The following is a 49,409-nucleotide window of genomic DNA, read 5'->3' as shown; positions in this document are numbered from 1 at the left end:
GCAGCCGCTGGCCCGCGCGCTGGCAACGGAGCGTCGCGCGCGCCAGCCGCAAAGCCCGCTGGCGCGGCTGTTCGTCGCACGCGCCGCGGAACTCGCCGCGCCGCAACCGGAGCTGGCCGATGCTTGAAGCAAGATCGCGTTTGGCCCTGCCCGACGTGCCGCAGGTTCGCGCCGCCACCGAAGCCAAGGCCGAAGGCTGCCTGGACGTGCTGGCGCTCGCCTTTGCCGCCGATCCCGGCGTGCGCTGGATGTTCCCCGACGCCACCGCGTACGGCGCTCACTTTCGCGCCTTCGGCGGCCAGGCCGTTTGCGCGCGGCGCGGCGTTGCGCATACGCCTCGCCGGCGTTCTGGTTGCTCCGGCCGTGCCGCCGACGGCGCTGGTGCGGGAGCTGAGCGTCGCGAGGAGGACGCCGCACTGAACATCTTCGATGCGGCGGTTAGGGTCGCGCTCGAGAGTGCGCGCTTCCGCGCCGTTTACTTCAACCCTGCTGCAATCTTGCGGATCTCCTCCGCGCTGCGCTCCCCCGCGAGTGCCGTCCCGGGCATCAGGTATCTGCCCATTGCCAGCCCGCCGATGAATACCGGTTCATAGCCAACGTCCCGTATCAGGCGCGAAGCCACCTCACCGGCCTGCGCATCATCGCTCGCGAACGGCATGCCGACGCGCCCGGGCTCGCGATAGGCTTCACCCATCTGCGCCGCGCTGATCGCATTGAAGGCGCGCACCAGACGCGCGCCGGGCAGGAGTTCGGCGGTCGCCAGCCCGGCGCCTTTCTCCAGCGCCCAGTGCGCGATCTCGCCGTCGCGGTGGGGAAAGGGATTGTTGGTGTCGATGACGATCTTGCCCTTGAGCAAGTCCGCCAGGTCCTTGCCCACGGAAGGCAGGGCGTGATACGGAACCGAGACCATGACCACCTCGCCGAAAGCCGCGGCCTCGCGCGGAGTTCCGGCACGCGCACCGCCGCCGAGCCGCGCAGCGAGCGCCCGGTCGTGCTCGATGTGGCGCGAGGAGAACATGACCTCGTGGCCCGCCCGCACCCAACTGGCGCCGATTGCGCTGCCCACCCGGCCCGAGCCGACGATGCCGATCTTCATCTTTTCCGAAGCGAGCACGGGCCAAGGCAGGGTGCCGGCGGCGGCAGCCGCCCCGGCGGCGATGGCGAGAAACTCACGACGACCTGGTTTCATGGCGATTCCTCCAGATTGGTTGCTTCACCCGCTTCTTCGCGCCTGGGTGCGGCCTTTGCCCCGCCGGCCGATCGGGAGCCGGCAATCCGCCGGCACCGTTCATTGGCGGCCACCGCCGAGACCCGGAAATCATGCAGGCGCGCCTTCCGTTTGCGCCCGGGTGCCGTGCGCCCGCGCGCGCTGGACGTAGCCCAGCCAGATGCCGAGCGTCATCCACGCCGCGGCCAGCGGCAAGGCGACGGTCGCGAGCGCGGTGAGCCCCATGCCCAGCCGTCCGAGCAGCCCCTCGGTCTGCGCGCCGACCACGTCGCCCGCGCGATACACGAACGTGTCGATGAAGGCCTTCGCCTTGTAGCGGTCGGCGCGCGGCACCACGGTGAAGAGCGTCTCGCGCGACGGCCGCATGATGCCACGCTGTACGGCGCGGAACACCGCCTCGAAGGCGATCAGCGCCGCGAGCGAACCCACGATCGCCAGCCCCAGGAAGCCCAGCGCGGCGGTGATGGGGAGCAGCGCCAGCGTCGCCGGCACTCCGAGCCGCTTCATCAGATGGCCGGTGACGATCGCCTGCAGCACGAGGGTGGTCACCTGCGTGATGAGGTCGATGCGCGCGAACATCGCCGTGCGCATGTCCACACCGGTTCCCAGGGCCGCCACCATCTGAAGACGCGTGAAGTACAGGAAAGTTGCCATCACCGCGAGGATCAGCACGTAGCCGCAGATGGCCAGGAGGTAGGGCGAGCGGGCCACCGACTGCAGCCCCTCCCACGCGCTGCCGCCGATCAGCGCCTGTTCCTCGCACGCAGCGACGGACCGGGGAAGTTCGGGGCGCAACCGCGCGACCCAGAACGCCGCGCCGAGTGCAGCCACGAGAAATCCTGCCGCAACGAGCAGCAACACCGGCGTGCCGAGCGGCTCGGCGAGCCGGCCGGCGAGCCACGGTCCGAAGATCGCCCCCAGCGTTCCGCCCACGGCGATGGCGCCGAACAGGCGTTTGCTCTGCTCGAGGGCGAAGCGATCCGCCATCAGTGCCCAGAACAGCATCGTGGCGAACAGGTTGAACACGCTGAACCACACGTAGAACACCTGGCCGGTTCGCTGCCCGATGGCGTCGGGAGTCAGCACCAGCAGCAGATGGAACGCCACCAGGCCGGCGGCGAAGAACAGGTAGGTCGCGTTGACGAAGACGAGGCGCCGGAACCGGCTCACGAGCCAGCCGAACACCGGGTTCACCAGCAGCGTCGCAAGCACGGTGCCCATGAACAGCCAGCGCAACGCTTCGATGCCGCGCTGCATGCCGAGCGCCTCGCGCGCCGGGCGAATCACCATCAACGCGGTCAATACGCAGAAAAAGAACAGGCCCGCGACGAGGACCGGCCCGGCTTCCTCGCGGCGGATGTTGGTGAAGCGCTGCAGGAAGGTATCGGTCACGCAAAGCTCCCCGAATCGGTGGCGCGTATCGTAAGGGAGATTCGGCCGTGTCCCAACCCGCAACAAGCGCGGGCGCGAGGCTCCGGAAGGCAACGCCGGCGCGCTTGTTCAGCGTCTGCTACGCCAGCCTCGAGCGCAGGAAGGTGGCCATCTCCAAAGAGACGGTGCACCATATGGTCATGGGCGCTGGAGATGGGGTTGCGCAGATGGAACGAGGGTTTGTGAAATGAATCGGACAGCCGTCTGGCGAATCGTGCTGTGTGCCACGGGACTTGTGGCCGCTACGCACGCCCTGCCCTACCCGAACTGCGAGGACGATGCGAGCGCCGCGGCGATGTTTCTTTCCACGCGCATCGCCACTGGCGAAGGGCTCGACAACCTGTACGACCACTACTTCGTGCGCGCCTTGCAGAAACAGATGGAGCGCGCGTCCTTCGTGGCGCTGTCGCGTTCGATCAATCCCTCGGCATCAGTGCGTCCGATCCTCATGAAGCCGGTCATTCGTCAGGCCGATCAGCTCGCGGTGCGGCGGTTCACGGGGCTTTCGGGCGCGGCCGTGGAAGCGTCCGTCGGCGTTCTCACCAGCCGTTCGGCCGAACCGGCCGCACTGCTGATGACGCTGCAGTGTTGGGACGGACAGTGGAAAGTCGCCGGCATCAAGGTCGCAGACCAATAACCTGGGCCGCAGGCCCGGTGACGAGGGACGGGTAAGGCGAGAAGCGTGAGAGGCGAAGACAAGAATCAAGTTCATTGCCAACGACGTGCGGCCGACGAGCGCGTGGTCGGTCAGAGAGCGTATGCGGACCGGATTGCGTCGTGGCGGCGCGGGCACCGTTGCCGGTTCGGCGCCGAGCGTTGGCCGCAGTTCATAACTCACATCAGAACTGGGAGGGTAAAGGGATGAAGAAGAATGCATTGCGTCCGGTGTCGGTTCCCTGTTTGGCGCTGTTCTTCCTGTTCTTCGTTTCGACTGTGGTCTTGGCGCAGGCGCAGCCGTTCAAGGTCGGCGAGGTGTACCGCTGCGCGGACGGTCAGGTTTCCATCCAGGTGACCCGGTGCTACGGCGAGCCCACGCGGTGCGATGTCGAGCTGTACCAGGCCGGCGCGACCCAGCCCGTGCCGAACGTGGCGTTCGCGGAGGTGAACAACTTCATCAGCTTCTGCACGCGCGGCGCCGCCGGCGCAACGCCGCCGGGTCCGCCGCCCGCCGGCGGCGGCGACCGGGCTGCGGCCGGGGGCCAGGAAATGCCAAGGCCTGCGCCCGGACAGCCGCCGCGGGCGGGATTCGTGAGTTGCGCCGGCAAGATCGAAGGGCGCTACTCCAGCCCGGAAGCGGGAAGCTTCACCGTCGTGTTCAAGTCGGGGAAGGCCAGGCTGAGGATGTACGGGGTGGACGACGAGGAGGTGGAATGCTGGATCTCGGGCAGGAGGATCCTTCTGCACAAGGCCGGCACCGAAGAGGAGCTGGAACTCGACATCAACGACGACGGCACGCTGGACAGCCCGATGGGCGAACTGAAGAAGCGCGGAGGGTAAAAGCGCTTTTGGACTTGTCCTAGCCGAACCGGTAAACTCGCGCGTTCCGTTTCGCGGTTACCGCAGGAATCCCATCGATGAACGCTGCCATTCTTCAGTATCTCAAGGACAACGGCGAACAACTGGACGCCGACATCGCCAAGGCCCTGCAGATGCCGCAGTCGCTGGTCCAGCGGCACATTTCGCAGCTTTCCGCGTCCGGGGAGGTGATCTGCTGTCAGCTCACGCGCTACGTGGGCGGGAAAAAGATCGAAGGCATCAGCTGCCGGCTCTCCGCCTACGTGCCGCCGCGCGCGACCGGACCCAAGCCGGGCGCGAAGAAAGCCGCCGCCAATTCCGATGCGGATGTCGTGAGAGACTGATCGGCCGGCGAGGGTCCGCCCGGGGCACCACCAGGCAGCCCGACCCTTCGAGGCGTGGGTGGGGCGTGGTGATCTTCACCTTCCCGTAGTTGCCGGCCGGAGGGGCCTGTTGTCGCCGCCGCCGCCCGGGCGGCCGAGGCGCACTCGGTTCGTTGTTCCGGCTCGTCGGTCGCCGCCCCGCGAGATCAGGATGCAAAGCGAGTCTTGCGACCCGCATCGCGAGCAGGGCGCGTAGAGCATCAGGAGGACACATGCAGCGCATGAGCGGCGGCCGAGCGGTCGCGATGGCTCTGAAGGCCGAAGGCATCGAGCACGTCTTCGGCATCGTCGGGACGCACGACAGTCCGCTGTTCGACGGCGTGTACGGCGAGCCATCGATCAAGGTGGTCACCGTGCGCCATGAGCAAGGCGCCGCGCTGATGGCGGACGGCTACGCGCGCGCTTCCGGAAGGATCGCGGCGTGCTTCGTGGTGCCCGGCCCGGGGCTCACCAATGCGCTCACCGGAATGGGCATGGCGTACTCGGAATCGACGCCGATGCTGGTCTTCGGCGGGCAGAACATGCTCGCCCAGCTCGAACGCGAAGGCGGGCACTTCCACGAGCTGGCCAATTCGGTCCAAGTGGCCGCATCGGTGTGCGGCTACGCCACGCGCGTTTCCACGCCGGGCGATCTTCCCAAGGTGATCCGCGAGGCGATGCGGGCGATGCGCTGCGGACGCCCGCGACCGGCCTACATCGAAGTGCCGCTGGACGTGCAGACCGCAGAAGCGGACCTCGCACCGCTGCCGCCGGAGACGTTCCGCCGGCCGGCCGGGGATCCGGCGAGCGTGGCGCGCGCGGCGCAGGCGCTGAGTTCGGCGAAGCGGCCGTTCATCTTCGCGGGCGGCGGCGTGGAGAGCGCGGGAGCGGTGCAGCCGCTGGCGCGCGTGGCGGAGCTGCTGGGCGCGCCGGTGGTGACCAGCGTGTTCGGGCGGGGTGCGATCTCCGACCGGCACCCGCTCGCGCTCGGTGACGGCTGGGGCCGTTTCGATCTGTACGACGAGCTGCTGGCGGAAGCGGACCTCGCGCTGGTGGTCGGCTCGCGCATCGACGTGGTCTCCGACTGGAACGTGGGCGCGAAATTTCCCGGCAGGATCGTGCAGGTGGACATCGATCCGCTGGTCGTGGGGCAGCGCCGCGCGGTGGAGGTCGGCATCGTCGGCGATGCGGCCGCGGTATTGCAGGCGCTGGCCGCGCAACTCGAGGGCAAGGCGCGGGCCCCCTGGTTCGATGCGGACGGCTTCAGGCGCCGCAAACGGTCGACGCTGGCGCAACGCGCGGGGCCGGTGCTCGCGCTGATCGAGGATCTGCGCAAGGCGCTGCCCGACGAAACGATTTTCGTGGACGATCTGACGCTGGTGGGTTACTGGATGCCGCTGATGATGGAGACCTATCAGCCGCGCACGCTGATCCACCCCGGCACTTACGGAACGCTCGGTTATTCGCTGCCGGCGGCGATCGGCGCCAAGCTCGCCTGCCCGAGACAGCCGGTCGTCTCGATTTCGGGCGACGGCGGGTTTCTCTTCACGCTGCAGGAGCTGGCGACCGCGCGCGCCGAGAATCTGGACCTGATCGCGCTGGTGTTCAACGACAACGCCTACGGGGCGATCCGGACGTACCAGGACCGGATGTTCGGCAGCCGGTACATCGGTTGCGATCTCGTCAATCCGGATTTCGTGAAGCTGGGCGAGGCGTTCGGAGCGAAGAGCGTGCGCGTCGAGGCAAGCGAGCTCGGGGGCGCGGTGCGCCGCGCGCACGACAGCGGCGGGCTGTGGCTGATCGAAGTCCCGTTCGCACCGAAGGGCCCGGTGAACAGGGTGCCGTGGATGCCGTGATCAGAGGATGGAACCCGCTGCGGCCTTCAATCTTTTTCGCTCTCGCCCCGATCCATCTCGGCCCCCTTGGTCTTGAAGGGGCCGGCACTTGGACCTTTCGCTTCGACGCCGCCGGGGCCGACTTCCACGGACATCGCCTTGAACGGCCCGGCACCCACTTTCAGTTCGGCACAGCCGAGGCTGCCGGCGGCAACAGCGAACACCAGAACGCGAAGGATTGCATGAGCGGCTTTCATACGCGTGTCTCCACTGCCGAGGGAGTGAGCTTGCTTGCAGGTTGCACACGCAAGAACCGCACCGGTTTCCGAAGCCGGCGCGGCATTGAATTGCCGCCCGGCCGGGGCTGGAGCAAGCGTCTTCGCGGCAGAGGGCGGGATCGCCTTTCTGCCCGCGACGGCAGGCCGGGCAACGGCGGCTGTCCGCCTCACGGGCACTCGGGCACGACAAAGACTTTGGTGCCGACGAGGAGCCCGCAGCTCGCCGCGGCGCTGCCCTGATTGACGGCAAGTTCGGCGAGGCCGTTGGCGTTTTCGTACCAGACCGCGGTGCCGGCCGGCGCGTCGGCGAAAGTGCGCACCGGTTGAAAGCAGCGGTCGTGCGCGCGCAGGAGCGTGTCCGCCGGCAGGTTGCTCGCGCGCAGGCCGGTGGCGGCGTTGCCGAACGGATCCAGGTAGATCACCTCGTCGAGGTCGGCGGGCCACCCGTTCAAGTCGGGCGGCGGGTCGCACCGGCGCCCCGGTGGCGACTTGCCGAGCGCGAGCTTCGCGGCCACGGGCGCGAACAGGTCGCGGCCGTGGAAGGTAGGCGAAAGATGCTGCGGCCGCCAGGTGATTTCCCACCACTGCGCCCGCTCGGCCTGACGGGCAACGACGTTGAGCAGCCCGTTGTCCGGGCCGACGTACCAGCGACTGTCGGCGTGCAGCATCACCGCCCGGCGCTGGGTGCCCACGCCCGGATCCACGACGCACACGAACACGCTTCCCGGCGGCAGTTCGGGCGCGAGCGCGGCGAGCAGATAACCGGCGGCGCGCGGATTGAACTGCGGCGCGTCGTGCAGCAGGTCGATCACCGGCAGGCGCGGCACCTCGCGCAGCAGGATGGCCTTTACCTGCCCCACGTAGGGACCGGTCCAGCCATAGTCGGTGAACAAGGCTATGGCCGGGGCCCGGTTGCGCCCGGTTTTCTTCGCCGCCATGCGCTCCAGCGGGAGCGTCGCCGCTCGCGTGATCGTACGATTGAAGGTGGCCGGATTATAGGCTGCGGCGCGAGTCGTCGATGGCTGGATGTTCCCCGCCGTGCGCAACGCTCGAGCGTCCCGACGTAATAGACTTGCGCGCGTGCCGCGCCGAGCCGCCGTCCGAGTCAGCCGCAAAGCCAGCAGAAGGCACCGGCGCCGCTCCGGCCGGAAGCGATTCTGGCCGGGTGTGCGCGTGCGCCGGCGAGCGCTGCGCCTGCTGCAGCACCTGCCGCCGACGACTCAGCTTTGCCTCGCGATCGTCGCGCTCTTCCTCGCCTGGCTCGCCGTGAACTGGGTCTATCAGGTGGTGCGCAAGCCCACGGAGCTGTTCTTTCCGGTGAGCGGGGTCCTGAACAAGACGCCGGCCGAAACCTGGGAGCGCTACGCGCCGATCTTCCGCAGCCATTCCACTCGCATCGTCACGCCCCCCTTTCTAGCCGCGCTGGCGCAGGTCGAAGGCTCGGGAAATCCGGTCGCGCGGACCTACTGGCGCTGGTCGCTCAGCGCGCAACCCTTCGAGATCTATCGCCCCGCCTCCAGCGCGGTGGGCATGTACCAGATCACCGACGGCACCTTCGCCGAAGCGCGCCGCTACTGCATCCACCATCACGTGGTGGTGGAGGATGGGCCGTGGAACGATCCGCGCTCGTGCTGGTTCAACAGCCTGTATTCGCGCGTGATCCCTTCGCACGCCGCGGAGATGACCTCGGCCTACCTCGATCGCCGCGTGGAGAACGTTCTCGCGGAGCTTCGCCTCGAGCAGGCAACGCTGCAGCAGAAGCAGGACCTCGCCACCGTCGTTCATCTGTGCGGCGCCACGGCGGGCGAAGCGTTTGCGCGGCGCGGGTTCCGGCCCGCCAAAGGCCAGCGCTGCGGCACGCACGACCTACGCGCCTACTTGGCGAAGGTGGGCCGGATGAAGGCGGTCTTCGCGCGGTTCGACCGAGATTCGCCGAGCGCGGGAAGACTGCGCTCGGCTCCCGGCGCGAGCACTGCGTACCGGACGGCGCGCCCAGAAACGTGGACGAGCAGCGCGAGGACGCGAGGCGCGCACAGGAGAACGGCTTGCGAGACAACAGCCGGCGCCGCTGCAGGCCTTCCGGCTGGGGAAGCTACAGCGGCTTGTAAGGATCGACGATCGAGCGCCACATGTGGGCCACGGGGCTGGCGTCGTTGCCCAAGCCTTCCTCCGGCTGGCGAAAGTGCCGGGCGATGAGGTCCATGAACGGATCCAGATCGATCGGCAGGCTGCGGTCGAAGCTGTAGTCGTCGTAGAGCGTGATGTGGCGGGCGGTCATGTACCAGCGGTGATTGCGCGCCTCGCGGTACGCCCGCTCGATGTACTCGGGCGGCTGGAAGCCGGCGCCGAACATCGTGACGTACATCTCCGGGTACTCGTAACCGACTTCGGGATCGGGGTAGAAGCGCAGCGCCTGGTGATAGCGGATGGCCCACGACACCCGCTCGGAAACATAAGGCTCGACGAGCTGCGCGCCCCACCATCCGTGATCGGGTCGGGCCACGCCCAGGCCGAGGTCGTGCAGCAGGCAGGCGAGCACCGTTTCTTCGTCCACGCCCGCGTGCAGCGCGCGCTTCGCGCACTGCGCGCCGTGCTGGGCGACCGAGATCGGCAGACCGAACTTGGGCACGTGCAGCCGCCGCGTGAGGATCTCGGCCAGCGTGGGCCGCGAGGAGAGCGGCGGCAGCTGCGCCGCGTCCGGGCGCGCGAGCGAAGCGCCGATGCTTCCGAGGTCGTCCATCTGCTCCTGGTGCATCCCTGCCTCCCAAGAACGCAACCGCATCGAGGATACTCGAATCCGCATCGGCCCGGGCGAATCCACATTGCGCAGCACGCAGCGTCGCGCCGGAACTGGGGTACCATGCCCGCTTTTCACCGGAAGGATTCATCATGAGAGTCATCGCAGCCTGCCTGCTGGCGCTGTTCGTCGTGGCCTGCTCCGATTCGAAGGGGCCCGAGGCGAAGCTCGAAAGCGACGAGCAGAAGACGCTGTACGCGGTGGGCATCGCACTGAGCCAGCAGTTGAGGCAGTTGAGCGTCACCGAGGAGGAGCTGAAGTCCATCCAGGCCGGCCTGGCCGACGGCGCCTTGAAGCGCACCCCGCAGGTGGACATGCAGACCTACGGCCCCAAGATCCAGCAGTGGGCGCAACTGCGCCTGGCGCAAGCGGTGGAGAGCGAGCGCGCCGCCGGCGCGGACTATCAGCAGAAAGCCGCCGCGCAGCCGGGCGCGACCAAGACCGCCTCGGGCGTGATCGTACAGCCCCTGCAGGCCGGCACCGGCGCCACGCCGAAGGCAACCGACACGGTGAAGGTCCATTATCACGGCACGCTGGTGGATGGCACGGTGTTCGACAGCTCGGTGGAACGCGGCACGCCGGCGACCATTCCGCTGGGCGGCGTGATCAAGTGCTGGGTGGAAGGCGTGCAGCAGATCAAGGTCGGAGGCAAGGCGAAGCTCGTGTGCCCGCCCGACACCGCCTACGGCGATCGCGGCTCCCCGCCCGCGATCAAGCCGGGCGCCACGCTGGTGTTCGAAGTGGAAGTGCTCGAGATCGTGAAGTAGGCGCGGGCCGCGCGCGGCGGCCGGCTGACGGCTGCGCGGAATGTTCGAAAGCTCTCCTTCCCTGTTCAGCCAGCGTGCTTTCTGGCTGATGGCGATCCTGTCGATCGTCTTCGTGGCGCTGGTGGTGGCGGTGACGCTGTATTTTGTGAGGCCCGCCCCGCCCGACAGAATCGCGATGGGCACCGGCACGCCCGACAGCGGGTACCAGTTCTTCGGCCTGCGCTACCGCGAGATCCTGGCGCGCGATGGCGTCACCGTCGAGTTGCGCACCTCGGCCGGCTCGCAGGCGAATCTCTATCGTCTGGCGGAGAAAAATTCCGATCTGGACGTCGCTTTCTTCCAGAGCGGTTCGGGCTATTCGGCGAACGCGCCCAACGTGGTGTCGCTCGGGGCGATCTACTACGAGCCGCTGTGGGTGTTCTACCGCGGGCCGGAGATCGGCGACTTCTCTGGGCTGAAGGGAAGGAAGCTCGCCATCGGCCCGCCGCAGAGCGGCACGCACGCGCTCGCTCTGCAACTGCTCGCGGTGAGCGGCGTGGCGCTGCCGCCCACGGAACTGCTGCCGATCGGCGATCGCGAAGCCAACCGGCTGCTGCTCGACGACAAGATCGGTGCGGTGCTGATGGTGGCACCGCCGGAGTCTGCGCTCGTGGCGGAACTGATCTCGGCGCCCGGCATCCGGCTGCTCAGCGTCGAGCGCGCCGAGGCCTACACGCGCCGCTTCCCGTTCCTCACAAAGGTGGCACTGCCGCGCGGTGTGTTCGATTTCATCAACAACGTACCCGCGCGCGACGTCACCCTGCTGTCTCCCACCGCCAACCTGCTGGCGAAGGAAGACCTGCATCCGGCGCTGGCCTACCTGCTGATGCGCGCCGCCACCGAGATACACGGCGGCTCGGCGTTGCTGAACAAGGCGGGAGACTTCCCTGCTCCGCTGGACGCCGACTTTCCGCTGAGCAGCGAGGCGAAGCGCTACTACAGGACCGGGCCGCCTTTCCTGCAACGCTATCTTCCCTACTGGGCCGCGGTACTGGTGGACCGGCTCTGGATCACGTTGCTGCCGCTGTTCGCGGTGATGGTGCCGGTCATGCGACTGGTGCCGCCGGCCTACCGCTGGCGCGTGCGCTCGCGCATCTATCGCCGCTACGCCCAGCTCAAGGAAGTCGAACTGGAACTGGAAGACAATCCCACGCGGGAGAAACTCGAAGCGCTGCTCGAACGGCTGGATCAGATCGAGCGCGCGGTCAATCGCACGCGCATTCCGCTCGCGTACGCGGACAACCTCTACATGTTCCGCCAGAACATCAACCTGGTGCGGCAGCGAGTGGCGGCGGCGCTGAGGAACGGCGAGCGCGAGGCCAGGCCAGGGCCCACGTGAGAATCCGCAAACGCGGGAAAGCTCAGCCGGCCGCGGGCCAGAACAGATAGGCGTCCATCGCCAGCACCCCCGCATCCACGCCGAGATCGATGCGCTCCACCGCCGGCTGCGGACCGGCGGCGGCGAACGCGACCGGCAGCGGCAGGAAATGCTCCGGGCTGGGATGCGCGCGCAGGGCGTGCGGCGCGCGCTCCAGCCACGCCGCTAGCGCGGCGCGGTCGTCCGCGCGCAGCGCCCGATCGATCCATTGGCGGAATTCTTCGACGTACGGCGCCGCCTGCGTGTGCGCGGGCTGAAGGCCGTGCCGACGTACGTACAGCATCCATTCGCGCAGATTGTGGGTCATGTGGCCGGAGCCGACGACAAGCACCTCTTCGCGCGCGAGCGGTGCCAGTGCCGCACCGAGACGCAGGTGATGCGCGGCATCGAGCGAGGGCTGCACCGAGATCTGCGCGACCGGGACGTCGGCCCCCGGATACAGATACAGCAACGGCACCCATGCACCGTGATCCAGGCCCCGGCAGCCGTTGACCGAAGCGGGCAGCCCTGCGCCCTTGAGCAGATCGAGCGCGCGCTGCGCCGCCTCGGGGGCACCGGGCGCGGCGTAGCGCATCTTGTACAACTCTTCGGGGAAGCCGCCGAAGTCGTGGATGGTCTCGGGCCTGTCTGCGGTCGAGACCATCGGCAGCTCGGTCTCCCAGTGAGCCGAAGCCACCAGGACCGCACGGGGCCGCGGCAGCCGGCGGCCGATCTGCGCCCACGCGCGCCCGGCCGCGCCCGCCTGCAGGGCGTGCATCGGCGAGCCGTGGGAGAGGAAGACGGTGGGAAGCACGGGATCGGTCGGCGGTCGCCGGATTCTACGCTGCCGCCTGCGCAGACTTGAGCAATCCCTCCGCGCGCAGCGCTTCCTGTACCTTCGGGCGCGCAGCGATGCGGGCGTGATACGCCTGGAGCGCCGGCCACTTGGCGAGGTCCACGCTGGTCCACTGACCCCAGTTCAGCACCGTGAACAGATAGGCGTCGGCGATGCCGAACTGCCCGCCGGCCACGTATTCCCGACCCTGGATCCGGGCCGCGAGCCAGTCGAGGCGCGCAGCCAGCCGATTGCGCGTGCGTTCCTTCTCGTCCTCGGTGCTGTCGGGTTTCCATAACGGGCCGAAGCCCTTGTGGATCTCGGTGGCGATGAAGTTGAGCCACTCCTGCAGGCGATAACGTTCCATCGTGCCGGCCGCCGGCGCGAGGCCCGCCTCGGGCTTGCGGTCGGCGAGGTATTGCAGGATCACCGCCGCTTCGGTGAGCACCTGGCCGTCGTCCAGCTCCAGCGCCGGCACGTAGCCCTTGCCGTTGATCTTCAGATAGTCGTCGCCATTCGCGGTCTGACGCTTGCGGGTATCGACCTTGACCAGGGTGTGCGCCAGCCCCAGCTCGCGCAGCACGATGTGCGGGGCGAGCGAGCACGCACCGGAAGAAAAGTAGAGCTTCATCGTTGACTCCTATCGATTCGTAAAGAACGCTCAGGCCGCCCGCGGCGAACCGATGCGCTCGCTGCGTGAAATTCGCGGGCGGTGAGCACGTGCCGCCCACTATAAGGATTGCGAAACGCAGGATAAACAGGGCATCGCGGGATGATTTATCCCGCAAAACGGGATAATCTCTGCCCATGGACCGGTTCGCCGCGATGAGCGCCTTCGTGGCCGTGGTGGAGTCCGGCAGCTTCGTGCGCGCTGCGGGGCGCTTGTCCACGCCCACCTCGACCCTGTCGCGCCAGATCGCGGAGCTGGAGCAGCACCTGGGCGCACGGCTGCTCAATCGCACGACGCGCAAGCTCTCGCTGACGGAGGGCGGCCAGGCCTTCTACGAGCGCGCGGTGCAGCTCATCGCGGATCTGGAGGAAGCCGAGGCGCTGGTCAGTTCATCGGCGGCGGCCCCGCGCGGCATGCTCAAGCTCACCTGCTCTCATGCGATGGCCGTGCTGCGCGTCGGGGCGGCGATCGCGAGCTTCGTCGCGCGCTATCCCGAAGTGCGTTTCGAGGTATCGGTCTCGGACCGGATCGTGGACCTGGTGGAGGAAGGGTTCGACCTCGCGATCCGCATCGGGCGGGTGGGCAGCGAGCAGCTGGTCGCGCGCCGCCTGGGAACGATACGCCTGCTCGCCTGCGCGGCGCCCGCGTATCTCAAGACGCACGGCACGCCGCGCGTGCCCGCGGACCTCGCCCGCCATCGCATTCTCACCTACGCGTACTCGCCGCACCCGAACGTCTGGCGCCTGACCGATCGCAGGGGCAATCACCACGAGGTGCGCGTCGCCGGTCCGCTGCACTCGAACAGCGGCGACCTCAACATCGCGGCGGCGATCGCCGGACTCGGCGTGATCTTCGAGCCGGACTTCATGGTGAGGCCAGCACTGGAATCCGGATTGCTCAAGCGCGTGCTGCCCGACTGCGAGAGCAGCCCGGGCGAGGTGTGGGCCGTGTATCCGAGCCGGCGCCATCTCTCCGCGAAGGTGCGGCTGTTCGTCGAGCACCTCGCGCAGCTCTTCGCAACCTTGCCCGCCGCCGCGTCCCGGCGCGCAGAGCGCCGCTAGCGCAATGCCCGGCTTCGCGCAGCCCTTCAAGGCCGAAGGAACGTCTTGCTCTCCGGCTCCGCGTGTTTGGTGGATACTTGCCGTCCGCGGCTTGCGCCGCGCGCACCACAGGGAGCCAACATGATCCACGTCGTTGCCATCGTCACCGCCAAACCCGGCAAACGGGAGGCTGTCCTCGAAGCGATCCGCGCCAACCTGCCCGCGGTGCGGGCGGAGAAAGGTTGCATCGAGTACGGTCCGGCGGTGGACGCCGAAGCCATTGGTCCGTTCCAGACCAAGGCGGGTCCGGACACCGTCTTCATCATCGAGAAGTGGACCGATGCCGACGCGCTGCGGGCACACGCCGCGGCCCCGCACATGGCGGCTTACGCGGCGCGGGTGAAAGACCTCGTCGCCAGCCGCGCGATTCATGTATTGACTCCCGCCGAGTGAGACGGGTCCCGGCGACACCTTCGGATAAAGAAATCCGGCCGGAAGTTCGAGCGCCCGGCCGGTAAAAGATGCAACCGTCGCAGAAGTTGAAGCTAGTAGTTGTCGTTGATGTACTTGACGATCGAGTTGAGCACGCCTTGCGTCGCTTCGTCGGCGGAACCGCCGAACAGACCCATCGACAGCTCACCGTCGAAGGTCGCTCGAGCGACCTTGGCGCCCGAGGACTTGTCGGTGAACGTGCACTCGACCGTCGTGAACGCTTTGCCGGACCCGAATCCGATGAAATAACGCTTGGCTCGGCTGCCCTCTTCGAGGCTGACGATGGTCCCGGTCAGAAACAGCACGTTGCCCCCGCCCGCCTGGGCCTCCTGAGCCAGAGCGACCTTCTCGAACAGCGGCTTGTTGGTTTTGCTGTGCTTCGCTTCGCGCAAAGTGGTCGCGATTCTCTGCGGAAGCGTCGCCGCGAGATTTCTGGCGGCATCGCTGTTGACGTTGGTGCCGAACGATCCGACCTCCACGGCAGCGAAACTACCCATTGGGCGGGCCACCGGATCGTTCACGACATACCGGTGAGAGGAGCATCCGGCAAGAAGAGAAAGACCGGCGCAAACGACAACGGTCAAGAACTTCGTGGACATCTCCATTCTTCCTCCCAGAAGGCTCCAGCGGCAGGCTTGTACCCGCCGTTTCCACTGGCGATGCGAGGACCCATGCGCCGGCAAGCCGCTTTACTTCTGTATAGGAGCCCGTGGCTGCGATGTCAAGGCGGACATGACTTCCGCATGCGGTGCCGCGTAAGTCATCCGTAACCCTCGGCAGAGGATTGGTGACCCGGTCGCCGGAGCTTGGCGCGCTGTTCGCTGCATAATGTGGCCTGCACCGCGACCGCAGGCTCGCGAGCGCGATTCGCGTTTTCCGAGGACCTTGCCATGCGCTATGAGCTGTATTACTGGCCGTCGATCCAGGGCCGCGGCGAATTCGTGCGCCTCGCTCTGGAGCATGCCGGCGCCGACTATACGGACGTCGCGCGCCTTTCCGGACGCGGCAAGGGCGTGGAGGCCCTGGAACGGTTTCTCGACGGGCGCAACGTCGAGCGGCCGCCCTTCGCGCCGCCCTTTCTCAAGGCCGGCAACCTGGTGATCGGCCAGACCGCCAACATCCTGCACTTCCTCGGCCCGCGGCTCGGGCTGGCGCCGAAAGCGGAACCAGGACGCTTGTGGACGCATCAGTTGCAGCTCACCGTGGCGGACTTCGTGGATGAAATTCACGATACGCATCACCCGATCGCCAGCAGCCTGTACTACCGCCAGCAGAAGAAAGAAGCGCGGCGCCGTGCCGGATATTTCACGCGCGAGCGGCTGCCGAAGTACCTGGGCTATTTCCAGAGCGTGCTCGAGCGCAATGGCGGCCGCGGATTCCTGGTGGGCCGCAATCTGACCTACGTCGATCTGTCGGTGTTCCAGCTGATCGAGGGCCTGCGCTACGCGTTTCCGAAGACGATGGCGCGCTTCGAGCACCGCATCCGGGGACTCGTCGCGCTGCACGACAAGGTGGCGGCGCGCCCCAACGTCGCCCGCTATCTGGCTTCCGAGCGCAGAATTCCGTTCAACCAGTATGGCATCTTCAGGCACTATCCCGAACTGGACCGATGAGCTGCGAGTCCAAGCGGCACATGCGCTCTTGCATCCTGATCCTGTATCTGAGCAGCCTCGCGCTGACGGGGGCAGCGTGGAGCAGCGGCGCCCACGCGAGCGGCAAGCCGGCGGCGGCCGCATCCAGGCAGGAGTTCGCGCTCTATGCGCTGTCGCGGGGCAAGGGCGTGCCCGCGCCCACCCGCGATGCGTTCAAGAAGGCGCAGGCGCTCCTCGAAGGCGCCAGGCAGCGCGGTGAAGTGGTCGCGCTGAAAGAAACGCGCATCGGCCTGGAAGGCGAGACGCGCCTGTGCGTCGAAGCGAGAAACCCCGCGGCATCGCGCAGGCTCCAGCGCGAGGTACGCCAGATCGGCAAGGACGTGGAACTCTTCAATGTCGTCGAAGAGGCCTGCTCGAAGAAGTGAGCTACGGACCCGCTCGGAAGCAAAGTCAACCCGGCATGGGAGAGGAAACATGAGGCACGCCTTCGCCGCGCTTCGAGCTCTTCCGGCCCTGGCCGGCGCGCTGATCTTTGCGACGGCCCCCGCCTTTGCCGGTGCGAATCGGGAAAGCGCAACCGAACGGTCTGCGCCGCTGCCCGCATGCGAGAAGCCGCGGACGGCCGCCGGGGCGTTCGGCACGCGCATCCGCCCCGCGACGCAGCGCGTGGCCGCGACGCCCGAAACCATCGCCCAGGCGATGGCGCGGCTGGAGGACAACGCCCGGGAAGAATGCCGGCGCTGGGCCGAACGGGCCTTCGAAGAGTTCGAGCGCTTCACCTTCAAGGAGCCGTTCGAGGGCGGGAAGTACATCGTGAGCGGCGACATCGCCATCTCCGGCCGCGAGCAGCTCCGCGAATTCTTCGAGAAGCACATCCGGCAGCCGGGAATCGAGGCACGGGCGGGCGCGCTGGTCGTGCATCGGGCCGGCGGCCGCGACGCGATCTGGGATGCGACCCTGCGCAAGGGGCTGACCTACTGCGTGAGCAGGGACTTCGGCGAGCGCCATGAACGGGTGGTGGCGGACATGCACGCCGCGGCCGGCGCGTGGGAAGAGGCCGCGGACGTGGACTTCATCCATGTGGCCGGGGAAGACGATGATTGCACCGCGGCCAATCCCGAAGTCGTGTTCGACATCCGCCCGGTCAACGTGAACGGGCAGTATCTGGCACGGGCGTTTTTTCCGAACGAACCGCGCCCCGAGCGCAACGTGCTGATCGACGAGTCCGCGTTCCAGCTCGATCCCGGCGGCGCCTTGCAGCTCGTGGGCATCCTGCGCCACGAACTGGGGCACGTGCTGGGCTGGCGCCACGAGCACACCCGGCCCGAGGCCGGTGCCTGCTTCGAAGACAACGACTGGCGGCCGTTGACCGAGTACGATCGTTTCTCGGTGATGCACTATCCGCAGTGCAACGGCGGCGGTGACTGGTCGCTCGTCCTGACGCACATGGACCGCAACGGCGCGGCGTGCGTTTACGGCCCCGCGCCGGGTTTCGAAGTGGATCCCGCGATCTGTCCCAACCCGCCGCAGGCCGCCCTGGACAGCAGGTCGAGAAGGGACTGCCGAGTCCGGTGAAGCGGCCGTGGCCGGTTTCTCCTGCGGATGCGCCCTTGTCCGGAACGTCGCGGGTCTTTCGCTCCGCGTCCGTGCGTGCCGGTGAGCGCCTGAAGCGGACGCCCTTCGTCCTTCGGCAACGCTGACGATCGCGCCCCGATGCCACGGGGCGCCCGGCGCCCCGGTCAGGGCAGGAACAGCGCGGGATCGACGGGCTTGGTATTGAGAAACACGCTGAAGTGCAGATGCGACCCGGTCACGCGCCCGGTGGCGCCCACTTTGCCGATCGGTGCCCCCGCCGCGACGCGCTGGCCGACTGCGGTATCGATCGCGCTCAGGTGCGCGTACAGCGTCAGGAAACCCTGGCCGTGATCGATGATCACGGTCTGCCCGGAAAAGAAGTAGTCGCCGACGTCGAGCACCTCGCCGGCGCCGGCCGCCACCACGGGCGTGCCCAGCGGTGCGGCGATGTCCATCCCGTTGTGCGGATTGCGCGCCTGATTGTTGAAGAAGCGGCGCTTGCCGAAGGAATCGGAGCGCGGCCCTTCGCACGGCTGGATCAGCAGCAGCGAGTCGGGCGCCCACTCGCTGAAGGTCCTGCGCACCTTCTGCAGGTGGTCGCGTTCGCGCTCGAAGCGCGCGAGGTCCTCGGGCGACAGATCCACCTGCCCGGGTTTCACCGTCAGGCGCTGCGTGGCGTACTGCTTGGGCCCGATCGCGAAGGCGATCGATTCCGGCGCGCCGACGGTGCGCTCGACCACGAGCGGCGGCGCGCTGCCCGGCTTCGCGCCGAGCGGGATGCCGACAACCGCGAGCCACTCGGGGGGCCCGCCCGCCACCAGCACGCGATCGCCTTCGAACCACGCGAGCGGGCGCAATTCCCCCGGTCCGAGCGCGACGATTGCGATTCCACCCGGCACCGGTTCCTCACGCGGAAGCGCGGGCCGCTGCGCGCGGGAGGCCAGCGGCCGGGTGGCCGCCACGGCGGCAAACGCGCGAAGAAAACGGCGGCGGTCCATGAAAAAGATGATAACTGCAAATCGACGGCGCATATTGACGGCACCTCGCGCCTGGCGGCCATACCATTGGGGCCGCAACGCATCGCGCGATCGATCATTCAGAGAGGTTCCAGACTGAACAAGCACGGGAATCGGCGTTATCCTGCGGACATGAAACGGCGGAGCGTGCCGGCCGTGTGCCTGGTCCTTGCGCTCGGGGCGGGGCCTGCGTTCGCGCACGAGGCCGACGCCGAGTTCGATCGCGGCTGGCAGGCCTACGAGTCGCGCGACTATGCCGCAGCCGCGGCCGCCTGGCGCCAGGCGGCCGAGCGCGGCCACCCGCGCGCGCAGAACGGACTCGGCGTTCTGTATCGCGACGGACTCGGCGTGGAGAAGGACGCAGCGACCGCGGTCACCTGGTTCCGAATCTCGGCGCAAAACGGCTACGCGTACGCCATGTTCAATCTCGGTCTGGCGTACCGGGACGGCAGCGGCGTCGCGAAAGACGACATCGAGGCCTACAAATGGCTCCTGCTCGCCTCGACCGTCAACTACGACCGCGAAGCGGCTTTCGAGCGCGAGCGCCTCGCCCGGCGGATGAGCGCGCCACAACTGGAGGAAGCGCGGGGGCGTGCCCAGGCGTGGCTGGACCAGTTCTTCTTCGGCTCAGCCCAGCGCAAGCCCAAAACCAGGACGCGCGTGCCCAGAACGGAGTAGGCCGTCGGGGCGCCGCCTTCGTTCGGTGCCGATGCCGTGACGCATTCCCACGCAATGGTTCGCGCCGCAGTCTGGCTGCCGGTGACCGGCCCCGCGCTGGAGACCCTGGAGCGCGCGCGCCGGCGGGCGCAGCGGCGCGGCGGCGGCCCGATTTTCCCGCTGCACCTGACGCTTCTGTCCGGGATCGAGACCACGCCGGAAGGCGGCGCGGAGAAACTGCGCAGCCTGGCGGCAAGGCTGAGCCCCTTCGCGGTGAAACTTGGCCGGATCGACTGGCGCGAGGAACGCTACCGCTGTCTGTTCGTGAGCGCCGAACCGAGCACGGCGCTCACCGCGGCGCAACGCCTCGCGTGTGAGATCTTCGCCGCGCACCCCTCCGGGCCCTTCGAGCCGCATGTCAGCCTGCTCTATGGCGACATCGGCGATGAACTGAAGAAGCAGATCGCCGCCGAACTGGGCGGCAGGCTCGACCTCGTGCTCACCGCGGACAGCGTCCAACTGGTCGAGGCCTCCGCGCAGCGACCCGTCGAGGAATGGCGGACCTTGAGCGAGCGCGCGCTGGGCGCGGCCGCGCCCTAGCGCTTGCGAAGCGCGGGGTTTGGCCCTTACAGTGCGTCCGGTCGGACGGCCTTCCCTGTTCCTCCTGCATGTCGGCTGCACGCATGACTTCGAAATTTCGCCTGGCGATCGTCGCCCTGATGGTGGCCTACGTCGGCCTCGCGATCTCGCCGATGGTCATCGCAGGGCTCTCCGGGCTGCCGCCGCGGCCTTTCCCGGACGAGCTGTCCAGCGGCATCGCAATGGCGGGATTCGCCATCGTCCTGCTGGAGTTCGTGCTGTCCGGACGGTTTCGCGTCTTCTCCACCACCTTCGGCATCGACCTGGCCATGCAGTTGCATCAGCTCCTGGCGCGTACCGCGGTCGTGCTGCTCCTGCTGCATCCCGCGCTCTACACCCTGCCGCTCGCGCCGCCGCTGCCGTGGGACGGGACGCTCGCGCTCACGCTGGGCCTGACGCCCGCCGCCACCGTGAGCGGATTGATCGCCTGGGGAGCGCTGGCGATGCTGGTGCTCGCCGCGCTGTGCCGGAACACGCCCTCGTGGCGTTACGAAACTTGGCGGCTCACACACGGGCTGGGAGCGCTCCTCATTGCGGCGACCGGGTTGCACCATGTGCTGGACGCCGGCCGCTACAGCCGGATGACGGGATTGTCCGCGTTCTGGTGGGCGGCGGTCGCGCTGGCGGTCGCCTCGCTCGTGCTGGTGTACGCGTGGCGCCCGTTGATGCAACGCCGGCGCGCCTACCGCGTGAAGGCAGTGGTACCGGTCGCGGCCAGGACCTGGGAGATCGCGCTCGAGCCCGCCGGCGCGCCGATCGCCTACCGTGCGGGACAGTTCGCCTGGCTGAAGCTGGGCAGTCCGCGGCCGCTGTACGAGAACCCGTTCTCGTTCAGCTCCGCGCCGGCGGCCGCCGACGGCCTGGTGCGCTTCCTGATCAAGGAGGTCGGCGATTTCACGGGCCGCATCGGCACGGTGGCACCGGGCACCGCCGCCTACCTCGACGGCCCGCATGGAACCTTCACGCTCGAAGACCCGGACGGTCGCGGGATCGTGATGATCGCCGGCGGCATCGGCATCGCACCGATGCTCTCGCTGTTGCGCCAACTGGTCGTCACGCGCGACCCGCGGCCGGTCGTCCTCGTCTATGGCAATCGCATCCGCGAACAGATGGTGGACGTGGAGCGGCTCGCGGGGACGCGCGCGCTGCCGGCGTTCACCTGTCACCCGGTCCTGTCCGAGCCGCCGGAGACCTGGAGCGGCCTGCGCGGTCAGCTCGACGCAGACACGCTCGCGCAGTGCCTGCCGCCGGACGACGGCCAGAGCTGGATCTATTACGTGTGCGGTCCCACGCCGATGATCGACAGCGTGGAACGCGCGCTGGACGCCAGGGGTGTGGCGCCGCAGCGCATCGTTTCGGAAAAATTCCAGTACGACTTCGGCAGCCGCACGCCGCGCAGCCGCCGCACGGTGTCGCTGTGGCTCGCGATCTCGGCCATTCTCGTCGTCGGCGCCGGGTTGTTCGCGCTGCGCTGAACCGGGCGGCCGCCCGCTCAGCGGTGCCCGAACACCTCGCGATTGACGACATTGTCGAGATCGGGCTTGCCGTCGAGCACGCTCAGGATGTTGCGGGCGACCGAGATCGCCATGCGATCCATCGACTCCGTCGTCACCCCGGCCATGTGCGGCGCGGCGACGAGATTGGGCAGCTTCAGGAGCGGATTGTCCGGCGCCGGCGGCTCGCGTTCGAACACATCCAGTCCGGCGCCGCGGATCACGCCGCTCACGAGCGCGCGGTGCAGTGCCGCTTCGTCGATGATTCCCCCGCGCGCGGTGTTGATCAGGCAGGCGCTGGGCTTCATGCGGGCAAGCCGCCGCTCATCGAACATCCCGACGGTCTGCGGCGTCTTCGGGCAATGGATGGTGACGAAATCGGCGCCAGGCAGCGCCGCGTCGAGGTCCTGTTCGGCCCGGTATCCGGCGGCCTCGATGGTCGCGGCGCCGACGTAGGGATCGTAGACCGCGACCTGCATCTCGAAGGCGCGGCACATGCGCGCGACGCGGGTGCCGATGCGGCCGAAGCCGACGATCAGCACCGTCTTGCCGAACAAGTCCGACGGCAGCGGCGGATTCAGGCGCTCGCTCCAGCGCCCTTCTTTCACCATCGTGTCGAACGCCGCATCGCGTTTGGCCAGTGCGAGCATGAAACACAATGCCTGCTCGGCCACCGAGGGGGAATTGGCGGTTCCGGTCACCATCAGCGGAATGCGCCGGCGCGTGAGCGCGGCGACGTCGACCAGGTCGTAGCCCACGCCGTGGCGGGCCACGACCCGCAGCTTCGGCGCAGCCGCCGCCTCGGCTTCCCCAAACGGGGTGAGGCTCAGCGCGACCGCGTCGGCATCGGCGAGCAGGGCGTGAAAGTCGCGCGGCGCGATCTCCTGAGGGAACGGGATCGCTTCGACGTCCGGGCGGGCCTGGATGACCTCCCAGCCGGCGCGCGCCATCGTGGCGGGCAACAACAGTTTCCTGCTGGCGTGGGACATTGGAACTCGGGGAGCGCTCCCGGTCGTGTGGATGGCGGCGATTGTAGTGGGAACGCGGGCAGCCGGCAGGCCCGGGGCCGGACGAGCCGTCCACGCCCGGTCGCGCACGGAATTACAATTGCCCGCAAAGGGCGCGGCTCCACAACGCCAAGCAGGGAGGAACGATGCGCATCCACATGATCGGAGCGGGCGCGATGGGCGGCGTCTACGGGGGGCTGCTCAAGCGCGCAGGCCACGATGTCACGCTGATCGATCCGCGGGTGGATCACATCGAGCGCATCCGGCGCGAAGGCCTGATCGTCGAGGGCGTGCGCGGCCGGCATGTGGTGCAAATCCCGGCCTGTACCGGCCCCGAAGGGCTCGCGGCCTGCGAGCTGGCGATCATCTTCACCGACGCCAACGCCACGCGCGATGCCGCGCGCACCGCAGCTCGGGTGCTCGGGCCCGAGGGCTGTGCGCTCACCCTGCAGAACGGCATCGGCAACGTCGAAGCCCTGATCGGGGAACTGGGCCGGCCACGGGTCATCGCCGGCGTGTCCATGAACAGCGCCGCCAATCCCGAGCCCGGGCGGGTGGTGTACACCAACAGCGGCATGACTTCACTCGGCGAGCTGGACGGCCGCACCACCGAGCGCGTGCGCGAAGTCGCGCGCATGCTCGACGAAGCCGGAATTCCGGCCGAGATCGTGCCTGATCCGATGACCCACATCTGGACCAAGTTCGTGCACAACTGCTGCATCAACGCGCTGGCCGCGGTCACCGGACTGCGCGGCGGAGAAATCTACCGCACGCCCGAGGTTGCCGCACTGCAGGAGCGCATCATCGACGAAGTGCTGGCCGTGGTGGCGCGCAAAGGCATCCGGCTCAACGACCCCGACCCGCGCAAGAAGATCAAGGAGCATTGCCGCGTACGCTACAACAAGCCGTCGATGTTGCAGCACGTCGAGCAGGGACGGCGCACCGAGATCGACGCGCTAAACGGCGCGCTCCTGCGCGAAGCCGGCGCGCTGGGAATGGCGCTGCCGTACAACGAGGCGCTGGTGGCCATCGTCAAGGGTCTGGAGAAGAGCCGCCGGCAACTGCTGCACGAGCCGCCGCGCGACTACGCGAAGCTGGAAGCGCAAGCGCAACGCGAAGGCGCCGCGCCGGCCGCCGCCTCCGCGGCGCGCCGCGCGGGCTGAGTGCGGGGCCGCGCGAAGAACCATCACGAAAGGAGCCGACGATGACCGTCAAGGCAGGCAAGCTGAAATCCATCGCTGCGCCGACGCTGCGCGAACGGGTGAGCAAGGACGAATGGGAGGTGCGCTGCGATCTGGCCGCTGCCTACCAGCTCGCCGCGCAGTTTCGCTGGACCGACCTGATCTTTACCCATTTCACTGCACGCGTGCCGGGAAGCGAATACATCCTGATCAACCCGTACGGACTCATGTTCGACGAGATCACCGCCTCCAGCCTGGTGAAGATCGACTATGCGGGCAACGTGATCGAGGACATCACCGGGCTGGGCATCAACCACGCCGGCTTTGTCATCCACGGATGCGTGCACCAGGCGCGCCCCGAGATCAACTGCGTGCTGCACACCCACACGCGGGCCGGCGTCGCGGTCTCGGCACAGAAGCAGGGGCTGCTGCCGCTCAGCCAGCATGCGCTGCGCACCTATGCAATGCTCACCTACCACGACTACGAAGGCATCGCGCTGGAGCTGGACGAGCGCAACCGCCTGGCGCGCGACCTGGGAAAGACCTCCAGGGCGATGATCCTGCGCAATCACGGGCTGCTCACGCTCGGCACCACGGTGGCCGAAGCCTTCGAGCTGATGTACTACCTGGACACCGCCTGCCAGATCCAGGTCGATGCGCTGGCCGGCGGCGCCGAGCCCAAGCCGATCCCGGAAGCGGTGGCGAAGAGAGGCTTCGAGCAGTTCAAGGGGCCGGGCGGGGCCGAGATCGACAAGAGCTGGGTCGCGCTCAAGCGCACGCTGGAGCGCAAGGGAATCGTCTACGCGCGCTGAGCGGGCGCAAGGTCCGGATCGTTCGTCTCACCTGACGTGCGCTTCAGGGATGCCGGAACGATGAAGGTCATCTGCGTCGGCCATGCGGCGCTGGATCGCATCTTCACCGTGGATTCGTGGCCGGCCGACAGCGGCAAGATCGCCGCCACCCGCTACGAGGAGTGCGGCGGTGGAATGATGGCGAACGCGGCCGTGACGATCGCCCGGCTCGGCGGCACGGCGCTGCTCTGGGGTCCGACCGGCGAGGACGCGGTCGCGGCAGCCGTTCGCGCGCAACTGCACGCCGAAGGCGTCGACGTCGAGAATCTGCGCGGCTTCGAGGGAAAGACCACGTCGCATTCGGCGGTGCTGATCGACCGCCGTGGAGAGCGGCTGGTGGTCGGTTACCGCGGGAGCGCGCTGGCGGCGCCGGCCGACTGGCTGCCGCTCGGCGCCGTCGCGAGCGCCGACGCTGTGATGGTCGACGTACGCTGGCCGCAAGGCGCAGCCGCCGCGCTCGGCGCGGCGCGCAAGGCGGGCGTGCCCTCCATTCTCGACGGCGAGGTCGCGCCCCAGGACGTGCTGGACGCGCTCACGCGCCTGGCCGATCACGTGGTGTTTTCCGAGCGCGGGCTGGCGCAGTTCGGCGGCGCCGACTACGAAGGCGGGTTGCGCCGCGCCCTGAAGCACGGCGCGCGCGTGGCTTGCGTGACTCGCGGCAAGGGCGGGGCGCTCTGGCTCGAGCACGACGCGCCGCGCGCGCTGCGCGCCTGCCCGGCGGTCGAGGTGCCGGTGGTGGACACGCTGGGCGCCGGCGACGTTTTCCATGGCGCCTACACGCTCGCGATCGCCGAGGGCGACACGGTAGGCGAAGCGATCCGCTTCGCCTCGGTCGCGGCCGCGATCAAGTGCACCCGGCCCGGCGGGCGCGCAGGGGCACCCACCCGCGCCGAAGTCATGGAATTTCTCGCGCGCACCGAACTGGCGTGAACGTCGCGAACTTCCTGGCGCGCGCCGCCCGCCTCTTTCCCGAGCGCCCGGCCGTTTCCCGGGGCAGCCGCGCCTGGGCCGACTATCGCCGGTTGATGACGCGCGTCGCGGCGCTCGCCGGCGCGATGCGCGGCGCGTTGCGGCTTGCGCCGGGAGACCGGGTCGCGCTGGCGATGCGCAATTCGCCCGAGTACATCGAGATCCTGTACGCGGCATGGCACGCCGGCCTGGTGGCGGTGCCGATGAACGCGAAGCTGCATGCGCGCGAGTTCCGATACATCCTCGAACATTGCGGCGCGCGGGTGTGCTTCGTCACGCCCGATCTGACTGCGGCGGTGTCCACGGCCCTCGAAAGCGGCGCCGGCCCGCAACGGGTGATCGAGGCCGGATCGGCGGAGCACGCCGCGCTGCTGCGGACCGACGCACGCATCGATCTTCACCCTTCGGCGCCGGACGATGTGGCGTGGCTCTTCTACACCAGCGGAACCACCGGGCGTCCGAAAGGCGTGATGATCACGCACCGCAACGTGCTGTGCATGACCTTGTGCTACTTCGCCGACGTGGACGCCATCGCGCCGGGCGACTGCCTGCTGCACGCCGCGCCGATGTCGCACGGCTCCGGCATGTACAACTTTCCGCACGTGCTGGCAGGAGCCAACCAGGTGGTGCCGGAAAGCGGGCACTTCGATCCGGGCGAGATCTTCGCGCTGTGCCGGCGCTGGCCCGGCCTGACGCTGTTCGCCGCGCCGACCATGGTTCACCGGCTGGTGGAATACGCGCGTCAGCATGCGCCGGCGCTCGAGGGCTTGAAGACCGTGGTCTACGGCGGCGGCCCGATGTATCTGCAGGACATCAAGCGTGCGCTGGAGACCATCGGCCCGCGCTTCGTGCAGATCTACGGTCAGGGCGAGTCCCCGATGACCATTACCGCGCTGTCGCGCTTTCACATCAACGACCACGGCCATGCACGCCACGAACAGCGGCTGGCCTCCGTGGGCGTGGCCCAAACGGCGATGCAGGTAATGGTGGGCGACGCGCAGGACCGCCCGCTGCCCGCGGGCGCCGTCGGGGAGGTGCTGGTGCGCGGCGACGCGGTGATGAAGGGCTACTGGCGCGATCCGGAAGCGACCGCCGAGACGCTGCGCAACGGCTGGCTGCACACCGGCGATGTGGGCTCGCTGGACGAAGACGGATTCCTGACGCTGCGCGACCGCTCGAAAGATCTCATCATCAGCGGCGGCGCCAACGTCTACCCGCGCGAGGTCGAGGAAGTGCTGCTTCGCCACCCGGCCGTGGCCGAAGCATCGGTGGTGGGCCGCCCGCACCCCGAGTGGGGCGAGGAAGTCGTGGCCTTCGTCGTGGTGCGCGATGGCGCCACGGTGAGCGAGCGGGAGCTGGACGCGCTCTGTCTCGATCGGATCGCGCGCTTCAAGCGCCCGCGCGCCTACCGCTTCGTGCCGGAGCTGCCCAAGAACAACTATGGAAAAGTGCTGAAGACCGATCTGCGGGCGCGCCTTGCGCAGGAGGCCGCGCACGGCGCGCGCGCCTCGGAGACCGGCTGAGCCCGCGCCCGGTCCCGCGGGCGGACTTTGCCGGAAGGGTCCGGGTGTGTAGAATGCCCCTGAACCCCCTTCCGCTTGACGGTCGGGGGTTTTGTTTTTCACTGGTGGAGACGAACATGGCCAAGAAGCTTTCTCCGCAGGAAGCGACCGCGATGATCCTGCGCCGGCGCCTGCAGCGACAGACGCCCGCGGTGAAGAATCCCGGTCAGGAAGCCAAAGAAGACGCGCGCCCGGACGGCATCGGAAGCGCGAACGCGCCCGACCGCAAGCCCCAGGGAAGCTCCCGGTAGCCGGCGTGCGCTTCGTGCGCCGAGGGCGACCGGCAAAACGCGCAGCAGCGGGTCATGAGCTAGCCACGGCCGCATTCACAAGCCTTCATCGGCCGGCCCGCCCGGCCGCAACTTACGGAGATTACGCTATGGCGAAGGAAGAATTCATCGAAATGGAAGGCGTTGTGAACGAAGTGCTGCCCAACACGACGTTCCGCGTGACGCTGGACAACGGCGCCAATGTCACCGCGTACGCCTCCGGAAAGATCCGCAAGCATCGCATCCGCATTCTGGCGGGCGACAAGGTCACGCTGGAAATCTCGCCCTATGACCTGACCCGGGGCCGCATCAACTTCCGCCACAAGGACGAGCGCCCGGTCGCGAGCTTCCGGCCGCAGTTCAGGAAGAGATAGCCGGCGCGCGACCGCCCGCTCACGGAAACGCCGCGGGGTGCCTTCGGACTGCGGGTCGTCGTCGCGCGGCGCGCAGCGGCTCGTCACGCGTGCAGCTCGATGACGTCCCCGTCCTCCACGAGGTGCTCGCGCCCGACCGGGTGGCCGTCGAAACCGGACCTGCCCCACACGCGCGCGTAGCGCAGACTGCGCGCGAGATCCTTGTGTACCAGGCGCGCGACGTCCTCCACGTTCTGGCCGCGGCGCAGGGTGAAGGGGTGACGCTTCTCCGGCGGCTTGCCCGGCGCCTTGGTGTAGACCCGCACGATGGCCAGCGCGCGGAACAGCCACGGGCCGATCTGCGCAAGCCCGTGGCCGGTTCTTGCCGACACCGACAACGCGGGGTAGCGCAACCCGGTGAGCTCGCGCAACGTCTGAAGCTCTTCGTCGATGTTGGCGACGAGGTCGGCCTTGTTTGCCAGGAGCAGCGCGGGAAGGCGCAGCGCGAACGGATCTTCCTCTTGCGCCGGCGCGGCGCAGTCGCTATCTCCCGGCCAGCGCGCGCTGAGCGTCACGCGCTTCTCGCGCAGGATCGCGTGCACGGCCTGCACTTCGTCGACGCAGTCGGGATCGTTCAGATCGATCACCAGCATGCAGGCATCCGCGGTCTGCAGCGCCCCGTGCAGCCACGGCACCGGGTGTTCGCGCGACACGGCGGGAAGATCCACGAGCTGGAAGTGAATGTCCTCGAACGACATCATTCCCGGTGCGGGAAACTGCGTGGTGAAGGGGTAATCGGCGACGTGGACGCCGGAGCCGGTGAGCGTGGCGTGCAGCGCCGACTTGCCGGCGTTGGGCGGTCCGATCAGAGCGATCTGGGCTGCGCCCTCCGGCCGGACGACCAGCGCGGGGCCGCCGTGGGCGGCGCCCTTCTTCGGCCCCTCGAGTTCTTCCGACAGCTCCCTGATCGAGCGCTTGATGTCGGCCTGCAGGTGCTCGGTGCCTTTGTGCTTGGGCACGGTGCGCAGCATCTCGCGCAGACAATCCAGGCGCTCGCGGGGGTCGCGCGCCTTGCGAAAAGCGGCCTCCGCCGCCTTGTATTCGGGCGTGAGGTTGGCGGGCATGGCCTGACGATGATACTCGCCGGCGCGAAGGCCGACGTCAGATGCGCCGCCGGCTCAGCCGGCGATGGTCACGCCGCCATCGGCCACGATGCTCTGCCCGGTCACGAAAGCACCGGCGCGCGAAGCGAGGAACACGGCGATGCCGCCGATGTCGTCGGGTTCCCCGATGCGGCCCAGGGGCGTTCGGGACTCGTAGCGCCGCAGTACCTCCGGGTTCTCCCACAGCGCGCGGGCGAAGTCCGTTCTGACGAGGCCAGGCGCGATGCAGTTGACGCGGATGTTGTGCCGGCCCCATTCGACCGCGAGGTTGCGCGCGAGCTGCATGTCGGCTGCTTTGGAGATGGCGTAAGCGCCCAGCGTGCCCGTGCCCTTCAGTCCGCCGATCGACGAGACGATGATGACCACGCCGTCGCGGCGTTGCGCCATTTCGGGGAGCACCAGATTGGCCAGCCAGTGGTTGGCCACGACGTTGTTGTGCAGGATCTTGGTGAACGCATCGTCGGGCAGGCCGGCCATCGGACCGTAGTAGGGATTGGAAGCGGCGTTGCACACCAGCACGTCGATCCTGCCGTAGTGCCGCCGGGTCTGCTCGACCAGTTGCTCGAGCTGGGACTTGTCGCCGATGTTGGCAGGAATCGCGACTGCTTCGCCGCCGCATTTGCGGATGGCTTGCACGACCTCTTCGCAGGCGGGCGCCTTGCGGCTGGAGATCACCACTTTCGCGCCGGCGGCGGCGAGATGCTCGGCGATCGAGCGCCCGATACCCCGGCTCGATCCGGTCACCACCGCGACCTTGCCGCTCAGATCGAATGCGCCCCGCGCCACGCTCGCCTCATCGGGTCCGCCGCCTCGATCGTCCCACCTGCCGCCCTGCTCCTCACTGGCCTTCCACCACCTTTTTCAGGCTCTCCAGCCCACCGGAATAGATGCGGTTGAAGAGCGCGACGAGCGTGTCGTCCTCCTGTCCGGGCGGCGGCTGTTCGGTCCAGTAGTCCAGTCTCCGGAAGCGCGCTTTCCAGTCCACCCGGGTCTTGCCGTCGTCGAGAGCGGTCAGGCTCATGGTGGCGAAATAGTCGCTCACCAGCGGTTGTCCGCCGACATAGGTGTAGGTAAAGGTCATCGTCCAGGGATCGTACTCGATCAGTTTTTCCTGCACCTTGGTGCCGTTGGCGCGCGTGAGCTCGCGGACGCAACCGACCTCACGATTGCGGCCGAGGATCAGCCTGCTCGAAGGGATCACCGTGAGCCAGCGATTGACGCCCACGAAATCGCCGGCGACCTCCCAGACCCGCTCGGCCGGCGCGTCGATCACGATCGACTGGCTGACCGAAAGCTCTCGCGCCTCGGCCCATACGGACTGCGGCAACGCGAGCGCCGGCACCAGCAGCACTGCTGCGAGAAACTTCCACATTGGCTTCCTCCCTGGTCTTGACTTTGTATCGGCGTGATTCGCCCCGGGGCACCGCAACCCGGTCATGGTTTCATCGCTGTTCACAGCCTAGCGCCACATGACCTCGCACTCTTCCTTGGCGGCGCGTGCGAGCAGCTCCATCAAGGGAAAGGCACGTCGTTTCAGCGAGACCGGCGGTTCCTTGTCTTCTTCCTTCCGCCCCTGTCTGGTCACGGCCGCCGATTCCGGTTCGCTTTCGAGCGCCTGCTCGAGCCGTGCGAGCGCGGCCGGAATATCCTTCGGCAGGATCGCGCCGGGAACGCTCCCGCTGTGGCCCATCATTTTCAGCAGCTTGACGGCGACATCTCCAAACATCGTCAGGTTGCCCACGTCGCTTTCGAAACGTACCAGCATGGATGGTTGTGGCAAGCGGTAACGAGGGAATCGTAGCGACAAACGCGCGGCGAAGAAAGTGAGACCGAAGTCCTGGCCCTCGGGTGATCGGAAGGACAGCCTCGCGGTAGACTTGCACCGTCGAGGCGCCCACGATGTTTGACGATCCGCTTCTGCTCGCGCGGGCCCAGTTCGGGCTCAACATTTCGTTCCACATTCTGTTCCCGAGCATCACCATCGCGCTCGCCTGGGTGCTGCTCTACCTGCGCATCCGCATCGGGCGCAGGGGGCCAGGCTGGCTCGCCCAGGCTTACCGGCTATGGGTGAAGATCTTCGCGCTGTCTTTCGCGCTCGGCGTGGTGTCCGGCATCACCATGAGCTTCCAGTTCGGGACCAACTGGCCCGGGTTCATGCAGAAGGCCGGGAACATCGCGGGTCCGCTGCTGGGCTACGAAGTGCTGACCGCGTTCTTCCTGGAGGCGACATTTCTCGGTGTCATGCTCTTCGGGCGCGAGCGTGTGCCCGGCTGGCTGCACACGCTGTCGGCCTTCCTGGTCGCGGCCGGCACCACGGCCTCCGCCTTCTGGATCCTCGCGCTCAATTCCTGGATGCAGACTCCCCGGGGCTTCGAAGCGATCGAAGGCCAGCTTCATGCCACCGACTGGTGGGCGATCATTTTCAACCCGAGCTTTCCCTATCGGCTCGCGCACATGATGATCGCCTCGGGCCTCACCGCGGCGTTTCTGATCGCCGGCATTTCCGCATTGCAGTTGCTGCGCAACCGCGCCTTCGAGCCGGCGCGCAGGATGTTGCGCACCGGTGTGGCGGTGGCGGCGGTGCTCGCGCCGGTGCAGATCCTGGTCGGCGATCTGCACGGCCTGAACACGCTCGAACACCAGCCGGCCAAGATCGCCGCCATCGAGGGCATCTGGGAAACCGGCCGCGGAGTGCCGCTGCTGCTCTTCGCGCTGCCCAACGAACGGGAGCGGCGCAACGACTACGCCATCGCGATTCCCAAGGGCGCGAGCTGGATCCTCACCCACGATGCGGACGGCGAGCTGAAGGGATTGAACGAATTCCCCGGCGCGCATCCGCCGGTGGCGGCGGTGTTCTGGAGCTTCCGTCTGATGGTGGGCGTGGGCGTCCTGATGCTGGCGTTCGCCTGGTTCGGCAGCGTGGTTCTGCTGCGCAAGCGCGAACCGCCGCGCTGGCTGCTGCGCGGCTTCGCGGCGATGACGTTCTCCGGCTGGGTCGCCACCCTCGCGGGCTGGTACACCACCGAGATCGGCCGCCAGCCCTATCTGGTCTACGGCGTGATCACGACCGCCGAGACCGCTTCCTCGGTGCCGGCCGGCGACATCGCGCTCACGCTGATCGGCTATGCGATCGTATACGCGCTGCTGCTCGTCTCGTACATGGTGGTTCTGACGCAACTCGCGATCAAGGACGCGACCGGGGAGGCATATCGCGCAGCGGCCCAACCCGCCGAGCCGCGTGTCGCTTGACGACAAGGGGAGGCAATATGGCGCACCATGAAGACATCGAGGCAAAAAGGAACACGAAGAAAAACACGCTCGCCCGGAACGCCCTGTGCAGCCTCGTGCTTGTGATTCGTTTCCGGACTTTCCCCTTGCAGCGACCTGAGCGTCTTTCGACCGACCGCTAGCCATGCAGCTCGATCTGCCGTTTGTCTTCATGGTGCTCATGGGCCTGGCGATCCTGGCCTACGTGATCCTGGACGGCTTCGATCTCGGCGTGGGGATCCTGCTTCCGCTCGCCAGCCGCGAGGAGCAGGACCTCATGGTGGCCTCGATCGGTCCGTTCTGGGACGCCAACGAGACCTGGCTCGTCCTTGGCGTGGGCATCCTGCTGGTCGCCTTCCCGCACGCGCACGGAATCATCCTGTCCTCGCTCTATCTGCCGGTCGCGGTGATGCTGATCGGGCTGATCCTGCGCGGCGTGGCTTTCGAGTTTCGCGTCAAGGCCTCGGGCTGGCATCAGGAAGCCTGGAATCGGCTGTTCTTCCTCGGCTCGCTGGGCGCGGCGCTGGCGCAGGGCGTGATGCTGGCCGGTGTGGTGACCGGATTCAAGCAGGGCGCGCTGGCTACCGCGTTCGGGCTGCTGGTCGGCGTCGGACTGGCCGGGGGCTATGCGCTGCTCGGCGCCACCTGGCTCACGATCAAGACCGAGGGGGACCTGCAGGCGAAGTCGCTGGCCTGGGGCAGGGCCGCGGTGCTGCTCACCGCCGCGGGCGTGGCGGCGATCAGCCTGGCCACGCCGTTTGCGAACACCGGGATCATGCACAAGTGGTTCGCGTGGCCGCGCATCCTGTGGCTCGCCCCACTGCCGATCCTGAGCGCGGCCGCGATCGCCGGCATCTGGATCTGGAACGGCCGGCTGCAGCGCGCCGCATCGAAACGCGAATGGCTGCCGTTCGTGCTGGCGGTGTGGATCTTCGTGTTCGCGTTCGCCGGTCTGGCGTACAGCCTGTACCCGTACCTGGTGGTCGATCGCATGACGATCTGGCAGGCGGCAGCGGCACCCTCTTCGCTGAAGTTCGTTCTTGTCGGCACCGTCATCGTGCTGCCGGTGATCGTTTTCTACACGGTGTTTTCCTATCGCGTGTTCTGGGGCAAGGCGAGGAACCTGACGTATGGCGCGTGAGTGTCGCGATTCCGTGAACCGCATGACTACGATGCGGTACGCACAGAGTTCTCTTCTCCCTTGACGTGTCCCCCGATGGTACGAAGTCACGACAGTCCCGTCGTCATGGTTCTTCCATGATCGAGTTCAGCGACGTCTCGAAGTGGTACGGCGGTTTCCAGGCGCTGGCCGACGTCACCCTGTCGATCCGGGAAGGCGAGCGCGTGGTGGTGTGCGGGCCGTCCGGCTCCGGCAAATCGACCCTGATCCGCACCATCAACCGCCTGGAGAAGATCGACCGCGGGACGATCCGCGTGGCCGGCGTCGACGTGAACGCCCCGAACACCGACGTCAACAAGCTGCGCCAGGACATCGGTTTCGTCTTTCAGCAGTTCAATCTCTTTCCGCACCTGACGGTGCTGCGCAACATCACGCTCGCGCCCACCAAGGTACGCGGGCTGCCGCTGCGCGAGGCGGAGGAAACGGCCAGAGCGCTGCTCGAGCGCGTGGGGCTCGCGGACAAGGTGAACGCCTATCCGTCGCAGCTCTCCGGCGGCCAGCAGCAGCGCGTGGCCATTGCCCGCGCCCTGGCGATGAAACCGAAGATCATGCTGTTCGACGAGCCGACCAGCGCGCTCGATCCGGAGATGATCGGCGAGGTGCTGGCGGTGATGGAAGATCTGGCGAAGGACGGGATGACGATGATGGTGGTGACGCACGAGATGGGCTTCGCGCGCCATGTCGCCGACCGCGTGCTGTTCATGGACCAGGGCCGCATCCTCGAGGAGGCGCCGCCCGAACGCTTCTTCGACTCGCCGCGGACGCCCCGCGCGCAGCAGTTCCTTCGCCAGATCCTCCGCCCGCTGGCCTAGAAAGCGCCCACCGCGGAGGACGCAAAGGCCAAGAGCCCAGCATGAAGGCGCGAAGAAGGCCTGAGGAGAGTTCCCGAGTTCCAGGCATTCCGCCGTGTCCAGTCCCTCGTGGTTCGGGACATTCGCGTTTCCTTTGCCTCTCCGCGGTGGGCGCCGGTCACCTTCCGCGGAGGAAGTACGAGCTGCGCCACAGGCTCAGCGCCGCGGCGGCGAGAAACCCGGCCGCGTAGCTCCCGCTCAGGCCCACGATGATCCAGAACACGCTCGGCAGCACCACCACGCCGGCGTAGGTCATCGCCAGCGAAGCGCCGGTCGCGGAGCCTGCCCGTCCGGCCGGCGCGATGCGCGCCACCTCGGAGAGGTAAACGCCGTTCCAGCCGATCGCGGTCGCTCCGTAGACGAAGCTCACCGCAAAAACGATCGCCACCGGCCAGTGGTCGCTGAACGCCGCGGTCATTGCCGCGCAAGCCGACATGGTCAGTCCGATGATGCCGAGCAGCGCGCGCGGCCGCACCCAGTGGTCGGCCACGATTCCCCAGGCGATGCGCCCGACGATTCCGGCGCTCATCGCGGTGGCGAGCGCCGCGCCCGCCACCGGCACCGAAAAGCCGACGCGCTGATGCAGATACACCACCAGGAAAGTGGCGAGGCAGGCCTGCATTCCCGAGTAGGCTGCCGAGGCGAGGCCCATCTCGCGCAGTCGCGGATGCCCGAGCACGAAGCGCAGCGGTTCCAGCAGGCTGGCCGGCTTCGATGGCGCAATGCGATGCGGGGCCAGATCGACCGCCGCCCGATAAGGCTGGATCGCAACGGCGAGCGCCCAGCAGATCACGCCGACCGCGAGTGCCGAGATCTTCCAGTTCGCCGCCACAACGAGCGCAGGAACGATCGCGCCGGCCAGCGCGCCGCCGATCGGCACGCCGGTCTGCTTGAGCGAGAAGATGAAGGCGCGCATGTGCTCTGGCGTGCGATCGACCAGGATGGCCGAGCTGGAAGGCGTGACCGGCCCGTAACCCGCGCCCATGATCAGCGCGCCGAGCGCGACCAGCCACGGGTCGGCGCTGGCGATCAGCGCAATGCCGGCTCCGCACAGCAGGAGGGATAACTGGCTCATGCGCAGCGCGCCGAGCCGCGCGATGACGCCGCCCGAGAACAGCGCACCCAGCGTCGCCGAGGCGAAGGTGAGCGTGGTGACCAGACCGACCCAGCTCGCCGGAAATCCGATCTCGACGTGCGCCGCCGGGGCCAGGACAGGCGGGGAAAACACCGCCATCGACACCAGGGCCTGGATCGCCATGGTTACGACGAGCGGCCATACCACGCCTCTCATCTGGCAACCGAAGCGCTCACCGCGGAGGACGCGAAGGACGCGGAGGAGAACGAAGCCGAGTTGGAAAGCGATGGGGTCGCAATGATCGAAGCTCGATCACAGACCTTGCTGTCCTTCATGGAACCGGTTCGCCTGGCGCTGCGCCGCAGCTCCACGGCGCCCGACGTACGCTTGAAGCGGGCCAAGCTATTCTCCATCCCGTGCGACGGAAGCTTGGAACGCGGTTCGCCGGGATTGCCAGCGTCCACGCGTCCCTCGCGCTGTGAGTTTGGCGGTCAGGACCTGGACTGGGAGAGGGCCTGGTCGAGGTCCCAGAGAATGTCGTCGACATCCTCGATGCCGATCGACAGGCGCACCATGTCGGGCGAGACCCCGGCCTTGACCTGTTCCTCCTCGGAGAGCTGGCGATGGGTGGTGGACGCGGGATGGATGACCAGCGTCTTGGCATCGCCGACGTTGGCGAGGTGCGAGAAGAATTGCAGCGACTCGATGAACTTGATGCCGGCCTGCGCGCCGCCCTTGATGCCGAAGGTCATGATCGAGCCGCAGCCCTTGGGCAGATATTTCTGCGCCAGCTTGTAGTAGGGGCTCGTCTTCAGCCCCGGATAGTTGACCCACGACACGCGCGGATGGCCGGCGAGGAACTCGGCGACCCTGGTCGCGTTCTGCACGTGGCGCTCCATGCGCACGTGCAGCGTTTCCAGCCCCTGCAGCAGCAGCCAGGCGTTGAGCGGCGAGAGCGCGGGGCCGAGCGTGCGCAGGGTCTCCATCCGGCACTTCATCGTGTAGCCGAAGTCGCCGAAGGTCTCGTGGAAGATCACGCCGTGGTAGCCGCGCGAAGGCTCGGTCATCATGGGGAACTTGCCGTTGCCCCAGGGGAATTTGCCGGATTCGACGATCACCCCGCCCATGGTCGTGCCGTGGCCGCCGATGAATTTGGTCGCCGAGTGCACGATGATGTCCGCGCCGAACCTGATCGGCTGGCACAGATAGGGCGAGGCGAAGGTGTTGTCGATGACCAGCGGCACGCCGGCGTCGCGCGCGATCATCGCCACGGCCTCGATGTCGAGGACGTTGATGCGCGGATTGCCCATGGTCTCGGCGTAGAGCACCTTGGTCCTGGGCGTGAGGGCCTTGCGGAAATTGTCCGGGTCGTCCGGGTCGACGAAGACGGTATTGATGCCGAACTGGCGGAACGTGACGTCGAACTGCGAGTAGGTGCCGCCGTAGAGCGTGCTGGCCGACACGATCTCGTCGCCCTGCCTGAGCAATGTGAGCAGCGCGCACATCTGCGCGGCCTGGCCCGATGCGGTGGCCAGCGCGGCGCGTCCCCCTTCCAGCGCCGCCATGCGTTCCTCGAACACGGCCACCGTCGGATTGGAGATGCGCGAATAGACATTGCCGAAGGTCTGCAGGTTGAACAGGCTCGCGGCGTGGTCCGCCGAATCGAACACGTAGGAGGTGGTCTGGTAGATCGGCACCGCGCGCGATCCGGTCGCCGGATCGGGAATGTGGCCGGCGTGCAGGCACAGCGTGCCGAATCCGAATTCTCTGTCTGCCATGGGAGTTCCGTGAATATCGTGAATAGGGTGACTACGCGACTGTCGTCACGGCCTCTAATACGGCAGCCACTGCGGGCGTTTGGCCGAGATCACCTTGGTGTTCACGCCCACCCAGTTCAGGCCGCCGAACAACCGGCCATGCTCGATCTTCACGCAGCGGTCCTGGACGACTTCGAGTCCCGCCTTGCGCGCCTTCTCCGCGGCCTTTTCGTTGCTCACCCCGAGCTGCATCCATAGCACCTTGGCGCCGACCGCGATGGCATCTTCGGCGATCGGCTCGATGTCCTCGCTTCTGCGGAAGCAGTCGACGATGTCGATTCTCTCGGGAATGTCGCGCACGCTGGCGTAGACCTTCTCGCCCAGGATCTCCCGGCCCGCGTAGGAGGGATTGACCGGGAAGATCCGGTAGCCGTGTTCCTGCATGTACTTGGCCGCGAAGTAGCTGGGCCGGTACCAGTTGGCCGAAAGTCCGACCACCGCGATGGTCTTGGCCGTGCGCAGGATGCGGCGCAGAGTATTGATGTCCGTGTTGTCGCTCATGTCCAGTCCGGTTTTCGGCCGCGCCTGTTGCAGCGCGGCAGCAAGCGGCGAAGTTTATCACCGGCGCCGGACAAGGCCGGCCGGCGCCCGGAATCGCGACCGGCATGACGCCTACATGACGCGCAATCCGCCCGCCGCGAATGGCAAGTGCATGAATTCGCAGCCCGATCCAGAACCTCACGATTTGACAGATTTGCCGGGCCGGCGGTTGTCATCTATACGTAAGGGGCCGGCTGCTACACCTGCCGCTCGGTTGCCCCTTGGGCGGTTGCCCGGGAGGAAGAATGGCCAAGAACGTACTTTTCTTCGTACACGGCATCGGACAGCACAAGAAGGGGTGGATCCACGCGCCGGGTGGACCGGTCGAGGCGCTGGAAAGCGCGATGAGACACTATCCCGCCTGCTTTCCTGCCGGGGCGAAGCTCGCCGACTACCTCGATCTGGTGGAAATCCGCTACGACGATGTCTTCGATCTGATCCTGGACACCTGGCAGGAACTGGGACAGTCGATTCCGGCCAACGCCGGCTTCGACTGGGTGGGCGCGGTCGGCAACCTGTGGCAATCGACCAACGGCCGGAAAGACCTGTTTCTGCGCTTTGGCGGCGACGTGCTGCTGTATTGCGGATTCGACTTGGTCGCGCGCACGGTGCGCCTGCGCGTCAATTCGGTGATCGCCACCAAGATCTACCAGACGTGGCTCGCAGCGGGCGGCGCGCCCGGCAACATTCCGCGCTTTGCGGTGGCGGCCCATTCGCAGGGCACGACGGTGGCGCAGGACGCGCTCTACCAGCTGGCGACCGCCCGGTGGGACGACGATGTGGCGGAAGTGGAGCGTCACAAACCGGAGCTGCTCGACAATCCGAACCTCGCCCCCGCGGACCGCGCCGACTTCAACGCCGTCGTGGCCGGCGCGCGAGCCAATCCCGACAGACCCGTCCCGGTAGGGCTTTCGGCGCTGTACCTGATCTCCAACACCATTCCTCTGCTCAGGCAGGTGGCGGGAGAGTACGCCCTGCTGAAAACGGACGGTGCCTACGACTGCGCGCGCGTATACAACATCAATCACGCCTGGGATCCGGTGAGCCGCGCGGGCGGCGGCGCAGCGAACCCCACGCCGCGACCGGGCTGGAGCAACATCACGATCCGCCACGTGCACCAGAGAAACGTTCACGGCTTCGGCCACTATCTCGCGAATCCGGCGGTGCACGCGCCGATCTTCGCGCGCCTGATCGACCCCGGTTTTACCGGCGCGTGCGCGCAAGCAGCCCGGGCGCTCGCCCAGTCGCCCGAATGGACCGGTTTCGGCGGCGCGCTGGCCGGGCTGGACCAGCAGGCGCGCCAGATTCTGGAGGACGGCTTGCGCGGGCTGGTCACCGGGCAGACGTCGATCGCCGCGCTGCGCGCGGCGATCGAGCAATTGATCAGGCAGTTCGCGGACGCCTGATGCGACCCTTCACGCTGCTCACAGCGGGCTTTTTCGGATGGCAGGCGGCTTGCGCCGCAACGCTCGACGGCGATGCGGTTCGCATGTGCGATCGGCTCTTGCAGGTCACTCCCGAGCTGCAGCCCTCGGCACTGATAGAAGCGAGTGCGGCCGACCTCGACGCTCGCCGTTTCGCGGCGGTGTATTCGCGGTTCGCCGATCGCTTCGAGGCCACGCTGGACGACGCCACGAAAGCTGAGCCCGCGGTCGCGCGTTTTCTCGCAAACGTGCGCGCTGCGCGTCTGGAACCCGCGGCCTTCGACGCGGCGCCGAGCGACGATCGCACCCGGGAGACCCTGTTCGAGAACACCGATCAGCCGATCGCGCTCGCGTGCGATGCACTGCCGCGGCACGCACCGGACATGGTCGCGGTGTCGCTCATGACCGGATGGGTGCGCGGGCAGGAGCGGCTGCCGGAACTGGAACGGCGGGCGCGCCGGGTCGTGGAACAGTACCGCGATCACGAGGCGCTGCTGCGAAACGGGCTGCCGATGTGGCCCTGGGAGCTGTGGCTCAACGGCAAGCGCCTGGGCAGAAGCGACTGGGAGCCGCTGTTCCGTACCCAGTGGGTGGTGCTGCGCCCGACCGCGGGCGTCGAGATCGACGCCCGCAGCCGCGCCGAAGGCGACCTGGAGGCGAGCATCGGCATCGAGCCGCTGGGCTTCGTGCGCTATCGCACCGAGGACTACGCGTCGTGGTGGGGCGCTTCCCTGCTGGTCACCGCCAGCACCCGCGAAGGCATCGGCCTGGGCGGGTTGCTGCGCTGGAACGACTACGTGCTCGGGGTCACCCATCACGAATCGGACTCGCCCGCCAAGTCCGACGGGGTGTTCATCTTCCTCGGCGTGGATCTCTACGACCTCGTCAACCGGAAGCGCGAGGACTTCGCCAAGTGGAAGGACCTGCAAAGGCAGCGAGTCGGCAAGCTGCTCAAGGGCGAAGAATTCAGATAGCGGGGGGCGCCTTGATGCTCCCCCCGCGGCGAGGAAAGGAAAGAGCGATCATCTCGAGACCATGACTTCCCGCTACAGCCGCACGGGGAGCGCGCGCACGCGCCGGCCGGTCGCGCGATAGAGCGCGTTGCACACCGCGGGCGCGAGCGGCGGAACCCCGGGCTCGCCCACACCGGTCGGCTCTTCGGTGCCGGGGACGATGTGCACTTCGATGGCCGGCGACTCGTTCATTCGTGCCACTGCGTAGTCGTGGAAGTTGCTCTGCTGCACGCGGCCGTGCTTCAGCGTGATCTCGCCATGCAGGACAGCCGAGAGCCCGAAGATCGCGCCGCCGCCGATCTGCTGCTCGACGATGTTCGGATTGACCACGCGCCCGCAATCCACCGCGCACACCACGCGATGCACGCGCGGCACCCCATCGCGTACCGACACTTCGGCGACTTCCGCCACATAGGACAGGAAGGAGCGCGAGAGCGCGATGCCGCGAAAACGCCCGGAGGGCAGCGGCCTTCCCCAGCCGGCCCGTTGCGCCGCCAGCTCCAGCACCTTCAAATGACGCGGTGAGTGCGCGAGCAGCTTGCGCCGGTACTCGAACGGATCCTGTCCGGCCGCCGCCGCCAGCTCGTCGATGAAGCTCTCCACGACGAAGGCGTTGTAGGAGTGGCCCACCGAACGCCAGTAGCCGATGGGCACCGGCGTGTCGGCGCGCACCCAGTCGACGAGCAGGTTGGGAATTGCGTAGGGCAGATCGGCGGCGCCTTCCACCGCGCTCTCGTCCACGCCGTCGCGCGTGGCGCCGAACAGGTCGGTGGCGAACTCCGGCATCCAGGACGGCAGATCGCGCAGGATGATCGACGGTGCGACGATGCGGTGCCGCCAGGCGAGCGGCAGGCCGTCGGGGCCCAGCACCGCTTTCAGCTCGTGGCGGCTCATCGGCCGGTAGAAGTCGTGCGCCATGTCGTCTTCGCGCGACCACACCACTTTCACCGGCGCACCGACCGCCTTCGAGATCTGCACCGCCTCGGCGACGAAGTCCGAGACCAGCCTGCGGCCGAAGCCTCCGCCCAGCTGCGTGGTGTGGATCTCGATGCGCTCCTCGCGCAGCCCGGTGATCTTCTTCGCCACGCCTCGCGCGCCGCCCCCGAGGAACATCGGGAAACCGCCCTGATACTGCGTCGGTGCCCAGATCCGGCAGCGCTCCGCCTCCACGTGCGCGGTGCAGTTCATCGGCTCCATCGTCGCGTGTGCGAGGAACGGCAGCTCGTAAGTCGCTTCGAGAACACTGCCGGCTGAAGACAGCACCTTGGCCGCGTCGCCATCCCGGCGGGCGACCCTGGCTGGGCCGGTGGCCGCGAGCGTTTCGAACCGGGCGCGCAGTTCCTCGCTGCCGAGCATGGCGTCCGGACCCTCGTCCCAAGTCACATCCAGTGCCTCGCGGCCGCGCGTTGCCGCCCAGTAGCTCTCGGCGACCACCGCGATCCCGGAATCGATCGGCACCACGTGCCGCACGCCGGGTATGGCCTTCGCCCTGCTGCCGTCGAAGCGCTGCGCTTTGCCGCCGAAAACCGGGCAGCGGGCCACCACCGCAGTGAGCAGCCCGGGCAGCCGGACATCGATCCCGAACTGCGCTTGCGCGCTCACCTTCTCCGCGGTGTCGAGCCGCGCGAGCGGCGTGCCGATCAGGCGGAAGTCGGTTGCATCCTTGAGGGAGACCCGTTCGGGCACCGGCAACCGCGCCGCCCTTTCCGCAAGCTCGCCGTAGGACAGCACGCGCCCGGTGGCGTCGTGGAACACGCGCCCCTGCTCCGTGCGGCAGCTCTCCGGCACCACGTTCCATTGTTCCGCCGCGGCAGCGACCAGCATCGCACGGGCCTTGGCACCGGCTTCGCGCATGGGCTGCCAAGCCGCACGGACGCTGGCGCTGCCGCCGGTGACCTGCACCGGCACCGGAAAGGCCGGGTTGGCGTAGACCGCGTGCGCCGGCGCCTGCTCGTATTGCACGCGCGACCAGTCCGCATCGAGTTCCTCGGCCGCCAGCATGGCGAGCGCGGTCAGCACGCCCTGCCCCATCTCCGAGCGGTCGATGACGATCCGCACCGTGCCGTCCGCGAGCACGCGCACCCACGCATTCGGCGCGAACGGCGCGTCCGATCCGGGCGCTTGCGGCGTCGAACACCCGGGCAGCCACGCGGCGACGGCCAGCCCCGCGGCGGCCCCCGCCCCGTTCTTCAGAAACTCGCGCCGGGATTCGGAATGCAAGTCTCGCATCGTCGTTTCTCTTGAAAAGAAGCAGGAACTTCGAACCACGGAGGAGACCGAGGAAGAACAGGATGCCTCGAGAAAATGCAACCGAGGCAGCTCGCGGAAGGCTTCTGTTCTGGTGAGACCTGAAGCCGCGCGCTCGCTTCTGCAGCGGTCCTGCTTTCCCATTGCAGAGCTTCTCCTGGCCTTTGTGTTCTCTGCGTGTCCTGCGTGGTTACGTCGGAGACCTTGCCGCCAAGACGAGCAAGGCGCCGCGCCTTCGGCAGGCGGGCGAGCTTCCTGACCTCGGCGTAGAAGACGCCCAGATCGCCGTTCGCCTGCGCGATCAGGCCCTGGAACGCCGGAACGAGGTCGTTGTAGGCGGCAACCGAGGCGAGCTTCGCGTTGTCGAGCGGCTCCTCGAACCAGCGGTCGTATCCGGGAAAACCGCCCCACTCCCGCCTGAGCGCAGCATACGCTTCGCGCATGGCGGCGAATACCGCCGCCTTTGCCGCGCGCTTGTCTTCCTTCGGCCGATCCGCAGCGTACACGCTGCGAAGCTCGGCGCGGGTGCGCGCGACCAGAGCGAGGAACTGCTGTTTTCGCTCCTGTGCCTGTTCGAAGGCCCGCAGCCGCTCGGGCGATCCTTGTCGTGCGAGCCAACGGCGCACGCCTTCCAGCTCCACCGCGGTCGCGAAAGACTCGTTGAAGACGGTGTCGTCGCGCACGTACACCACCTGGTGGGCCAGTTCGTGGAAGATCAGGCGCGCCAGCTCGGTCTCCGGATAGTGGACGAAGGTGTTGAGCACCGGATCGCTGAACCAGCCCAGCGTCGAGTAAGCCGGCACGCCGCCGACGAACACGTCGAAGCCCTTGTCCCTCAAGCGGGCGGCGAAGCGCCGAGCGCCCTGTTCGGAAAAGTAACCGCGGTAGGCCACGCAGCCGGCGAACGGAAAACACCAGGTGACCGGATCGAGCGAGAACTCCTGCGCCGCGAACACGTTCCACAGGACGTACGGGCGATGCAGGTCGGCATAGCCACGGAAGCTCCTGTTGTCCGGCAGGGCCAGCTCCCGGCTCGCGTACTCGCGGATTTCGGCGACCCGCTCCAGTCGATGGCGCAACGACCGCTCCACGCTCTCGTCGCGCACCCAGCGCTCGATCGGACGGGTCGCACGCCACACCTGCATCTGGCCGCCCAGCGCCTGCGCGTAATAGCCCATCGTCTGGCAACTGCCCAGAGCGATCAGCGCCGTGCCGACCGCAAGCCCTCTAGCCAGAATGCCGGAAGCGCCCATGGTGCAGGAACGCGCACACCTGGCTGGACACACGCGCGGAAAACAGCATCCCGGTGTGATTGACGCGAAGAACGACCGAATCGCTTGCACCCTCCAGACGGGTTTCCGCCACCGTCACCGCGCCGTCGTGGGGACACGGCAGGCGCGTCACAAGCCGGCCGAGACCGATCGGCAGATTGCCGGCCAGTACGCCGATCTCCACGCCCGCGGCAACGGCCGGCGGTGACCCCGCATGCCAGACCGGCAGCGTCTTGCCCAGCATCCACCTGCCGAGGCGAGTCTGCCCGAAGCTTCGTCCCGCCAGGCTGCCCGCAACCGGAGTGCCGAGCAGCACGACACGCTTGACGCGCGGATCGGCGCCTTGCGCCAGCGCGCGCAGGATCACCACACCTCCGAGACTGTGGCCGACAAGGTGCAGCACGCGCGCCTTTGCGCCCGCAATCCATGCTGCCAGCCGCTTGGCATTGTCCTCGATCGGGGATCGCACCGTCGGGTAACGAAAGACCGATACCGCGAAGCCGCAGCGCCGCAGGCCGAATCCGAGCGGATACATCGCCAACGGGTTCATCCACAGACCGTAGACCAGCAGCACCCGCTCGGGGTCGTCCGCCGCGCTCATCTCGCAGAATATCCGGCGCGCATCGCAGCGCCCGATATCGCGGCGATGTCGGCCGCCTTGGTGCCGGCACCGATGACGGCGGCGCGTTCGATCGTGCTGTTGGACGGCATGCTGTGCGGCTGCGCGATTCGAAGGAATGTTCCGCATTATAGGTGAGCGCTGCTGCTACACTTGCGCTCGCCCGCATGCAGATGCCTTTCCCTGTAGAGACGCTCGTCGCGGTTCCGCTGATCGCGCTCGCCGCGTACGTGATTCTCGGTCTGTCCGGCTTCGGCTCGGCGCTGGTCAACATTCCGCTGCTCGCGCACTTCCTGCCGATGCAGACCATCGTGCCCATGATCGTGGCGGTCGATTTCTCCGCCACCTTCGCCACGCAACTGCGTTTCCGCCGCGACATCGAGACCGCCGAGCTCAGGCTCGTAGTCCCGTTCATGGTCGTCGGCATTCTGGCCGGCGTGACGCTGCTGGCCACTCTGCCGGCGCGCATCACGCTGGTGGCGCTCGGCGCCTTCGTGGCCGGTTACGGGGCCTATCGTCTGCTCGCGCCGGCGCGCGCGGCCTCGATTTCGCGCGCCTGGGGTGTCCCCACCGGGCTTGCGGGCGGGCTGGTCGGTGGCCTGTTCGGTGTGGGCGGACCGATCTATGCCGCATACATGGCCGCGCGGCTGGAGGACCCGGCGAAGATGCGCGCCACGCTCTCCGCGATTTTCGCCTGCAGCACCGGCCTGCGCCTGACGGTGTTCCTGCTGTCGGGACTGCTGCTTCGAAGCGATGTCTGGTGGGGCATCGCGCTGATGCTGCCGGGAATGTTGCTGGGGCTGCACATCGGCCATCGCCTGCACGGCCGCCTGGACCGCAAGCGCATTTCCATCTTCGTCAGCGTACTGCTGATCGCCAGCGGACTCTCGGTGCTATTGAGGGCCCTTTAACACGGAGGCCTCGAGACCTCGACGCGGAGGCGCAGCTACAGGGGTCCGCGCGCAGAGGTCGACCGTACCTAATCCAGGAATCCCACCGACTTCGGCAGCCAGAGCGCGAACTGCGGGAAGGCGATGATCAGAATCAACCCGATCACCTGCAGCGCCACGAACGGAACGATGCCGCGGTAGATGTGCGCCATGGTCACCGTTCTCGGCACCGTGCCCTTCATGTAGAACAGCGTGAAGCCGAAAGGCGGCGTCAGGAACGAGGTCTGCAGGTTCACCGACATCATGATGATGAACCAGGTGAGGAAGACGATCGGAGCGCCCTCGCCGATGTGCGGACCGAACTCCAGGCCCTGCAGCACGGGGGCGAATACCGGCAGCACGATCAGGCAGATCTCGATCCAGTCGAAGAAGAAGCCGAGCACGAACACCAGCACCATGAGGAAGACCAGGATCTCCCAGCCGGTGTTCAGGCCCAGTGCGGCGAGGATCTCCTTCACGATGTCGTCGCCGCCCAGCGCGCGAAACACGAAGGAGAACAGCGTGGCGCCGAAGATGATGAAGAACACCATGGCGTTGGTCAGCGCGGCGCTCTCGATCACTTCCTTCATCGCCTTGAGGTTGAGCCTGCCGTTGAACCATGCCAGCAGGATGGCGCCGAAGGCGCCCACGCCCGCCGCTTCCGTGGGCGTGGCCCAGCCGGCGAAGATCGAGCCCAGCACCAGGATGATGAGGAAGGTCGGCGGCAGGAAGCTCTTGCCGATCATCTTCCAGAACTCGGCCCGCGTCCTGGGGCCGATCTCGGGTGGCAGCGGCGGAGCAAGATCCGGTTTGCGGAAGCTCAGCACGCCGATATAGATCAGATAGAGGAACGACAGGATCAATCCGGGGATCACCGCCGCCGCGAACAGCGTGCCCACCGAAACCGAGAGCAGGTCGCCCATGATCACCAGCATGATCGAGGGCGGGATGAGGATGCCGAGCGTGCCGGCGGAAGCGATCGTGCCCACCGCGAGCTCCTTGCTGTACCCGCGCTCCAGCATGGTCGGCAGCGCGATCAGTGTGAGCATCACGACCGAAGCACCCACGATCCCGGTCGTCGCCGCCATGATCGTGCCCATGAGGGTGACGGACATCGCCAGCCCGCCGGGGATGCGCCGCGTGAGCACCTGCAAGCAGTGAAGCAGATCGCTCGCCACGCCGCTGCGTTCGAGCATCGTGCCCATGAAGATGAACATCGGAACGGCGACCAGCACCGGGTTGGATGCCGCCGCGCCCCAGACTCTGGGCAGCAGATTGAAGAACTGCAGAGGGTGGAACACGTCGAGGACCATCCCGAGGGCGCCGAAGAAGATCGCGATCCCGCCCAGCACGAAGGCCACCGGGTAACCGCAGAACAGCGCGATCGCGAGCACCACGAAGAGCAGCGCCGCGAGATGCTGGCCGAGCCATTCCATGGTCCTCGCGCCTCAGTGCCGTCGGGCGCCGGCGAACGCCGCCGCCTGGCGCAGCCGTTCGGGCCCGAACAGAAAGACGACCACTCGCAGAAAGACCGAGACCACGGCCACCAGGAGCAGCACCAGTCCGAGAAAGATGATGCCCTTGGGAATCCAGCGCCAGGGCAATCCGCTGGGGTTCTCGGAATACTCGTTCTGCAGCCAGGCGATCCAGAAGAAGTCGAAGCTGAAATAGATCGCAATCAGGCAATAGGGCAGCGCGAACACCAGGCAGCCGAAGAACTCCGCCCAGGCATGGGCGGCCGGCGTGGCGTGCGCAAAGGCGATATCGATGCGTACGTGGCTGTTGCGCACGTAGGCCATCCCGAGCCAGAAGGAGAAGATGGCGGTGTGCAGGTGCCACTCCAGCTCCTGGAGGCGGGTCGAACCCAGCCCCGGAATCTGGAACCCGGCCTTGCGCGAGAGCACGTCCAGCACGATCACCGCCGTGCAGACGACGAACAGCCAGCCCGCGGCCATCGCGACTTTCTCGAGCACGCGATTGATGCCGTCGCTGGTCTTCAGCAGGCGGTCCATGATGTCGGGCGAAAGGCAGCGGGCGCGGTGGATGGAGAAGCCAAAGACCGGCGAGTGTCACTGCAAGCGCTGCTTGCAGTCCTCGGTCATCGGTCTTCGGCCACCCGTCCTCCGTCGTCGGTGTTCTGTCCTCAGTTGGTGAGGTAGCCGTACTCGCGCCAGATCGCGTAGTCGGCGCGGAACCTGGAATACGAATCCCAGGCCTTCTTGAAGTTGGCGCTCTTGGCGGACTCTTCGGCGACCACCTCGGTCCACGCCTTCTCGTAGGCCTTCATGATTTCCGGCGGCCAGCGCAGGATCTTCACCCCGTGTTTGTCGCGCATCTCCCGCATCGCTTTCCACTGGATCGCTTCGCCCTCGGCGATGATGTCGCGGATGGTGTCGCCGCAGGCCTGCTCGATGATGGCCTTGTGCTGGTCGGAGAGCGCCTCCCACTTCTTCTTGTTGATGAACAGGTCGAGGATCGAAGCCTGCTGGTGCCAGCCCGGGAAGTAGTAGTACTTGGCGACCTGGTAGAACCCCAGCTTCTGATCGAGCGCCGGCATGGAAAACTCGGTGGCGTCGATCGTCCCCAGTTGCAGCGCCTGGAAGATGTCGCCGGGGGCGAGCAGCTGGACCGACACGCCCAGTTTTTCCATGACCCGTCCGCCGAGGCCGAAGAAACGCATCTTCAGGCCCTTGAGGTCGCTGACGGTCTTGATCTCCTTGCGGAACCAGCCGGAGGCCTCGGGCGGATGTATGCCGCAGATGGTCGCGTGCACGCCGTGCGTGTCGAACATCTCGTTCTGAAGCTGCTGCCCGCCGCCGTAGTACATCCACGCCAGATACTCGCCGATGCCCGGACCGAACGGCACCGTGGTGAACAGGTTGTAGACCGGATCGATCCCGGAAAAGAACCCGGGTGCCGACCATGCCGCGTCCACCGAGCCGCGCGACACCGCCTGGATGGCCTGCATGGCGGGCACGAGCGCGCCCGGCTCGTGGATCTTGAGTTCGAGCGTGCCGCCCGAGGCACGCTGGATCCGTTTCGCGAGCCTCGGGGCGGCTTCGCCGACGAGCGTGAGCGAAGTGGGATAGGTGCTGGTGACGTCGAGCTTGACGTGCGGGCCCGCCGCCGCGGCCTGGGCACTGGCTGTCTTGGGGGCTTCCGCCCCGCGTTCACCGCAGCCGGCCACGAGCCAGGCCACGATTGCCGTGGCAGCACACGCCACGCGCAGACGATTGTAGGGCCGCTTCATGCGCTTCTCCTCCGCTGGCGCCCGGTCCGCTTTCCGGGCTTGTTATGCAACGCCTGACGCGTCGCCGGGAGGAATTACAGACGGATTGCGGCCGATTGTCCAGCGCGGACGGATGTTCGCCTGGATGGAAGCGAATGGCCGGCTGGCTGCGGGCGCACCGGTCGAAAGGGATCGCCGTCCGCCGGCGATGGGTGGAACCCTCTCCCCTATGATCCTCCGACGCTCTCCCTCGAGGGGGGAGAAGCGAGAGCCGGACTCAAGACGTCATCCACCGTGTTGACGACACGAGGCAGCCGTGATTCGGCAAGCCGTCACGGCAGCCGGTAATCGAAGTGCTGACTGCAGTGCAGCTCGCCGTTGGCGCCGATGAACTTGCAATTCCAGGGTCCTCTGCCCTGGATGCCGGCATACTTGCCGGTGCCGCCGGCGATTTCGTTGATTCCCTCGCCGCCACCGGGAAACTCCCTTCCGTGCCAATCCGTGAAGATGCGATCGCCGTCGGCGTCGCCGAATGCGCAGAAGCCTTTGCTCTTGCCGTGGCCATCGATTACGAAGAACGTAAAGAAGCAGGTCGCGGGCCCTCCATGAAGCGATCCCGCCCCTCCGTCGTTGAACGTCACGCCGATGGCCGTTCCATGCCCCTGGACATGTTTGTCCGCCACCGTGGACGGGTGTCCCTCCGCCTTGAAACCCGTGTGAAAGCTGATGCGTCCCGATTTCGGGAGTTGCTGCGCGCCAAGTGCCGGACAAACGCCGGCGAACAAGGCTGCGGTCAAAAGAACAGTCGTCTTCATGTTCATTGCGTCCTCCGATCTCGCCAAGGGTCGCCTGGATGAGCCCCGCCACGTCACCTCGACCCGACAGGCACGCAGCCGTACACCTACCACTGACAGCTTCCGGACCAGCGCACGGCGGCCATCTTTCCCTGGAGCGGCGTGACCTCCCATTGAGCG

Annotated in this window: 51 protein-coding genes; 27 read left to right on the top strand and 24 right to left on the bottom strand. The window is 67.5% G+C overall.

Going from position 1 to position 49,409, the window contains the following annotated elements; all coding sequences use genetic code 11:
• Nucleotides 1-475: 475 nt before the first annotated feature.
• The gene (locus VNM24_03955) at nt 476-1,189 is read right to left on the bottom strand and encodes an NADPH-dependent F420 reductase (GenBank protein ID HWQ37754.1); all 714 of its coding nucleotides are present in this window, start codon (nt 1,187-1,189) and stop codon (nt 476-478) included.
• A 129-nt stretch (nt 1,190-1,318) separates the two neighbouring features.
• Nucleotides 1,319-2,620, bottom strand: coding sequence for an MFS transporter (locus tag VNM24_03950; protein HWQ37753.1), 1,302 nt, complete (start codon nt 2,618-2,620; stop codon nt 1,319-1,321).
• Between the two features lie 226 nt (nt 2,621-2,846).
• Between VNM24_03950 and VNM24_03945 the strand changes: the two genes are divergently transcribed.
• The 4 genes from VNM24_03945 (at nt 2,847) to VNM24_03930 (ending at nt 6,392) form a co-directional block, all read left to right on the top strand.
• Nucleotides 2,847-3,296 (top strand): hypothetical protein, encoded by a 450-nt coding sequence (locus VNM24_03945; GenBank protein ID HWQ37752.1) that lies wholly within the window; start codon nt 2,847-2,849, stop codon nt 3,294-3,296.
• 224 nt (nt 3,297-3,520) lie between these two features.
• Nucleotides 3,521-4,156 carry a hypothetical protein gene (locus VNM24_03940; protein HWQ37751.1) on the top strand — a complete coding sequence of 212 codons (636 nt, stop codon included), beginning with the start codon at nt 3,521-3,523 and terminating at the stop codon, nt 4,154-4,156.
• A gap of 77 nt (nt 4,157-4,233) precedes the next feature.
• The gene (locus tag VNM24_03935; GenBank protein HWQ37750.1) at nt 4,234-4,518 is read left to right on the top strand and encodes a winged helix-turn-helix domain-containing protein; all 285 of its coding nucleotides are present in this window, start codon (nt 4,234-4,236) and stop codon (nt 4,516-4,518) included.
• 251 nt (nt 4,519-4,769) lie between these two features.
• Entirely contained in the window at nt 4,770-6,392 is a 1,623-nt protein-coding gene (locus tag VNM24_03930; protein HWQ37749.1) for a thiamine pyrophosphate-binding protein, read from the top strand.
• A gap of 26 nt (nt 6,393-6,418) precedes the next feature.
• Here the strand turns inward: VNM24_03930 and VNM24_03925 are convergent, their stop codons facing one another.
• Together VNM24_03925 and VNM24_03920 are read right to left on the bottom strand one after the other, a co-directional pair.
• Entirely contained in the window at nt 6,419-6,628 is a 210-nt protein-coding gene (locus tag VNM24_03925) for a hypothetical protein (protein ID HWQ37748.1), read from the bottom strand.
• A 188-nt stretch (nt 6,629-6,816) separates the two neighbouring features.
• Nucleotides 6,817-7,587 carry an SAM-dependent chlorinase/fluorinase gene (locus tag VNM24_03920; GenBank protein HWQ37747.1) on the bottom strand — a complete coding sequence of 257 codons (771 nt, stop codon included), beginning with the start codon at nt 7,585-7,587 and terminating at the stop codon, nt 6,817-6,819.
• 235 nt (nt 7,588-7,822) lie between these two features.
• Between VNM24_03920 and VNM24_03915 the strand changes: the two genes are divergently transcribed.
• Nucleotides 7,823-8,845, top strand: coding sequence for a hypothetical protein (locus VNM24_03915; protein ID HWQ37746.1), 1,023 nt, complete (start codon nt 7,823-7,825; stop codon nt 8,843-8,845).
• Here the strand turns inward: VNM24_03915 and VNM24_03910 are convergent.
• Nucleotides 8,742-9,404, bottom strand: a complete 663-nt coding sequence (locus tag VNM24_03910) for a hypothetical protein (protein HWQ37745.1) — start codon at nt 9,402-9,404, stop codon at nt 8,742-8,744. The genes VNM24_03915 and VNM24_03910 overlap by 104 nt on opposite strands.
• A 134-nt stretch (nt 9,405-9,538) precedes the next feature.
• On the opposite strand from VNM24_03910, the gene VNM24_03905 reads away from it, so the two are divergent.
• Nucleotides 9,539-10,213, top strand: a complete 675-nt coding sequence (locus tag VNM24_03905; protein HWQ37744.1) for an FKBP-type peptidyl-prolyl cis-trans isomerase — start codon at nt 9,539-9,541, stop codon at nt 10,211-10,213.
• A 40-nt stretch (nt 10,214-10,253) separates the two neighbouring features.
• A complete protein-coding gene (locus VNM24_03900) occupies nt 10,254-11,591 on the top strand; it encodes a TAXI family TRAP transporter solute-binding subunit (protein HWQ37743.1) in 1,338 nt (445 codons plus the stop codon).
• A gap of 22 nt (nt 11,592-11,613) precedes the next feature.
• Here the strand turns inward: VNM24_03900 and VNM24_03895 are convergent, their stop codons facing one another.
• Both VNM24_03895 and gstA read right to left on the bottom strand, forming a co-directional pair.
• A complete protein-coding gene (locus VNM24_03895; GenBank protein HWQ37742.1) occupies nt 11,614-12,423 on the bottom strand; it encodes a class III extradiol ring-cleavage dioxygenase in 810 nt (269 codons plus the stop codon).
• A 25-nt stretch (nt 12,424-12,448) separates the two neighbouring features.
• Entirely contained in the window at nt 12,449-13,075 is a 627-nt protein-coding gene (gstA, locus tag VNM24_03890; protein ID HWQ37741.1) for a glutathione transferase GstA, read from the bottom strand.
• A gap of 176 nt (nt 13,076-13,251) precedes the next feature.
• Here gstA and VNM24_03885 point away from each other — a divergent pair, with 176 nt between their 5' ends.
• Together VNM24_03885 and VNM24_03880 are read left to right on the top strand one after the other, a co-directional pair.
• On the top strand, nt 13,252-14,175 hold the full coding sequence (locus VNM24_03885; protein HWQ37740.1) for a LysR family transcriptional regulator: 924 nt from the start codon (nt 13,252-13,254) through the stop codon (nt 14,173-14,175).
• Between the two features lie 120 nt (nt 14,176-14,295).
• On the top strand, nt 14,296-14,607 hold the full coding sequence (locus VNM24_03880; protein ID HWQ37739.1) for an antibiotic biosynthesis monooxygenase: 312 nt from the start codon (nt 14,296-14,298) through the stop codon (nt 14,605-14,607).
• A 92-nt stretch (nt 14,608-14,699) separates the two neighbouring features.
• Here the strand turns inward: VNM24_03880 and VNM24_03875 are convergent, their stop codons facing one another.
• Complete coding sequence (locus tag VNM24_03875) at nt 14,700-15,125, bottom strand: DUF4410 domain-containing protein (GenBank protein ID HWQ37738.1); 426 nt, start codon at nt 15,123-15,125, stop codon at nt 14,700-14,702.
• Nucleotides 15,126-15,536: 411 nt separating this feature from the next.
• On the opposite strand from VNM24_03875, the gene VNM24_03870 reads away from it, so the two are divergent.
• The 3 genes from VNM24_03870 to VNM24_03860 are packed head-to-tail and all read left to right on the top strand — an operon-like array spanning nt 15,537 to nt 17,813.
• Nucleotides 15,537-16,259: a glutathione S-transferase gene (locus tag VNM24_03870; protein ID HWQ37737.1), complete on the top strand. Its 723-nt coding sequence runs from the start codon at nt 15,537-15,539 to the stop codon at nt 16,257-16,259.
• Entirely contained in the window at nt 16,256-16,663 is a 408-nt protein-coding gene (locus tag VNM24_03865; GenBank protein HWQ37736.1) for a hypothetical protein, read from the top strand. Before VNM24_03870 ends, VNM24_03865 begins: the two co-directional genes overlap by 4 nt.
• A gap of 49 nt (nt 16,664-16,712) precedes the next feature.
• Nucleotides 16,713-17,813, top strand: coding sequence for a matrixin family metalloprotease (locus VNM24_03860; protein ID HWQ37735.1), 1,101 nt, complete (start codon nt 16,713-16,715; stop codon nt 17,811-17,813).
• A 164-nt stretch (nt 17,814-17,977) separates the two neighbouring features.
• Here VNM24_03860 and VNM24_03855 read toward each other — a convergent pair whose 3' ends face one another.
• Nucleotides 17,978-18,811, bottom strand: a complete 834-nt coding sequence (locus VNM24_03855; protein HWQ37734.1) for a peptidoglycan DD-metalloendopeptidase family protein — start codon at nt 18,809-18,811, stop codon at nt 17,978-17,980.
• Between the two features lie 150 nt (nt 18,812-18,961).
• On the opposite strand from VNM24_03855, the gene VNM24_03850 reads away from it, so the two are divergent.
• The 3 genes from VNM24_03850 to VNM24_03840 all read left to right on the top strand — a co-directional run bounded on the left by VNM24_03850 (nt 18,962) and on the right by VNM24_03840 (nt 21,600).
• Nucleotides 18,962-19,507, top strand: a complete 546-nt coding sequence (locus VNM24_03850; protein HWQ37733.1) for a tetratricopeptide repeat protein — start codon at nt 18,962-18,964, stop codon at nt 19,505-19,507.
• A 54-nt stretch (nt 19,508-19,561) separates the two neighbouring features.
• Nucleotides 19,562-20,086 (top strand): 2'-5' RNA ligase family protein, encoded by a 525-nt coding sequence (locus VNM24_03845; GenBank protein HWQ37732.1) that lies wholly within the window; start codon nt 19,562-19,564, stop codon nt 20,084-20,086.
• A gap of 83 nt (nt 20,087-20,169) precedes the next feature.
• Entirely contained in the window at nt 20,170-21,600 is a 1,431-nt protein-coding gene (locus VNM24_03840; protein ID HWQ37731.1) for a ferredoxin reductase family protein, read from the top strand.
• Nucleotides 21,601-21,617: 17 nt separating this feature from the next.
• On the opposite strand, the gene VNM24_03835 is transcribed toward VNM24_03840, so the two are convergent.
• Nucleotides 21,618-22,607, bottom strand: a complete 990-nt coding sequence (locus tag VNM24_03835) for a hydroxyacid dehydrogenase (GenBank protein HWQ37730.1) — start codon at nt 22,605-22,607, stop codon at nt 21,618-21,620.
• A 164-nt stretch (nt 22,608-22,771) separates the two neighbouring features.
• Between VNM24_03835 and VNM24_03830 the strand changes: the two genes are divergently transcribed.
• From VNM24_03830 to infA, 6 genes are all read left to right on the top strand, one after another.
• Nucleotides 22,772-23,788 carry a ketopantoate reductase family protein gene (locus tag VNM24_03830; protein HWQ37729.1) on the top strand — a complete coding sequence of 339 codons (1,017 nt, stop codon included), beginning with the start codon at nt 22,772-22,774 and terminating at the stop codon, nt 23,786-23,788.
• Nucleotides 23,789-23,829: 41 nt separating this feature from the next.
• Nucleotides 23,830-24,618, top strand: a complete 789-nt coding sequence (locus VNM24_03825) for a class II aldolase/adducin family protein (GenBank protein ID HWQ37728.1) — start codon at nt 23,830-23,832, stop codon at nt 24,616-24,618.
• A gap of 60 nt (nt 24,619-24,678) precedes the next feature.
• Entirely contained in the window at nt 24,679-25,587 is a 909-nt protein-coding gene (locus tag VNM24_03820) for a PfkB family carbohydrate kinase (GenBank protein ID HWQ37727.1), read from the top strand.
• Nucleotides 25,584-27,149, top strand: coding sequence for an AMP-binding protein (locus tag VNM24_03815; GenBank protein ID HWQ37726.1), 1,566 nt, complete (start codon nt 25,584-25,586; stop codon nt 27,147-27,149). Before VNM24_03820 ends, VNM24_03815 begins: the two co-directional genes overlap by 4 nt.
• A gap of 116 nt (nt 27,150-27,265) precedes the next feature.
• On the top strand, nt 27,266-27,439 hold the full coding sequence (locus VNM24_03810) for a hypothetical protein (GenBank protein HWQ37725.1): 174 nt from the start codon (nt 27,266-27,268) through the stop codon (nt 27,437-27,439).
• A gap of 128 nt (nt 27,440-27,567) precedes the next feature.
• A complete protein-coding gene (gene infA, locus VNM24_03805; protein HWQ37724.1) occupies nt 27,568-27,831 on the top strand; it encodes a translation initiation factor IF-1 in 264 nt (87 codons plus the stop codon).
• Between the two features lie 83 nt (nt 27,832-27,914).
• Here infA and VNM24_03800 read toward each other — a convergent pair whose 3' ends face one another.
• The 4 genes from VNM24_03800 to VNM24_03785 all read right to left on the bottom strand — a co-directional run bounded on the left by VNM24_03800 (nt 27,915) and on the right by VNM24_03785 (nt 30,738).
• Nucleotides 27,915-28,934: a GTPase gene (locus VNM24_03800; GenBank protein ID HWQ37723.1), complete on the bottom strand. Its 1,020-nt coding sequence runs from the start codon at nt 28,932-28,934 to the stop codon at nt 27,915-27,917.
• 54 nt (nt 28,935-28,988) lie between these two features.
• Nucleotides 28,989-29,759, bottom strand: coding sequence for an SDR family oxidoreductase (locus VNM24_03795; GenBank protein ID HWQ37722.1), 771 nt, complete (start codon nt 29,757-29,759; stop codon nt 28,989-28,991).
• 52 nt (nt 29,760-29,811) lie between these two features.
• Nucleotides 29,812-30,345, bottom strand: a complete 534-nt coding sequence (locus tag VNM24_03790) for an SRPBCC family protein (protein HWQ37721.1) — start codon at nt 30,343-30,345, stop codon at nt 29,812-29,814.
• 87 nt (nt 30,346-30,432) lie between these two features.
• Entirely contained in the window at nt 30,433-30,738 is a 306-nt protein-coding gene (locus VNM24_03785) for a DUF1840 domain-containing protein (protein HWQ37720.1), read from the bottom strand.
• Between the two features lie 134 nt (nt 30,739-30,872).
• On the opposite strand from VNM24_03785, the gene VNM24_03780 reads away from it, so the two are divergent.
• The 3 genes from VNM24_03780 (at nt 30,873) to VNM24_03770 (ending at nt 34,232) form a co-directional block, all read left to right on the top strand.
• A complete protein-coding gene (locus tag VNM24_03780) occupies nt 30,873-32,222 on the top strand; it encodes a cytochrome ubiquinol oxidase subunit I (protein HWQ37719.1) in 1,350 nt (449 codons plus the stop codon).
• Nucleotides 32,223-32,385: 163 nt separating this feature from the next.
• Nucleotides 32,386-33,381, top strand: a complete 996-nt coding sequence (locus VNM24_03775) for a cytochrome d ubiquinol oxidase subunit II (protein HWQ37718.1) — start codon at nt 32,386-32,388, stop codon at nt 33,379-33,381.
• Nucleotides 33,382-33,497: 116 nt separating this feature from the next.
• Nucleotides 33,498-34,232, top strand: coding sequence for an amino acid ABC transporter ATP-binding protein (locus VNM24_03770; protein ID HWQ37717.1), 735 nt, complete (start codon nt 33,498-33,500; stop codon nt 34,230-34,232).
• 157 nt (nt 34,233-34,389) lie between these two features.
• Here VNM24_03770 and VNM24_03765 read toward each other — a convergent pair whose 3' ends face one another.
• From VNM24_03765 to VNM24_03755, 3 genes are all read right to left on the bottom strand, one after another.
• Nucleotides 34,390-35,562: an MFS transporter gene (locus tag VNM24_03765; GenBank protein HWQ37716.1), complete on the bottom strand. Its 1,173-nt coding sequence runs from the start codon at nt 35,560-35,562 to the stop codon at nt 34,390-34,392.
• A 275-nt stretch (nt 35,563-35,837) separates the two neighbouring features.
• Entirely contained in the window at nt 35,838-37,124 is a 1,287-nt protein-coding gene (locus VNM24_03760) for an O-acetylhomoserine aminocarboxypropyltransferase/cysteine synthase family protein (GenBank protein HWQ37715.1), read from the bottom strand.
• 54 nt (nt 37,125-37,178) lie between these two features.
• Complete coding sequence (locus VNM24_03755) at nt 37,179-37,664, bottom strand: CoA-binding protein (protein HWQ37714.1); 486 nt, start codon at nt 37,662-37,664, stop codon at nt 37,179-37,181.
• A gap of 284 nt (nt 37,665-37,948) precedes the next feature.
• Between VNM24_03755 and VNM24_03750 the strand changes: the two genes are divergently transcribed.
• Together VNM24_03750 and VNM24_03745 are read left to right on the top strand one after the other, a co-directional pair.
• Nucleotides 37,949-39,109 carry a hypothetical protein gene (locus VNM24_03750; protein ID HWQ37713.1) on the top strand — a complete coding sequence of 387 codons (1,161 nt, stop codon included), beginning with the start codon at nt 37,949-37,951 and terminating at the stop codon, nt 39,107-39,109.
• On the top strand, nt 39,109-40,101 hold the full coding sequence (locus VNM24_03745) for a hypothetical protein (protein HWQ37712.1): 993 nt from the start codon (nt 39,109-39,111) through the stop codon (nt 40,099-40,101). The genes VNM24_03750 and VNM24_03745 overlap by 1 nt, the downstream gene beginning before the upstream one ends.
• Nucleotides 40,102-40,173: 72 nt before the next feature.
• On the opposite strand, the gene VNM24_03740 is transcribed toward VNM24_03745, so the two are convergent.
• From VNM24_03740 to VNM24_03730, 3 genes are read right to left on the bottom strand one after another with little or no spacing between them, the layout of a single operon-like run.
• Nucleotides 40,174-42,369, bottom strand: coding sequence for a xanthine dehydrogenase family protein molybdopterin-binding subunit (locus tag VNM24_03740; protein ID HWQ37711.1), 2,196 nt, complete (start codon nt 42,367-42,369; stop codon nt 40,174-40,176).
• The gene (locus VNM24_03735; protein ID HWQ37710.1) at nt 42,330-43,640 is read right to left on the bottom strand and encodes an aminopeptidase; all 1,311 of its coding nucleotides are present in this window, start codon (nt 43,638-43,640) and stop codon (nt 42,330-42,332) included. Before VNM24_03735 ends, VNM24_03740 begins: the two co-directional genes overlap by 40 nt.
• On the bottom strand, nt 43,615-44,259 hold the full coding sequence (locus tag VNM24_03730) for an alpha/beta fold hydrolase (protein ID HWQ37709.1): 645 nt from the start codon (nt 44,257-44,259) through the stop codon (nt 43,615-43,617). Before VNM24_03730 ends, VNM24_03735 begins: the two co-directional genes overlap by 26 nt.
• 191 nt (nt 44,260-44,450) lie before the next feature.
• On the opposite strand from VNM24_03730, the gene VNM24_03725 reads away from it, so the two are divergent.
• Nucleotides 44,451-45,188 carry a sulfite exporter TauE/SafE family protein gene (locus tag VNM24_03725; protein HWQ37708.1) on the top strand — a complete coding sequence of 246 codons (738 nt, stop codon included), beginning with the start codon at nt 44,451-44,453 and terminating at the stop codon, nt 45,186-45,188.
• 68 nt (nt 45,189-45,256) lie between these two features.
• On the opposite strand, the gene VNM24_03720 is transcribed toward VNM24_03725, so the two are convergent.
• The 4 genes from VNM24_03720 to VNM24_03705 all read right to left on the bottom strand — a co-directional run bounded on the left by VNM24_03720 (nt 45,257) and on the right by VNM24_03705 (nt 49,256).
• Nucleotides 45,257-46,642, bottom strand: a complete 1,386-nt coding sequence (locus tag VNM24_03720) for a TRAP transporter large permease subunit (protein HWQ37707.1) — start codon at nt 46,640-46,642, stop codon at nt 45,257-45,259.
• Nucleotides 46,643-46,654: 12 nt separating this feature from the next.
• Nucleotides 46,655-47,218 carry a TRAP transporter small permease subunit gene (locus VNM24_03715; protein ID HWQ37706.1) on the bottom strand — a complete coding sequence of 188 codons (564 nt, stop codon included), beginning with the start codon at nt 47,216-47,218 and terminating at the stop codon, nt 46,655-46,657.
• Nucleotides 47,219-47,349: 131 nt separating this feature from the next.
• Nucleotides 47,350-48,456, bottom strand: coding sequence for a TRAP transporter substrate-binding protein (locus VNM24_03710; GenBank protein HWQ37705.1), 1,107 nt, complete (start codon nt 48,454-48,456; stop codon nt 47,350-47,352).
• A gap of 311 nt (nt 48,457-48,767) precedes the next feature.
• A complete protein-coding gene (locus tag VNM24_03705) occupies nt 48,768-49,256 on the bottom strand; it encodes a hypothetical protein (protein ID HWQ37704.1) in 489 nt (162 codons plus the stop codon).
• Nucleotides 49,257-49,409: the final 153 nt, after the last annotated feature.

It is taken from the genome of Burkholderiales bacterium (assembly GCA_035560005.1).
Taxonomy (GTDB): Bacteria; Pseudomonadota; Gammaproteobacteria; order Burkholderiales; family Eutrophovitaceae; genus DASRFY01.
The sequence above is the reverse complement of the archived record's forward strand: the minus strand, read 5'-3'. Positions and strand labels throughout refer to the sequence as shown.

Bases quoted from the DNA above. Each gene is read 5' to 3' on its own strand.
- VNM24_03865 (HWQ37736.1), top strand. From the start codon at position 16,256: ATGAGCTGCGAGTCCAAGCGGCACATGCGCTCTTGCATCCTGATCCTG.
- VNM24_03880 (HWQ37739.1), top strand. From the start codon at position 14,296: ATGATCCACGTCGTTGCCATCGTCACCGCCAAACCCGGCAAACGGGAG.
- VNM24_03820 (HWQ37727.1), top strand. From the start codon at position 24,679: ATGAAGGTCATCTGCGTCGGCCATGCGGCGCTGGATCGCATCTTCACC.
- VNM24_03840 (HWQ37731.1), top strand. From the start codon at position 20,170: ATGACTTCGAAATTTCGCCTGGCGATCGTCGCCCTGATGGTGGCCTAC.
- VNM24_03785 (HWQ37720.1), bottom strand. From the start codon at position 30,738: ATGCTGGTACGTTTCGAAAGCGACGTGGGCAACCTGACGATGTTTGGA.
- VNM24_03810 (HWQ37725.1), top strand. From the start codon at position 27,266: ATGGCCAAGAAGCTTTCTCCGCAGGAAGCGACCGCGATGATCCTGCGC.
- VNM24_03955 (HWQ37754.1), bottom strand. From the start codon at position 1,189: ATGAAACCAGGTCGTCGTGAGTTTCTCGCCATCGCCGCCGGGGCGGCT.
- gstA (HWQ37741.1), bottom strand. From the start codon at position 13,075: ATGAAGCTCTACTTTTCTTCCGGTGCGTGCTCGCTCGCCCCGCACATC.
- VNM24_03745 (HWQ37712.1), top strand. From the start codon at position 39,109: ATGCGACCCTTCACGCTGCTCACAGCGGGCTTTTTCGGATGGCAGGCG.
- VNM24_03730 (HWQ37709.1), bottom strand. From the start codon at position 44,259: ATGAGCGCGGCGGACGACCCCGAGCGGGTGCTGCTGGTCTACGGTCTG.
- VNM24_03920 (HWQ37747.1), bottom strand. From the start codon at position 7,587: ATGGCGGCGAAGAAAACCGGGCGCAACCGGGCCCCGGCCATAGCCTTG.
- VNM24_03885 (HWQ37740.1), top strand. From the start codon at position 13,252: ATGGACCGGTTCGCCGCGATGAGCGCCTTCGTGGCCGTGGTGGAGTCC.
- VNM24_03755 (HWQ37714.1), bottom strand. From the start codon at position 37,664: ATGAGCGACAACACGGACATCAATACTCTGCGCCGCATCCTGCGCACG.
- VNM24_03905 (HWQ37744.1), top strand. From the start codon at position 9,539: ATGAGAGTCATCGCAGCCTGCCTGCTGGCGCTGTTCGTCGTGGCCTGC.
- VNM24_03765 (HWQ37716.1), bottom strand. From the start codon at position 35,562: ATGAGAGGCGTGGTATGGCCGCTCGTCGTAACCATGGCGATCCAGGCC.
- VNM24_03825 (HWQ37728.1), top strand. From the start codon at position 23,830: ATGACCGTCAAGGCAGGCAAGCTGAAATCCATCGCTGCGCCGACGCTG.
- VNM24_03725 (HWQ37708.1), top strand. From the start codon at position 44,451: ATGCCTTTCCCTGTAGAGACGCTCGTCGCGGTTCCGCTGATCGCGCTC.
- VNM24_03715 (HWQ37706.1), bottom strand. From the start codon at position 47,218: ATGGACCGCCTGCTGAAGACCAGCGACGGCATCAATCGCGTGCTCGAG.
- VNM24_03930 (HWQ37749.1), top strand. From the start codon at position 4,770: ATGCAGCGCATGAGCGGCGGCCGAGCGGTCGCGATGGCTCTGAAGGCC.
- VNM24_03860 (HWQ37735.1), top strand. From the start codon at position 16,713: ATGAGGCACGCCTTCGCCGCGCTTCGAGCTCTTCCGGCCCTGGCCGGC.
- VNM24_03835 (HWQ37730.1), bottom strand. From the start codon at position 22,607: ATGTCCCACGCCAGCAGGAAACTGTTGTTGCCCGCCACGATGGCGCGC.
- VNM24_03705 (HWQ37704.1), bottom strand. From the start codon at position 49,256: ATGAACATGAAGACGACTGTTCTTTTGACCGCAGCCTTGTTCGCCGGC.
- VNM24_03775 (HWQ37718.1), top strand. From the start codon at position 32,386: ATGCAGCTCGATCTGCCGTTTGTCTTCATGGTGCTCATGGGCCTGGCG.
- VNM24_03925 (HWQ37748.1), bottom strand. From the start codon at position 6,628: ATGAAAGCCGCTCATGCAATCCTTCGCGTTCTGGTGTTCGCTGTTGCC.
- VNM24_03720 (HWQ37707.1), bottom strand. From the start codon at position 46,642: ATGGAATGGCTCGGCCAGCATCTCGCGGCGCTGCTCTTCGTGGTGCTC.
- VNM24_03750 (HWQ37713.1), top strand. From the start codon at position 37,949: ATGGCCAAGAACGTACTTTTCTTCGTACACGGCATCGGACAGCACAAG.
- VNM24_03780 (HWQ37719.1), top strand. From the start codon at position 30,873: ATGTTTGACGATCCGCTTCTGCTCGCGCGGGCCCAGTTCGGGCTCAAC.
- VNM24_03900 (HWQ37743.1), top strand. From the start codon at position 10,254: ATGTTCGAAAGCTCTCCTTCCCTGTTCAGCCAGCGTGCTTTCTGGCTG.
- VNM24_03945 (HWQ37752.1), top strand. From the start codon at position 2,847: ATGAATCGGACAGCCGTCTGGCGAATCGTGCTGTGTGCCACGGGACTT.
- VNM24_03935 (HWQ37750.1), top strand. From the start codon at position 4,234: ATGAACGCTGCCATTCTTCAGTATCTCAAGGACAACGGCGAACAACTG.
- VNM24_03735 (HWQ37710.1), bottom strand. From the start codon at position 43,640: ATGGGCGCTTCCGGCATTCTGGCTAGAGGGCTTGCGGTCGGCACGGCG.
- VNM24_03855 (HWQ37734.1), bottom strand. From the start codon at position 18,811: ATGGACCGCCGCCGTTTTCTTCGCGCGTTTGCCGCCGTGGCGGCCACC.
- VNM24_03710 (HWQ37705.1), bottom strand. From the start codon at position 48,456: ATGAAGCGGCCCTACAATCGTCTGCGCGTGGCGTGTGCTGCCACGGCA.
- VNM24_03830 (HWQ37729.1), top strand. From the start codon at position 22,772: ATGCGCATCCACATGATCGGAGCGGGCGCGATGGGCGGCGTCTACGGG.
- VNM24_03870 (HWQ37737.1), top strand. From the start codon at position 15,537: ATGCGCTATGAGCTGTATTACTGGCCGTCGATCCAGGGCCGCGGCGAA.
- VNM24_03800 (HWQ37723.1), bottom strand. From the start codon at position 28,934: ATGCCCGCCAACCTCACGCCCGAATACAAGGCGGCGGAGGCCGCTTTT.
- VNM24_03910 (HWQ37745.1), bottom strand. From the start codon at position 9,404: ATGCACCAGGAGCAGATGGACGACCTCGGAAGCATCGGCGCTTCGCTC.
- infA (HWQ37724.1), top strand. From the start codon at position 27,568: ATGGCGAAGGAAGAATTCATCGAAATGGAAGGCGTTGTGAACGAAGTG.
- VNM24_03770 (HWQ37717.1), top strand. From the start codon at position 33,498: ATGATCGAGTTCAGCGACGTCTCGAAGTGGTACGGCGGTTTCCAGGCG.
- VNM24_03790 (HWQ37721.1), bottom strand. From the start codon at position 30,345: ATGTGGAAGTTTCTCGCAGCAGTGCTGCTGGTGCCGGCGCTCGCGTTG.
- VNM24_03740 (HWQ37711.1), bottom strand. From the start codon at position 42,369: ATGCGAGACTTGCATTCCGAATCCCGGCGCGAGTTTCTGAAGAACGGG.
- VNM24_03940 (HWQ37751.1), top strand. From the start codon at position 3,521: ATGAAGAAGAATGCATTGCGTCCGGTGTCGGTTCCCTGTTTGGCGCTG.
- VNM24_03850 (HWQ37733.1), top strand. From the start codon at position 18,962: ATGAAACGGCGGAGCGTGCCGGCCGTGTGCCTGGTCCTTGCGCTCGGG.
- VNM24_03845 (HWQ37732.1), top strand. From the start codon at position 19,562: ATGGTTCGCGCCGCAGTCTGGCTGCCGGTGACCGGCCCCGCGCTGGAG.
- VNM24_03760 (HWQ37715.1), bottom strand. From the start codon at position 37,124: ATGGCAGACAGAGAATTCGGATTCGGCACGCTGTGCCTGCACGCCGGC.